Annotated in this window: 57 protein-coding genes, 3 pseudogenes, 2 riboswitches and 1 other annotated feature (2 of these 63 only partly in view); of the genes and pseudogenes, 40 read left to right on the forward strand and 20 right to left on the reverse strand. The window is 38.1% G+C overall.

All coding sequences use genetic code 11. From position 1 onward, the window contains the following. The 7 genes and pseudogenes from RCG17_RS16920 to RCG17_RS16950 form a co-directional block, all read left to right on the forward strand. Positions 1-493, forward strand: a pseudogene (locus tag RCG17_RS16920) (cobyrinate a,c-diamide synthase) (it extends 879 nt beyond the left edge of the window). Positions 494-667: 174 nt separating this feature from the next. After that, positions 668-1771, forward strand: a complete 1104-nt coding sequence (locus tag RCG17_RS16925) for a BMP family lipoprotein (RefSeq protein ID WP_308171308.1) — start codon at positions 668-670, stop codon at positions 1769-1771. A 122-nt stretch (positions 1772-1893) separates the two neighbouring features. Further along, a complete protein-coding gene (locus RCG17_RS16930) occupies positions 1894-2241 on the forward strand; it encodes a hypothetical protein (protein WP_308171309.1) in 348 nt (115 codons plus the stop codon). Between the two features lie 42 nt (positions 2242-2283). Next, positions 2284-2712: an SRPBCC domain-containing protein gene (locus RCG17_RS16935; RefSeq protein WP_308171310.1), complete on the forward strand. Its 429-nt coding sequence runs from the start codon at positions 2284-2286 to the stop codon at positions 2710-2712. A gap of 303 nt (positions 2713-3015) precedes the next feature. Then, positions 3016-3996: an ABC transporter ATP-binding protein gene (locus tag RCG17_RS16940; protein WP_308171311.1), complete on the forward strand. Its 981-nt coding sequence runs from the start codon at positions 3016-3018 to the stop codon at positions 3994-3996. Then, the gene (locus tag RCG17_RS16945) at positions 3986-4759 is read left to right on the forward strand and encodes an ABC transporter permease (RefSeq protein WP_308171312.1); all 774 of its coding nucleotides are present in this window, start codon (positions 3986-3988) and stop codon (positions 4757-4759) included. Before RCG17_RS16940 ends, RCG17_RS16945 begins: the two co-directional genes overlap by 11 nt. A 3-nt stretch (positions 4760-4762) precedes the next feature. Beyond that, on the forward strand, positions 4763-5551 hold the full coding sequence (locus tag RCG17_RS16950) for an ABC transporter permease (RefSeq protein WP_308171313.1): 789 nt from the start codon (positions 4763-4765) through the stop codon (positions 5549-5551). A 286-nt stretch (positions 5552-5837) separates the two neighbouring features. Here RCG17_RS16950 and RCG17_RS16955 read toward each other — a convergent pair whose 3' ends face one another. Together RCG17_RS16955 and RCG17_RS16960 are read right to left on the reverse strand one after the other, a co-directional pair. Next, positions 5838-6197 (reverse strand): MFS transporter, encoded by a 360-nt coding sequence (locus RCG17_RS16955; protein ID WP_308171314.1) that lies wholly within the window; start codon positions 6195-6197, stop codon positions 5838-5840. Beyond that, positions 6194-7036 carry an MFS transporter gene (locus RCG17_RS16960; RefSeq protein ID WP_308171315.1) on the reverse strand — a complete coding sequence of 281 codons (843 nt, stop codon included), beginning with the start codon at positions 7034-7036 and terminating at the stop codon, positions 6194-6196. Before RCG17_RS16960 ends, RCG17_RS16955 begins: the two co-directional genes overlap by 4 nt. 154 nt (positions 7037-7190) lie before the next feature. On the opposite strand from RCG17_RS16960, the gene RCG17_RS16965 reads away from it, so the two are divergent. Next, positions 7191-7520 (forward strand): hypothetical protein, encoded by a 330-nt coding sequence (locus RCG17_RS16965; RefSeq protein WP_308171316.1) that lies wholly within the window; start codon positions 7191-7193, stop codon positions 7518-7520. 127 nt (positions 7521-7647) lie between these two features. Here RCG17_RS16965 and RCG17_RS16970 read toward each other — a convergent pair whose 3' ends face one another. Beyond that, positions 7648-8535, reverse strand: coding sequence for a TetR/AcrR family transcriptional regulator (locus tag RCG17_RS16970; RefSeq protein ID WP_308171317.1), 888 nt, complete (start codon positions 8533-8535; stop codon positions 7648-7650). Positions 8536-8724: 189 nt separating this feature from the next. On the opposite strand from RCG17_RS16970, the gene RCG17_RS16975 reads away from it, so the two are divergent. The 3 genes from RCG17_RS16975 to RCG17_RS16985 all read left to right on the forward strand — a co-directional run bounded on the left by RCG17_RS16975 (position 8725) and on the right by RCG17_RS16985 (position 12073). Next, a complete protein-coding gene (locus tag RCG17_RS16975) occupies positions 8725-10257 on the forward strand; it encodes a DHA2 family efflux MFS transporter permease subunit (RefSeq protein ID WP_308171318.1) in 1533 nt (510 codons plus the stop codon). Between the two features lie 184 nt (positions 10258-10441). Continuing rightward, positions 10442-11356 carry a ketopantoate reductase family protein gene (locus RCG17_RS16980; RefSeq protein WP_308171319.1) on the forward strand — a complete coding sequence of 305 codons (915 nt, stop codon included), beginning with the start codon at positions 10442-10444 and terminating at the stop codon, positions 11354-11356. Between the two features lie 144 nt (positions 11357-11500). Beyond that, complete coding sequence (locus RCG17_RS16985) at positions 11501-12073, forward strand: ferric reductase-like transmembrane domain-containing protein (protein ID WP_308171320.1); 573 nt, start codon at positions 11501-11503, stop codon at positions 12071-12073. 66 nt (positions 12074-12139) lie between these two features. Here RCG17_RS16985 and RCG17_RS16990 read toward each other — a convergent pair whose 3' ends face one another. Together RCG17_RS16990 and RCG17_RS16995 are read right to left on the reverse strand one after the other, a co-directional pair. Then, a complete protein-coding gene (locus RCG17_RS16990) occupies positions 12140-12343 on the reverse strand; it encodes a YbdD/YjiX family protein (RefSeq protein WP_308171321.1) in 204 nt (67 codons plus the stop codon). Beyond that, the gene (locus tag RCG17_RS16995) at positions 12336-14414 is read right to left on the reverse strand and encodes a carbon starvation CstA family protein (RefSeq protein WP_308171322.1); all 2079 of its coding nucleotides are present in this window, start codon (positions 14412-14414) and stop codon (positions 12336-12338) included. The genes RCG17_RS16990 and RCG17_RS16995 overlap by 8 nt, the downstream gene beginning before the upstream one ends. Before the next feature lie 192 nt (positions 14415-14606). Here RCG17_RS16995 and RCG17_RS17000 point away from each other — a divergent pair. The 3 genes and pseudogenes from RCG17_RS17000 to RCG17_RS17010 all read left to right on the forward strand — a co-directional run bounded on the left by RCG17_RS17000 (position 14607) and on the right by RCG17_RS17010 (position 16670). Then, positions 14607-15372: pseudogene (locus tag RCG17_RS17000) on the forward strand (threonine/serine exporter family protein). Between the two features lie 33 nt (positions 15373-15405). After that, a complete protein-coding gene (locus tag RCG17_RS17005) occupies positions 15406-15855 on the forward strand; it encodes a threonine/serine exporter family protein (protein ID WP_308175868.1) in 450 nt (149 codons plus the stop codon). Positions 15856-15923: 68 nt separating this feature from the next. Beyond that, positions 15924-16670 (forward strand): C39 family peptidase, encoded by a 747-nt coding sequence (locus RCG17_RS17010; protein ID WP_374120837.1) that lies wholly within the window; start codon positions 15924-15926, stop codon positions 16668-16670. A 438-nt stretch (positions 16671-17108) separates the two neighbouring features. On the opposite strand, the gene RCG17_RS17015 is transcribed toward RCG17_RS17010, so the two are convergent. Then, positions 17109-18524, reverse strand: coding sequence for an amino acid permease (locus RCG17_RS17015; RefSeq protein WP_308171324.1), 1416 nt, complete (start codon positions 18522-18524; stop codon positions 17109-17111). Between the two features lie 341 nt (positions 18525-18865). Here RCG17_RS17015 and RCG17_RS17020 point away from each other — a divergent pair, with 341 nt between their 5' ends. Continuing rightward, on the forward strand, positions 18866-20281 hold the full coding sequence (locus RCG17_RS17020) for a branched-chain amino acid transporter BcaP (protein WP_308171325.1): 1416 nt from the start codon (positions 18866-18868) through the stop codon (positions 20279-20281). Positions 20282-20354: 73 nt separating this feature from the next. On the opposite strand, the gene RCG17_RS17025 is transcribed toward RCG17_RS17020, so the two are convergent. Together RCG17_RS17025 and RCG17_RS17030 are read right to left on the reverse strand one after the other, a co-directional pair. Continuing rightward, the gene (locus RCG17_RS17025; protein WP_308171326.1) at positions 20355-21719 is read right to left on the reverse strand and encodes a sensor histidine kinase; all 1365 of its coding nucleotides are present in this window, start codon (positions 21717-21719) and stop codon (positions 20355-20357) included. After that, positions 21697-22404, reverse strand: a complete 708-nt coding sequence (locus RCG17_RS17030) for a response regulator transcription factor (protein ID WP_308171327.1) — start codon at positions 22402-22404, stop codon at positions 21697-21699. The genes RCG17_RS17025 and RCG17_RS17030 overlap by 23 nt, the downstream gene beginning before the upstream one ends. A 318-nt stretch (positions 22405-22722) precedes the next feature. Here RCG17_RS17030 and RCG17_RS17035 point away from each other — a divergent pair, with 318 nt between their 5' ends. The 3 genes from RCG17_RS17035 to RCG17_RS17045 all read left to right on the forward strand — a co-directional run bounded on the left by RCG17_RS17035 (position 22723) and on the right by RCG17_RS17045 (position 25607). Next, complete coding sequence (locus RCG17_RS17035) at positions 22723-23301, forward strand: undecaprenyl-diphosphatase (RefSeq protein ID WP_308171328.1); 579 nt, start codon at positions 22723-22725, stop codon at positions 23299-23301. A 260-nt stretch (positions 23302-23561) separates the two neighbouring features. Beyond that, the gene (locus RCG17_RS17040) at positions 23562-24266 is read left to right on the forward strand and encodes a hypothetical protein (protein ID WP_308171329.1); all 705 of its coding nucleotides are present in this window, start codon (positions 23562-23564) and stop codon (positions 24264-24266) included. 252 nt (positions 24267-24518) lie between these two features. Beyond that, positions 24519-25607, forward strand: a complete 1089-nt coding sequence (locus RCG17_RS17045; protein ID WP_374120965.1) for a histidine kinase dimerization/phospho-acceptor domain-containing protein — start codon at positions 24519-24521, stop codon at positions 25605-25607. Positions 25608-25798: 191 nt separating this feature from the next. On the opposite strand, the gene RCG17_RS17050 is transcribed toward RCG17_RS17045, so the two are convergent. Beyond that, positions 25799-27457 carry a glutamine--tRNA ligase/YqeY domain fusion protein gene (locus tag RCG17_RS17050; RefSeq protein WP_308171331.1) on the reverse strand — a complete coding sequence of 553 codons (1659 nt, stop codon included), beginning with the start codon at positions 27455-27457 and terminating at the stop codon, positions 25799-25801. Between the two features lie 169 nt (positions 27458-27626). Between RCG17_RS17050 and RCG17_RS17055 the strand changes: the two genes are divergently transcribed. Then, positions 27627-28610 (forward strand): Gfo/Idh/MocA family protein, encoded by a 984-nt coding sequence (locus RCG17_RS17055; RefSeq protein WP_308175869.1) that lies wholly within the window; start codon positions 27627-27629, stop codon positions 28608-28610. A 42-nt stretch (positions 28611-28652) separates the two neighbouring features. On the opposite strand, the gene brnQ is transcribed toward RCG17_RS17055, so the two are convergent. After that, on the reverse strand, positions 28653-29996 hold the full coding sequence (gene brnQ, locus RCG17_RS17060) for a branched-chain amino acid transport system II carrier protein (protein WP_308171332.1): 1344 nt from the start codon (positions 29994-29996) through the stop codon (positions 28653-28655). A gap of 260 nt (positions 29997-30256) precedes the next feature. Then, positions 30257-30504, reverse strand: a binding site (T-box leader). Positions 30505-30747: 243 nt separating this feature from the next. Here brnQ and RCG17_RS17065 point away from each other — a divergent pair. The 3 genes from RCG17_RS17065 (at position 30748) to RCG17_RS17075 (ending at position 33698) form a co-directional block, all read left to right on the forward strand. Then, a complete protein-coding gene (locus tag RCG17_RS17065; RefSeq protein ID WP_308171333.1) occupies positions 30748-31014 on the forward strand; it encodes a hypothetical protein in 267 nt (88 codons plus the stop codon). A 95-nt stretch (positions 31015-31109) separates the two neighbouring features. Further along, a complete protein-coding gene (locus RCG17_RS17070) occupies positions 31110-31763 on the forward strand; it encodes a 4Fe-4S binding protein (protein ID WP_308171334.1) in 654 nt (217 codons plus the stop codon). A 93-nt stretch (positions 31764-31856) separates the two neighbouring features. After that, on the forward strand, positions 31857-33698 hold the full coding sequence (locus tag RCG17_RS17075; RefSeq protein WP_308171335.1) for a WG repeat-containing protein: 1842 nt from the start codon (positions 31857-31859) through the stop codon (positions 33696-33698). Position 33699: 1 nt separating this feature from the next. Here RCG17_RS17075 and RCG17_RS17080 read toward each other — a convergent pair whose 3' ends face one another. Further along, a complete protein-coding gene (locus RCG17_RS17080; protein ID WP_308171336.1) occupies positions 33700-34023 on the reverse strand; it encodes a hypothetical protein in 324 nt (107 codons plus the stop codon). 234 nt (positions 34024-34257) lie between these two features. Here RCG17_RS17080 and RCG17_RS17085 point away from each other — a divergent pair, with 234 nt between their 5' ends. The 4 genes from RCG17_RS17085 to RCG17_RS17100 all read left to right on the forward strand — a co-directional run bounded on the left by RCG17_RS17085 (position 34258) and on the right by RCG17_RS17100 (position 36989). After that, on the forward strand, positions 34258-34515 hold the full coding sequence (locus tag RCG17_RS17085; protein ID WP_308171337.1) for an amino acid decarboxylase: 258 nt from the start codon (positions 34258-34260) through the stop codon (positions 34513-34515). 104 nt (positions 34516-34619) lie between these two features. After that, complete coding sequence (locus tag RCG17_RS17090; protein WP_308175870.1) at positions 34620-35438, forward strand: MBL fold metallo-hydrolase; 819 nt, start codon at positions 34620-34622, stop codon at positions 35436-35438. Between the two features lie 196 nt (positions 35439-35634). After that, complete coding sequence (locus tag RCG17_RS17095; protein WP_308171338.1) at positions 35635-36789, forward strand: DEAD/DEAH box helicase; 1155 nt, start codon at positions 35635-35637, stop codon at positions 36787-36789. A gap of 68 nt (positions 36790-36857) precedes the next feature. Further along, the gene (locus RCG17_RS17100) at positions 36858-36989 is read left to right on the forward strand and encodes a hypothetical protein (protein WP_256238769.1); all 132 of its coding nucleotides are present in this window, start codon (positions 36858-36860) and stop codon (positions 36987-36989) included. Positions 36990-37167: 178 nt separating this feature from the next. Here RCG17_RS17100 and RCG17_RS17105 read toward each other — a convergent pair whose 3' ends face one another. Both RCG17_RS17105 and RCG17_RS17110 read right to left on the reverse strand, forming a co-directional pair. After that, positions 37168-38703 (reverse strand): FAD-dependent oxidoreductase, encoded by a 1536-nt coding sequence (locus RCG17_RS17105; protein ID WP_308171339.1) that lies wholly within the window; start codon positions 38701-38703, stop codon positions 37168-37170. A gap of 59 nt (positions 38704-38762) precedes the next feature. Then, positions 38763-39137: a DUF1360 domain-containing protein gene (locus RCG17_RS17110; RefSeq protein WP_308171340.1), complete on the reverse strand. Its 375-nt coding sequence runs from the start codon at positions 39135-39137 to the stop codon at positions 38763-38765. Positions 39138-39231: 94 nt separating this feature from the next. On the opposite strand from RCG17_RS17110, the gene safA reads away from it, so the two are divergent. The 7 genes from safA to RCG17_RS17145 all read left to right on the forward strand — a co-directional run bounded on the left by safA (position 39232) and on the right by RCG17_RS17145 (position 44943). Beyond that, positions 39232-39846 (forward strand): SafA/ExsA family spore coat assembly protein, encoded by a 615-nt coding sequence (gene safA, locus RCG17_RS17115; protein WP_308171341.1) that lies wholly within the window; start codon positions 39232-39234, stop codon positions 39844-39846. A gap of 137 nt (positions 39847-39983) precedes the next feature. Continuing rightward, positions 39984-40328, forward strand: a complete 345-nt coding sequence (locus RCG17_RS17120) for a lmo0954 family membrane protein (protein ID WP_308171342.1) — start codon at positions 39984-39986, stop codon at positions 40326-40328. Between the two features lie 36 nt (positions 40329-40364). After that, positions 40365-41009, forward strand: a complete 645-nt coding sequence (locus RCG17_RS17125; RefSeq protein WP_308171343.1) for a PspA/IM30 family protein — start codon at positions 40365-40367, stop codon at positions 41007-41009. 77 nt (positions 41010-41086) lie between these two features. Beyond that, positions 41087-41821, forward strand: coding sequence for a cell wall-active antibiotics response protein LiaF (gene liaF / locus RCG17_RS17130; protein WP_308171344.1), 735 nt, complete (start codon positions 41087-41089; stop codon positions 41819-41821). Next, on the forward strand, positions 41818-42864 hold the full coding sequence (locus RCG17_RS17135) for a sensor histidine kinase (RefSeq protein WP_308171345.1): 1047 nt from the start codon (positions 41818-41820) through the stop codon (positions 42862-42864). The genes liaF and RCG17_RS17135 overlap by 4 nt, the downstream gene beginning before the upstream one ends. Next, the gene (locus RCG17_RS17140; RefSeq protein ID WP_308171346.1) at positions 42857-43489 is read left to right on the forward strand and encodes a response regulator transcription factor; all 633 of its coding nucleotides are present in this window, start codon (positions 42857-42859) and stop codon (positions 43487-43489) included. The genes RCG17_RS17135 and RCG17_RS17140 overlap by 8 nt, the downstream gene beginning before the upstream one ends. A gap of 125 nt (positions 43490-43614) precedes the next feature. Beyond that, positions 43615-44943 carry a polysaccharide biosynthesis protein gene (locus RCG17_RS17145; protein ID WP_308171347.1) on the forward strand — a complete coding sequence of 443 codons (1329 nt, stop codon included), beginning with the start codon at positions 43615-43617 and terminating at the stop codon, positions 44941-44943. A 22-nt stretch (positions 44944-44965) separates the two neighbouring features. On the opposite strand, the gene RCG17_RS17150 is transcribed toward RCG17_RS17145, so the two are convergent. Both RCG17_RS17150 and mscL read right to left on the reverse strand, forming a co-directional pair. After that, positions 44966-45574 carry a Bax inhibitor-1/YccA family protein gene (locus RCG17_RS17150; protein ID WP_308175871.1) on the reverse strand — a complete coding sequence of 203 codons (609 nt, stop codon included), beginning with the start codon at positions 45572-45574 and terminating at the stop codon, positions 44966-44968. 76 nt (positions 45575-45650) lie between these two features. Continuing rightward, positions 45651-46046: a large conductance mechanosensitive channel protein MscL gene (gene mscL / locus RCG17_RS17155; protein ID WP_308171348.1), complete on the reverse strand. Its 396-nt coding sequence runs from the start codon at positions 46044-46046 to the stop codon at positions 45651-45653. A 119-nt stretch (positions 46047-46165) separates the two neighbouring features. Beyond that, a riboswitch (PreQ1 riboswitch) is annotated at positions 46166-46212 on the forward strand. A gap of 80 nt (positions 46213-46292) precedes the next feature. Between mscL and queF the strand changes: the two are divergent. Then, positions 46293-46789: pseudogene (gene queF / locus RCG17_RS17160) on the forward strand (preQ(1) synthase). A gap of 45 nt (positions 46790-46834) precedes the next feature. On the opposite strand, the gene RCG17_RS17165 reads toward queF, so the two are convergent. Continuing rightward, a complete protein-coding gene (locus RCG17_RS17165) occupies positions 46835-48067 on the reverse strand; it encodes an aminopeptidase (RefSeq protein WP_308171349.1) in 1233 nt (410 codons plus the stop codon). Positions 48068-48167: 100 nt separating this feature from the next. Then, complete coding sequence (locus tag RCG17_RS17170) at positions 48168-49430, reverse strand: MDR family MFS transporter (RefSeq protein ID WP_308171350.1); 1263 nt, start codon at positions 49428-49430, stop codon at positions 48168-48170. A 200-nt stretch (positions 49431-49630) separates the two neighbouring features. Here RCG17_RS17170 and RCG17_RS17175 point away from each other — a divergent pair, with 200 nt between their 5' ends. Further along, positions 49631-51820, forward strand: coding sequence for a DNA topoisomerase III (locus RCG17_RS17175; protein WP_308171351.1), 2190 nt, complete (start codon positions 49631-49633; stop codon positions 51818-51820). Positions 51821-52037: 217 nt separating this feature from the next. Then, the gene (gene hutH, locus RCG17_RS17180) at positions 52038-53528 is read left to right on the forward strand and encodes a histidine ammonia-lyase (RefSeq protein ID WP_308171352.1); all 1491 of its coding nucleotides are present in this window, start codon (positions 52038-52040) and stop codon (positions 53526-53528) included. A 141-nt stretch (positions 53529-53669) separates the two neighbouring features. On the opposite strand, the gene RCG17_RS17185 is transcribed toward hutH, so the two are convergent. Then, on the reverse strand, positions 53670-53825 hold the full coding sequence (locus RCG17_RS17185) for a hypothetical protein (protein ID WP_308171353.1): 156 nt from the start codon (positions 53823-53825) through the stop codon (positions 53670-53672). A gap of 123 nt (positions 53826-53948) precedes the next feature. Between RCG17_RS17185 and RCG17_RS17190 the strand changes: the two genes are divergently transcribed. From RCG17_RS17190 to motB, 4 genes are all read left to right on the forward strand, one after another. Next, the gene (locus RCG17_RS17190; protein WP_308171354.1) at positions 53949-54560 is read left to right on the forward strand and encodes a peroxiredoxin; all 612 of its coding nucleotides are present in this window, start codon (positions 53949-53951) and stop codon (positions 54558-54560) included. A 74-nt stretch (positions 54561-54634) separates the two neighbouring features. Further along, entirely contained in the window at positions 54635-55012 is a 378-nt protein-coding gene (locus RCG17_RS17195; RefSeq protein ID WP_308171355.1) for a DnaJ family domain-containing protein, read from the forward strand. Between the two features lie 152 nt (positions 55013-55164). Then, positions 55165-55965 (forward strand): flagellar motor stator protein MotA, encoded by an 801-nt coding sequence (motA, locus tag RCG17_RS17200; protein WP_308171356.1) that lies wholly within the window; start codon positions 55165-55167, stop codon positions 55963-55965. Then, positions 55952-56758 (forward strand): flagellar motor protein MotB, encoded by an 807-nt coding sequence (gene motB, locus RCG17_RS17205; RefSeq protein ID WP_308171357.1) that lies wholly within the window; start codon positions 55952-55954, stop codon positions 56756-56758. The genes motA and motB overlap by 14 nt, the downstream gene beginning before the upstream one ends. 192 nt (positions 56759-56950) lie before the next feature. Here the strand turns inward: motB and RCG17_RS17210 are convergent, their stop codons facing one another. After that, positions 56951-57073, reverse strand: coding sequence for an anti-repressor SinI family protein (locus RCG17_RS17210; protein ID WP_308171358.1), 123 nt, complete (start codon positions 57071-57073; stop codon positions 56951-56953). A 28-nt stretch (positions 57074-57101) separates the two neighbouring features. Further along, positions 57102-57193, reverse strand: a riboswitch (cyclic di-GMP riboswitch). 249 nt (positions 57194-57442) lie between these two features. Beyond that, positions 57443-57671 carry the 3' portion of a helix-turn-helix domain-containing protein gene (locus tag RCG17_RS17215; protein ID WP_308171359.1) on the reverse strand. The gene runs 98 nt beyond the window's last position, so the window shows 229 of its 327 coding nt (coding positions 99-327); the start codon falls outside the window, past its right edge; the stop codon is at positions 57443-57445.

A 57671-nucleotide genomic window follows, 5' to 3' on the forward strand; every position in this document is an offset into this window, starting at 1 on the left:
ATATATTGGCGGAGGTTTTCCAGAAGAATTTGCAACAGAGCTTTCCGAGCAAAGGAAGGTAAAAGACTCTATTCGGGCAGCGATTGAAAATGGCTTACCCACTTTGGCTGAATGTGGCGGTTTTATGTATTTAACCGACGTTCTTGAAACGACAGATGGAACGAGCTATGAAATGGCCGGGATCATTCCTGGAAAAGTGAAAATGCAAAACCGGCTTGCTGCACTAGGTTATCGCGAAATATCAGCAGCAGAAGAAAATTATTTATTATCTCCCAACCTAATAGCGAAAGGCCATGAATTCCATTATTCAGTCTTTATTCCAAAAAAGGAAACTCAGCATGCTTATCAAACAAAAGGTATGGGAGGGCTAAAAAAAGAGGGCTTTCTAAAAGGAAATTTAATCGCAGGTTATACTCATTTTCATTTTGGGTCATGCCCTGAAATGGTTGAAAATTGGGTGTTGAAATGTAAAGATTATCAAACAAATGGCTAGGATTTTTCTAAACAGCGGATAAAAATGACCGCTGTTTTTTTATTCAAATTCAACTATAACATAGGTAAATTAGATGAATGATCTTTTTGCATATTAATTTAGTTTCTGAGCATTTTATATATTGATTAAAAAAATCGGAAATGATTTTTATGCTAAAATTAGGAGGACATAATATTGAAAAAGAACAAAACGGGAATCGTTCTTTCACTTGTCTTAGCTGCTGGAACACTGTTAGGTGCTTGCGCTAATAATAACAACGCGGGGAATAAAAATGCAGGCGGAAAAAAAGCGTTCACTGTCGGGATGGTTACAGATATTGGCGGTATTGATGACAAATCATTTAACCAAACATGTTGGAAAGGGCTTCAGGATTTTGGAAAAAAGAATAATTTGAAACAAGGTGCTGGCGGCTACACATACCTTCAATCCAAATCTGATGCTGATTATTCTACAAATTTAAATACCCTTGTACATCAAGGCTTTAATTTAATTTACGGAATTGGCTTTTTAATGCAGGATGATGTTGATAAAGTGGCCAAGCAACAAAAGAATGCTCATTTTGGTATTATTGATGCTGAGGTAAAAGAACCGAATGTTGCAAGTATCTTGTTTAAAGAAAATGAATCATCCTTTCTTGCCGGGGTTGTTGCTGGTATGGTGACAAAATCAAATAAAATTGGATTTATTGGCGGTATGGAAAGTGCTGTTATTGAACGGTTTGAATCGGGATTTGTTGCTGGAGTTAAAGCTTCCAATCCGAACGCAACTGTTGATATTCAATATGCTGCAAGCTTCTCTGACGCTTCAAAAGGACAGGCAATTGCTTCAAGAATGTATTCCACTGGAGATGATGTCATTTTTGCGGCAGCAGGTGCTACTGGTAACGGTTTGTTTAAAGAAGCACACGACCGTTTGGCAAAAGATCCAACCCAGGCAATATGGACCATTGGTGTAGACACGGACCAGGCTGCAACAGGTATCGGAAAAGTAACAGTAAATGGGAAAGAACAGGATACAATCATTACATCTGCTATGAAACGCGTAGATAATGCTGTAGTGGATGTTTCAACTAAAGCCAAAAATGGCAACTTTCCAGGTGGAAAAACAGTAATTTATGGATTAAAAGAAAATGGTGTTGGTTTAGCGCCAATTAACTCAGCTGTTCCAAATAAAGCCGCAATTGAAACGGCAGTAAGTGACTGGACAAATAAAATTAAGTCTGGAGCTTTGAAAGTTCCTAGTACGCGTGCTGAGTTAAAGACATTTAGTACAAAATAAATGAATAAAAATAGCTGTTTGTCATCGAACAAACAGCTATTTTTATTGTGAAGCACGATGCCATCGGTGAAAAAATATAATAACATTAGGCAAAATATAAAAGTATAAAGAGGAGAAATTGTATGCTTACCGAGGCAAATGCGACTAGAACAGACGGTTTATTAACTGTTAGACTTTTTGGTCAGACTCCCACACCATATGATGAAGCAACAATTGTCGGTTATTATCCTGGAACGATAACGTATCTTACGGATCCTTTTTCCGCTCAGATTTTTATTAGAGAGGAGAGAAAATCCGGACTGGAAAATATGTACTGTCCTCCAGTATTGGGGGACACTTGGATTATTAATCACATTATTCGTGACACTTACCATAAAACGGTTGAGATTTTTCTTAATGGCTGCCTTGCCAGGAAAGTACGAGTTATAGAGCTCACAGAAAAAAATATAATTAACATTATTGATTTATAGTTCCACTCTTAAAAAATCGAAATGAAAGGGACTGATGCAGTTATGAACAATATAACGAAATTTAAAATATTAAAGCCAGCAAATGAAGTATATGAAGCTTTCGTAGACCCTTATAAAATTAAAAATTTTTGGTTTTCTTCAAGTTCTGAAAGATGGGAACAGGGAAAGGTCATTACATTGGAATATGATCTATTTGATGCTCAACTGAATATAGAAATAGTAGAAATCGAGGAGAATAGAAAAATTGTGTTTAAGTGGGGGGCAAATGGGGAGGGACATATTGTAAGGATTTCGTTAAATAACTTGGATCATGAAAGCACAATTATTGAAGTGATCGAAGAAGGGTTTAAAGAAGATGATGTAGATCAATTGTTAGATAATAAAGAAGGCTGGGTTTTTATGTTGAGCTGTTTAAAGGGATACCTAGAATTTGGTGTTAATAAATTAAGAGAGGGATTAGTGAAGGAGTGAATAAAAAAGTGGAAAACCTCCTCCCAATTTCGGGAGGAGGTCAATTTAATCAAATTATTAAAGCTTTTTGCGTTTTTGTTTCTTAATAATCATGATACAACGGAGTGGAAATTACGGAAGGAGTTCATGCTGAAACCCTATGAAACTAAGGTCTATTTATTAAAATAGATTTTTATGGCCAATTTTTTATTTTCAATCCTAAATTTTAAGAGCGTTATTCATATTAACATGTCTTTATTATTGTCCTCTTAAAACTTTTACACTAAACTTTTAGAATATAATACTTTTTTTGCTGGAGGATACATGTCTATTAAAGTTCAAGATTTAAATAAATCCTTTCGTGTCCATGTAAGAAAGGAAGGCTGGACAGAAGCATTACGCAGTTTATTTAAACGGGAATACGAAACCGTTGATGCGGTGAAGGACGTGTCATTCACCATAAATACAGGAGAAATTGTTGGGTTTTTAGGACCAAATGGAGCTGGAAAAACCACCACGATTAAGATGTTAGCTGGTTTGATGCATCCATCTTCTGGGAAAATTGAAGTGAACGGTTTTAAGCCGCAGGAGCAGAAGAATGAGTTTAAAAAAATCATGAGTTTGGTAATGGGGCAAAAGAGTCAATTGATATGGGATATTCCTCCGATGGAGACTTTTCTGGTGAATAAAAGCGTCTACGAAATAGACGAAAAAATCTTTCGCCAAACCTTAGATGAGTTGGTTGAATTGCTAGAATTATCACCCTTACTTGGAAAACCAGTTCGCAATTTGAGTTTGGGTCAGCGGATGAAGTGTGAATTAGCGGCATCGTTATTGCATCGACCCTCCATTCTTTTTTTAGATGAGCCGACGATTGGATTGGATGTAAATACGCAAGAAAAAGTGCGTCAGTTCATTGCCAAATATAATCGTGAACACAAAACAACGATACTTTTAACCTCTCATTATATGGGGGATGTAACTGCTCTTTGTGACAGGGTATTGATCATAAATCACGGGAAACTTCTATACGACGGTGAGCTGCAAGTTTTATCGGAAAGATTGACTCCTTATAAACTATTGGAGGTTCGTCTACCTTCCAGTTCAAAGGGTCCTTGGGAAAACTTCGGTGAAGTGGTTACTTTCGAAGATGGGAAACTGACGCTTCGAGTTGCAAGGGACCGTGTACCGTCAGTCTCATCCGAATTGCTTGCAAAGTTTGAAATTAATGATTTAAATATTCAGGATCCCCCGATGGAAGAGGTTATTACGTTAGCTTTCCAGGAGGCATCCCATGCTAACTAAATACCGAGCAATTATACGGATGAAATATGTAGAGATGTTTTCATATCAGCTTTCTACGATGGTTTGGATGTTTGGCACGATGGTCCAGCCTTTGATTACGATGATGGTGTGGATGAATATCTATCCGAATCAAGGGGACTCGTTCATTTTGTATTTTACGTCCCTGATTATGGTCGAGCGTCTTACAAGTGCTTGGGACATATGGGAAATGGATCGGCAGATAAGGGAAGGCACATTCTCATATCAAATTGTTCGACCATTTCATCCGATTCATTGGGCGATCGCCGAAAATATTGTTTATAAAGGATTGTTTTTAGTTGTTCTATTACCTTGTTGGATCATTTTGTCTTTCTTTATTCCTGCTCTTCAGTTACATCTATCGGTAAGCGAGTGGGGACTATTTTTAGCTGCACTGTTACTTGGAGCGATAATTCGCTTTGCTGTTAGTTTTATGTTCGGGATTTTGTGTTTTTGGATGACGAAAGTCACCGCAATCTATGCCATGATTGAAACGGTTTCGTTATTTATTTCAGGAAGGATCGCCCCGTTTTCTCTCCTGCCGCCTGTCGTCAAACAAATCAGTACCTTCTTACCGTATCGCTATATGATTGGCTTTCCTTTAGAAATTTTAACAAAGGCCGACGATCCTCAAACACTTATGGTTGGATTTATGGGGTCTTTCATTTGGGCTTTCGTTCTTATCGGGGCAATAGGGTGGTTATGGAAGGCCGGTTTAAAGAAAAACCAGGCGATGGGAGGATAATACATGAGGCGCTATTGGAGAATATTTAAAGAATTTTTTCGAACTTGTCTTGTAGAAGAGCTTGAATATCGCAGTGAATTTATCGGAAACCTCTTCTCAAGTCTATTTGGAATTGTAGTCTCGATTTTAATGGTACAAATCTTTTTCTATCAAACAGATCAGTTGGGCGGTTGGGCATATTCCGATGTTCTGATTCTTCTTGGTATTTATAATACCTTGCAAGGGTTGATTGATTTTGCTCTTCGGCCGAATATGCCAAGACTTCTTTTACATATTAGGATGGGAACCTTGGATTATGTACTAACAAAACCGGTTGATAGTATGTTTTTTGTGAGCCTGAGGCATCTTGTTTTTTGGCGTTTGATTGATGTCTTGTTAGGGATTGGATTACTTATTTATGGTCTGATCCAAAAGCATTTCATGCCTTCTTTGCTTGATGTTGGGTTCTTTTTCATTAGCATACTTGCTGCTCTTTTAATCATCTATTCTTTATGGATGTTGCTGATGACCACTGCCTTTTGGGTGATTCGGATGGATGATTTGTCCTTTCTTTTTAACTCCTTTTTTGAGACAACTCGGTTCCCGATCACTATGTATAAAGGGTGGCTGCGAATCGCTTTGACGTATGTTTTACCTGCAGCATTTCTTACCTTTACTCCGGCAAGTTCTTTAATTGGTAAGTGGGATGGCGGGACAACCCTTATGTCAGTCATTGTTGCTGCTGTTTTCTTTTGGCTGGCACGCCGATTTTGGAAGTTTGCACTTGCCAATTACACGAGCGCCAGCAGCTAATAAAAGAGGTGTCCCCAATAGTCTGTTTTTAACGGAAACCAAGGGGCACCGAAGATGATGTTTGAAAACTTTTTATGTTACCTAAAATTCTATTAATCGGAGTTTTGGGTCACATAGAAGCGTTCTATGTGACCGAGAGAGGAATAAAACGAGGCTTAAGGTAACTTAGAAGCGTTCTATATGACCGAAAGTTGAATAGAACCAGACTTAAGGTCACATAGAGAAACATTTCATAAAATGATAAAAAAGCTAATCCGCATTGTATTAGCTTTTTTATATTCTTTTGTTATACCTTCTCCTTCTCTAACCGGTCGTTCGGCAAAAAGAGAGCAATAATTGAGCCGGCCAATGGCAGAAGGGAGAGAATCGTAAAGACGGTCGCAACACCAAAGATGTCAGAGATACCCCCCATGAAGACCGAGCCGATTCCCCCAGCCCCAACGCCAAAACCAATGGAAAGTCCAGAGGCCATCCCAATGTTCTTAGGCAGCATCATTTGCATATAAACCACGCTGACTGAGAAAGAGGAAAGAACACTAAATCCAAAGAACAGTAAATCGAGAACTGATAGCACTCCATGTAAATATGGAAATGCTAAAGCAAAAGGCGTTGCAATTAGCATGGAGATGACAAGTAAACGTTTCATGCCGAGTTTGTCTGACCAAACCCCGCCAAAGAAAGTCCCCAGGCGCCGGCTCCTACAAAGACGAAGCTAAGGATTTCTGATTGTTGAATAGTTAGGTTGTGCATGTAAAAAGGCAAAAAGACTACGACTCCAATTTGGCACCATGACCTTAGGATGATGACACAAGACAAGAGGCTTGCTCCGAGAAAATTATTTGTTCCTTTTAATTCCTTTACTCTTTTCAGGTTAGATGCCTCTAATTTTTTAGCTAACCAAGGGAGAATCTGACTAGTTAATAAAAGGGACAAAAGTGCAACTGGAAGGAGCCAAAGTAGTCCATGGATCCCTGAGCGTGTTACAAAGAGTGAAACTACTAATGGACCGAAGGCTTGCCCTGAATTTCCGCCTACTTGAAAAATGGCCTGGGCGAGTCCTTTTTTAGAACCAGAAGCAAGATGAGTACCCCGTGAGGCTTCCGGGTGAAATGCGCCAGAGCCCAGTCCTGAAATCGAAATAAAAAGCAGCAGCCATGGCAGTGATGGTGCGAGTGCTGTTAATACGAGTCCTATGATGGAGCAAAACACCCCTGCTGAAAACAGCCATACTTGTGGCTTGCGATCTGCAAACATACCAAAAAGCGGCTGAGAAACTGAAGAAGTTAAATAGGAAATTAAAACCACCAATGTAGCCTGGGTATAGTTTAGATGAAAGTGGTCTTTATAAAGCACTACTAATGCAGGAACCATTCCTGTAGTTACCAAGTCATTTAAAAAATGAGAACCGCTGAAGGTAAAAATTGCTCGGCGGTAAAGGGGCTCTTGCCCTTTCTCTTTAACCAGTGATTGAGAATTAGTTGCCATTTGTTGGCACCTCCTCGTGTAAAGCAATTTTCGACAAACTTCTTCAACCCCTTATCTGGGTCCTCTTAAAGATTAGTTTATTCTAATTCAATTGTCACGCTCTAATATTCATTCATTTAGAAAAACCTTCATAAAGTTTAATGGAGGTGTTGAAATGGGAAAGAAGATCAGTGAAATTGAATGTCTTGTTTGCAACGGGATTCATTTTAGAAAAGGGAATTTCAAAGCGCAATATGAAAGATATGATGAATATGTCCGAATGAATGAGAATTCTGAAGCAGAAATAAAATTCTTTTTGGAATCTGAAGAAGAAAATCCATTGACAAGAATACCGGAACAGTCAAATGTATATTCTTATATTTGTGAAGAATGTGGATTTATCATGAGTTTTAATAAGGAAAAACGAGTGGAAAGTAAAAAACAAGAACGGGGAAGAAAACAAAAAGAAAGAATGTATGATTGGACAAAATTCAAAAACATTTAGAGTTTAACACTCAAACGCAAGAGGAGTGTTTTTCTTTTGCATCAAAATTTACTGACAACGATAAAGAAGCAAAATGAAAAGCCCGAAAACAATAGTTCGGGCTTTTTTTACAGTTCAGTTATAAATACTATTTATAACTGAAAAGTTCTTCTATAATATATTTGAGATTTTGCAGTTCCACTTTCCAGGCAGATCCTGCTTTCTCTTCTAAAGAAGAAAGAGCACTTTTGATGAGATATTTCCTCGGTGTGTTGTACTGATTCGTTTCTTCTTGAATAAAGTCCAAAAGCTCATGATATTTAGTTTGCTCTTTGTCCTCACTTAAACATCTTTTTAATGCTGAAATGCAGGTAGATATTTTTTTCTGAAAAGAATGGTCAGAATTCTGGCAATCTGGCAGCCATTTTTCCAATATTCTCGGGTTCAATAATTGAATCCCGTTTTTATCAATCTCATCTACCATAATCTCTAACCGCCCGACAGTATAACGAATGACATGCTTTATACTGCTATCTTTTTCATTAGCTAAGAAATGAAAATGAATATTTTGGTGAAGCATTCCGATAAACATGATGGCACAATCGAGTAAATAAGGTTGTTTGCTTTTTCCGAATAGATCCACAAAACGGTTAAATATCCAATTGACATACATGATTTGAGTACGTTTTAAAAATTGCTTTAGAATCGGATCATTAGAGACAAATACCTCTTCAAAAAGAACTAAAAGCTTATTCCTCCGATTAAATTCCATATGGAGTTCCACTTGACGAATAAATATTTCAATATCAGAAGGGGACTGCCCAACTAAAAGCTGATTTCGTTCATCATTAATTTTCTGATTCAAGGAAGTAAAGATGGCAATTAGCAATTCGTTTTTTGAGGAAAAATAATTATAGAAGGTACCTTTTGAGATACCGCTGAAATCAATAATATCTTGAATCGAAGTAGCTTGAAAGCCTTTTTCAATAAACAACTGATGTGCCTTATTAATGACATGCTGTTTTCTATCATTCATATTATTCACCTTTGATTCTCATTAGACTACCTGTACAAAAATTATTATACTTTATTTCCCGTTTGTAAACAATTACTGTTTTTCTGCGGTATTTTTTTGTTGCAAAAAATGAACCGACGGTATATGATATGTTTTGTGCATAACAACAGTATAAAAAAATGAACAGCAAGTTCAATTGGGGGAATACAAATGGAAACATCCATTAAACATAAAAGCTCTCCATACGGGATTATTGCAATCTTGATGATAGGAGCTTTTATTTCGATGTTAAATGAGACGTTATTGAATGTGGCATTGCCATCTATCATGAAGGATTTAGATGTTAATGCGTCAACAGTTCAATGGCTGTCAACAGGATATATGCTTGTAAATGGGGTCATGATCCCAGCAACAGCATTTTTAATTCAAAAATATACAGTAAGAGGATTATTCATAACTGCTATGTGTTTATTCACGGCAGGGACGATCCTGGCTGGATTCGCTCATGTCTTCCCGCTATTACTAGTTGCCAGAATGATTCAAGCATCCGGTTCGGCAATCATGATGCCGTTATTAATGAATGTCATGTTAACAAGCTTCCCTCCTGAAAAAAGGGGCGGAGCAATGGGGCTCTTTGGATTAGTATTTATTTTTGCCCCAGCGGTTGGACCAACATTATCAGGTTATTTAATTGAACATAATAGCTGGAGAGTTTTGTTCCACCTTGTATCGCCAATTGCGATTATTGTTCTGCTAATTGCTTTTTTCCTTCTAAAAGACAAAAGAGAAAAAGTAGACATTCGTCTAGATTTCTTCTCATTAGTGTTGTCGAGCATTGGCTTTGGCGGATTACTTTATGGATTTAGTTCCGCTGGTGAGAAAGGCTGGGATAGCCCGCAAGTTTATGTAACGATTATTGCAGGAGCAATTAGTTTGGTGTGGTTTATTCTTCGCCAGAACAAACTGGAAAAACCGATGCTTAACTTCAAGGTCTATAAATATCCGATGTTCGCCTTATCATCTGCGATTTCGATCGTAATTGCGATGGCAATGTTCTCAGCAATGCTGCTTATGCCAATTTATTTACAAACCATTCGCGGCATTTCACCACTGAAGTCAGGTTTACTTATGCTCCCTGGTTCCATATTAATGGGGATCATGAGTCCAATTACCGGGAAATTATTTGATAAATTTGGCGGCAGGGTCCTCGCTATCATAGGATTAGCAATTACTACCTTTACAACCTATATGTTTAGTAAATTAACATTAGATACTTCTTATACTAATTTAATTCTCTTATATTCCGCACGAATGTTTGGAATGTCCATGGTGATGATGCCGGTTATGACGAACGGTTTAAATCAGCTTCCTGCTCGTTTCTATCCGCATGGAACAGCGATGAACAATACGTTACAGCAGGTTTCTGGTGCCATTGGTTCAGCTCTCTTAGTAACAATTATGTCAAACCGGACAAAAACACATGCAACCGACCTGGCAGCATCTGCTATGAAACATTTGACTGGTCAGCCAACTCCGGAAATGTTCGCAACCATGAAGCAACAAATAGCCATGAAGGCCATGCTCGAAGGGATCAACGACTCATTTCTTGTTTCAGTGGGCATTGCCTGCATTGCATTAGTTCTTGCCTTCTTTATTAAACGAGCTAAACAAGCAGAAGATCCTACAGATTCCGATCTAAAAATATCCGGAAACAAGGTCATCAACAAGCTTGCAGAGAACTAAAACGAGCTAATATCTAAAGACTAAATCTTCAGGGCATGAATTCGGTTTAGAATCGAATTCATGCCTTTTCAATTTCTATAAAAATTGATGGCTAAAATTTGTAAATAAATATTCCAATAAAGTACTAATTTATTTTTCTCTAGGATTTATAATAAAAGGGAGATTTTACATAGGAGGCCTTAAAATGAAGATCTTAGTAATTGGTGCCGGGGCTGTTGGAGGTTATTTTGGCGGGCGATTGCTCGAAAAGGGTGAAGATGTTACATATTTAGTGAGAGAAGGCAGACAAAAACAACTGCAAGATCTTGGTCTTGATATTGAAAGTATCCATGGGAATGCCTTGCTGCATCCAAAAACAATTCTTGCAGGCGAAGAAGCAGGCCCGTTTGATGTGATTTTATTGACCACAAAATCTTATCACCTAGATGGTGCAATAAAAGACATACGCCCATATGTAACGGAAGAAACGGTCATATTACCATTATTGAATGGAATTTTACATTTTGAAACATTAGATAAAGAATTTGGCGCAAATAAGGTAATTGGCGGACTTTGTTTCGTTGAATCAACTCTTGATAGTAAAGGAAGAATTATTCAAACCAGCCCAGGGCATGACTTTGTTTTTGGAGAGCGATCTGGAGAAAAGACAGAGCGGATCATGAAGATCGCAGAAGTATTTAGCGGAACAAAAGCCAATTTCCGTTTAAGCGAAAACATAAGCCAAGACTTGTGGCATAAATATATGTTTATTTCAACCATGTCGGGGATTACCACTTTAATGAGGCAGCCGATTGGTCCTATCCGTGAAACTGAATCTGGAAATCATACAATCAAACGTCTGCAATCTGAAATATTTAAAATCATGAAAAGTGTGGATGCTCCGATTGCGGAAGAGATTGAAAGCATGCAAATGAAGCAAATAACAGGATTAGGCTATACGATGAAATCTTCGATGCAAAGAGACATGGAGAAGCTAGCCCAAGTAGAAGTCGAGCATTTACATGGGTATTTGCTGGAGATCGCACAAAGAGAAAAGATTGATGTGCAGGTTCTCGAAGCTGTTTATGCAAATTTAAAAATTTATCAGGAACAGCTTTAAATATTATATTTGCACTATTTAGTGAGTCAAAAGGGCCCTTAAGTATTTAAGGCCTTTTAATTTTTCTCCTTTTCAGCTTTATTTCAGATTGCCCGATTACACTGAATACAGAATTGATTGGACTCAAAAAGGAGAATTAAGCTGATGATTGATTTCTTTTCAGTATGGAGCCTTATCCGGGCATCTGGATTTTTAGCATACTTCTTTATGACCCTCTCCCTTGCCTTTGGACTGCTAAATTCACTTTCGATCATGAAGAAAAAGAAAGCAGTGCTGCTAATCTATCACCAGACAAGCAGCTGGTTTGGGTTATTGACCATTGTTTTTCATATGACACTGATTTGGAAGGACACGTATGTCCCCTATTCCTTAACTGAACTTTTCATCCCTTTCTTCGCAAAAAATGCACCTTTCTTGTCGGCATTTGGCACTATTGCGTTTTATTTATTCTTATTAGTGATTGGCACCTCAGATTTTTTTATAACAAAATTGGGCCGTGAAAGGTGGAAGAAAATTCACATGGCTGTGATTCCTGCTTGGGTGATGATGGTTGTTCATGGTTTGGCAATCGGAACAGATTCGTCAAAGTCATGGGCACTTTCCATTTACGCAGCTGGTATCATTCTTATCATTGTCCTCGTACTTTTTCGATTTGTGGACTCATTATTGTTACGGCAGTCATCCCAAGCCAATAAAAACAACAAATCCAAGATTTAATTTTAATGCATATCTGGAAACAGTAAAAAAACACTTGGAAAATACTCCAAGTGTTTTCTTCTTATCTTAGCAGCATCTGGAAACTTTTCCATCTTTCCCGTTATAGCGCGCATTTTGAGCTTCACAGAAAAATTCTTTTCTTGACTGAATCGGTTTCCCGGGATGATGGATTTCCATATGTTCAACATATTTTTCATAGCTGGGAACCCCGACAAGCAGGCTAAAGAATTGTTTCCGATACTCCAATATCTTTTTCATTTTATTAAGCATATGTTTTCACATCTCCATTGTTGTCTCGAGGTACATATGGTTCTTCGTGAGTAGGCAGTTTATGATTGGAAATTACCTTAAACCAAATAGCCAAAGCTGATATGAGTACGATGACAACCACGGCCATAAAGATACCTGTTAAGGTAGCATCCACATAGTCATTAACGAGTACCTGCTTCATTTGTGCCATATTTGTTGCCGGTGCAACTACTTTTCCGTTATCATAGGCAGCTTTAAAATTTTTGGCATGTGATAAGAATCCAATCTTAGGATTAGGATCAAAGAGCTTCTGCCAGCCAGCAGTCAATGTTACGATTAACAGCCATGTGGTAGGAAGCAAGGTAATCCATGTGTAAGCTTTTTTGCCCATTTTGAAGAGCAATGTTGTTCCAAGGAGCAAGGCGATACCAGCCAGCATTTGGTTGGCGATACCAAATAAAGGCCAAAGAGTATTGATTCCGCCAAGAGGGTCAATAACACCCTGATACAAGAAATAACCCCAGCAAGCGACACAAAGGGTTGTTGCAATGATGTTTGGAACTAAGGCATCTGTTCTTTTGAATGGCTTGTAAACAGTTCCTACAAGATCCTGAATCATGAAACGGCCGACACGAGTTCCGGCATCTATGGTTGTTAGAATAAATAATGCTTCAAATAGAATGGCAAAATGGTACCAGAATGCCATTAATGCTTTTCCACCAACAATATTAGAGAAAATAGTTGCCATTCCAATTGCGAGTGTTGGAGCACCACCGGTCCTTGAGAGAATCGATTGCTCACCTACATGTTTGGCAATGGTGGTGATATCACTTGGTGAGACGGTATATCCCCAACTGCTGATCGTGTGTGCCGCTGTAACGGCATCCGCACCAATAACGGCAGGAGGACTATTAATAGCAAAGTAAACGCCAGGGCTCAGTACACACGCAGCAATCATCGCCATTGCTGCAACAAATGATTCTGTCAGCATGGCACCATAACCGATTGGACGGGCATGTGATTCTAATTCGATCATTTTAGGTGTTGTTCCTGAAGAAATAAGCGAGTGGAAACCAGAAACAGAACCACAAGCAATTGTAATAAATATGAAGGGGAAGAGGTTTCCTGAAAAAACAGGACCTGTCCCATCAATAAACTTAGTAAGTCCAGGCATTTTAAGCTCTGGAGCGACGATGATAATTCCAAGGGCAAGAGCTAAAATGGTTCCGACTTTTAAGAATGTACTTAAATAATCCCGTGGTGCCAACAAGAGCCAAACTGGGAGAACAGATGCAATAAATCCATAAATAATCATCATGATAGCAATTGTTTCGCCTTTAAATGTAAACATTTTTGCTAAAGCAGGATCTTGTGACACATATTGTCCAAAATAAAGGGCCAAAAGCAACAGGATAATCCCAATGATGGAAGCCTCACCGACACGGCCTGGCCGAATAAAGCGCATATAAATACCCATTAAGATAGCAATTGGGATCGTGCAGGCAATCGTAAACATTCCCCATGGGCTTCCAGTTAACGCTTTCACGACAACTAATGCTAATACTGCTAATAAAATAATCATAATACCTAAAATTCCAACCATTGAAATGAAGCCTGTCACAGGGCCCATTTCCTCTTTGATCATTTCTCCAAGTGACTTCCCATTTCTGCGCATGGAACCCCAAAGGATAATAAAATCCTGGACAGCTCCAGCTAAAACAACCCCGACTATGATCCAGATTGTTCCCGGAAGGTAACCCATTTGCGCTGCAAGGATTGGTCCGACTAGCGGGCCAGCACCAGCAATCGCCGCAAAGTGGTGGCCAAACAGAACAACTCTGTTTGTTGGAACATAGTCCTTTCCATCATTGTGAATTTCGGCAGGTGTCTTTCGAGTATCATCTAGTTGAAAAACTCTTTGTGCAATAAATTTGCTGTAAAACCGATAGCCTACTGCATAAGTACAGACTGCTGCAGTTAACAGCCAAATTGCATTGATCGTTTCACCGCTGTTTAGTGCCATAACTGCAAAACCTGCGGCACCTAGCGCTGAAATGACCCCCCATAATAGTATGGATTTTAGTGCTTTCACATTACTCGCCACCTTTCTGTTATACAACAATATTATATTCCTTAATTCGGAATGTTTGAACTATTATGTAGAATTATTTTAAAAAAATACTTATTTTTAACAATTTAAAATGAATGTCAATTGATTCACAGAATTATTTTCTTTAAACTGTTAGAGAATCTAATGTTGAAATAATAGTGGAGAGAGATCAAGATGAACCTAGAAGTTGAAACATACGAAATTATGGAACTCTGCTTACTGGCAGGAAAAATCATGCTTCAAAGCGGAGCAGAGACCTATCGTGTAGAGGATACAATGATGAGGATGGCTGCAACATTTGGCATAATGGAGACTCACAGCTATGTAACTCCTACGGGGATTATTTTCTCAGCTGAAGGTTTCACGCCAACAAAAACAAAACTTATACGAATACTAGAACGCTCTACTGATTTAAAGAAGGTTGCTATGGTCAATGAGGTTTCGAGGGAAATTAGCAGTGGAGCCCTATCTCTTCAGGAAGCACTGAGCCAATTAAAAGAAATAGAAACTCAAAATATGACGTTTCCAATGAAACTGCAGGCAGCAGCTGCTTCAATTGCCAGCGGTTGTTTTTTAATTATGTTTGATGGCAATTGGAATGATTTTATTCCTGCCATGATCTCAGGCGGGGTTGGGTATCTAAGTTATGTTAGGTTCCATCGGTTTGTCCCAATTAAATTTTTTTCTGAGTTCCTTGCATCTTTTCTTATCGGTTTGCTCTCATTGTTTTTTGTAAAAATAGGTGCAGGGCATCAACTCGATAAAATTGTAATTGGATCAGTGATGGCATTAGTTCCAGGGATTATTAATTACCAATGCAGTCAGAGATTTAATGGCGGGTCATCTTGTTTCAGGGTTATCAAAGGGAGCCGAGGCATTTCTAACTGCTTTTGCGATCGGGTCCGGAATTGCAGTTGTACTCACCTTTATAGGTAAATGAAAAGATAAGATTTTTAGAAGGAAGGTGTCTGCCATATTTGCACAATTATTAACAAGTTTCATTGCAACAGGTGCATTTGGCATTCTTTTTAATGCGCCTAAACAAACGCTAATCAAGTGTGGATTAATCGGAACGGGCGGCTGGATTATCTATTATTACTTGGATCATAATAACCATAATGCAGTTTTGGCAACGGTAGCAGCATCCATCTTTGTAGGTGTTGTAAGTCATGTATTAGCAAAGGTTTTTAAAACTCCAGTCATTATATACAGTGTTGCAGGAATTATACCGCTTGTCCCAGGGGGGCTTGCGTATGATGCTATGAGAAACTTTGTTGAGAATGATTATAACGCTGCCCTTAATTTAGCTGCAAAAGCCTTTATGTTATCAGGCTCGATCGCCTTTGGCCTCGTTTTTTCAGAGGTCATTAACCAAGTCGTTCGAAAACTATCAGACAAACGAACCTATTTAAAGAAATCTTGAGGAAGCCAAAATAATAAATATTAGATGGAAAAATAGGGGGCTTTACTATAAAAAATATACTTATAGCAATGAGTATTGCTGCAGCTATACTTTTTTCCACAAGGATGTTCCAAAATGTGCAAAAACAAGTGAAGGTTTCTTCTCCGGCCTTAAATACTGTTTCCTTAAATCAGCATGAAACCGCATTAGCAGAGAAACAGGGGATTATGCTAGATCATAAACTACTTAATGTTCCATTAATTGCTCAGATGTCTGCCCCTAAACTTTATAATGGGTGTGAGGTAACGAGTCTTGCCATGATTTTAAATTATAACGGGTATCTTGTAACGAAAAATGAATTAGCGGAAAAAATTAAAACAGTCCCCCTTACTTATTCTAATGGGCTAAAAGGTAACCCTAATATGGGGTTTGTTGGTGATATCGATGATGGTCCTGGTTATGCGGCTTACAATGGCCCCATTTATGATTTAGCTAAACAATATGCGGGTGATAAGGTCGTAAATCTAACCAGCAGTACATTTATAGACTTACTAAAAACAGTAAGTAACGGCCAGCCCGTTTGGGTAATTACAACTTCCAGCTTTGCGCCTGTTTCTGATTTTGTAAAATGGCAGACACCGCAAGGTTCAGTGGATGTAACGTTCAGTGAACATAGTGTTGTCATTACGGGATATGACAGCAATTATATCTATATTAATGATCCATACGGATTTAAGAATCGAAAAATCAATCGGGCAAATTTTGAAAGGGCTTGGGAACAACTGGGAAGCCAAGGCATTTTTATAAAGAAAACTCGCCGATTGGCGAGCCCCTAAGGGCGAAGACAGAGGCGTAGTTGCACTTATGCGACATAGGAAAGTATAAATTTTTGATAAAAATTTATACTTTCCTGGCTAAAAAATCAATGAAAAATGGACAAAGGCAGAGGATAATCCCCTGCCTTTTTTGCTTTTCTTTTGTATTCGTAAGTAAAAAATATTTATATTTAAAGTTAAAGTATTCTGTACAATAACTGCTGCCGCGGTTTTAAATTCCACCCGGTGGTTTTTAACCTAAACGATGTAAGCCCTACCTCTCTTACATCCTTACGGCTCCGAAGCCGATCCAGTGTGAATAAGTCATTCTTAACAACAAAAGTAGAATGCCAGTTCATTTTTTACATTACGGTAGTCTGTTATTCAAAAGATGTATTTGAAAGCACAATAACTAATGATATATTAGTTAACTTTATTTGTCAATAAAAATAAGTCTGTTTATTCCTCACGAATTTTTCGCATTCCAATCATCTGTCGAGGCTGCCTAAAAATTAATCGTTGACTAATGATAATCAAGACAATAAATCCTAGACTAATGATCACTCCCATTCTTTGTGTGGGATGCAAAAGTCCGCCAGATACTGTTATGAGAATTAAAGCTATACCAATATAAGAGGTAATCGGATATCCCGCCATGTGAAACAAGTTATCTTGCTTTGAATGTCTTCTAAGCTTGACTTGAGAAGAAAGGATAATAATCCAATTAAGAATTAACATAACACCAGCTGACGTAGTTACATATTCATAAATCGTACCTGGCAATACATAAGAAAAGATGAGAAATGCTCCAAGGGCCAGGCCGGTAAGCAAAAGTGCTTTTATAGGTGTGCCTTTTTGGTTCTTTTCAGCAAAAAATTTTGGAGCGTCACCGTCTTCAGCTAAGGAAAGCAGGATATTTGTTACTGAAAAAAGAGCCCCAACCATGGTCGAAAATGCTGCACTGATAATAATGATGTTAAAAATGGAATCCATGTAAGGGATATTAAAGACGGATAATGCCGTAACAAACGGACTCTTAGAAGCATCTATTTTTGTCCAGGATACCATGGTTAAAACTAGCAGAATTGATAGGATATAAACAGCAACAAGGGCGAAAAGCATACCTATGCCGGCTTTTGGAACATCATCCTTGTTTTTCAATTCGGAGGAAGCAATCCCAATTACTTCAATACCTCCAAAAGAGAAGAAGACAAAGATGAGTGCTGACCACATTCCTGTAATTCCATTTGGCGCAAAGTTATGGAAGGCATTTTTTTCAGACAATGAGACAGCATGTGGTGAAATGATATGGAAAAATAAAAGGGCCCCAAAGACGATAAAAACGATTAATGTTGTGAGTTTAACAATTGCAAAGAGTGATTCAATTTTACCGAAATTTTTTACACCTAAAAGATTTATTCCAAAAGCGACCGCTGCATATAAAACTGAAAAAAGCCAAAGTGGAACATGCGGGAACCAAAACTTAGTGAAAGTCGCAAGAGCCACAACCTCGCTGGACATAATTAAGACTCCTGCCAGCCAATACATCCAGCCTGAAAGAAATCCCATTCTATTCCCAAATGCCTTTCTAGCGTAGGTTCGAAATGAACCTGGGGCGGGGTCACGGACCGTCATCTCAGCCAAGGCACTAAAGACAAAGAAAGCAGTGATTCCAGCGACTAAATAATTGATCAGAATGGCTGGCCCGGCGGTTTGAATTGAAAGACTTGTTCCTAAAAAAAATCCTGCACCAATAATAGAACCAATTCCTATTAGTGAAAGCTGCCACCAAGAAAGTCCTGGTGATTTTCCTTGTACGCGGTTCTCGGCTTTTTTATAGCGGACTTTCTGCTTAACAACATGGTCGTTTGTCATAACAAATCTGCTCCTTTCGAGAGGCTTTCAATTATGTTTCCCTATATTCAATTTTGCACACTGAATTTTAAATAAAATGGACGATAATTGAAAAGGTTAATATTAATAATATTTAAGTTATATGGAGATAGTAAATTCATCTATCTGTAAATTGTCAAAAATATGGTTGTTATTTACTTGGGACTTATTTCAAATAAATTTATTTTTCGAAAATATTGCTTTTTTGAAAAAATAATTATATTATTTCAATATGCAATCATTCGACATTTTTCAAATTAATCGTTCGATTATTTTTGTCAGAATATTTCGAAAACAGCACACAACTCATGGAGGTTGATTTCATGAATTTATTTAGGAAAAAGTCTTTACAAGAATTAATTTCAGAAACGGAAAATAAAGGGGTCACCTTAAAAAAGGAATTAGGTGCCTTTGATTTATCTATGCTTGGTATTGGTGCAATTATCGGTACGGGGATTTTCGTTCTTACAGGGGTAGCTGCAGCGGAGCATGCAGGACCAGCACTTATTCTTTCATTTATTTTATCAGGATTAGCTTGTGTATTTGCAGCTCTTTGTTACGCAGAATTTGCCTCAGCTGCGCCTGTATCAGGCAGTGCTTATACGTATAGCTATGCAACCTTTGGAGAATTAATTGCTTGGATACTAGGGTGGGATTTAATTCTTGAGTACGGACTAGCTTCATCAGCAGTTGCAAGTGGATGGTCCGGATATTTTCAAGGCCTACTTGCAGGTTTTGGGATCCATTTTCCAAAAGCTATTACTAGCGCATACGATCCGGCCCATGGAACGTTCGTCGATGTACCAGCAATCTTAATTACCCTAATTATTACATTCCTTTTAACACAAGGCGTTAAAAAATCAGCTCGCTTTAACTCAACGGTTGTAATGATTAAACTGGCTGTAGTTGTTTTATTTATTGCGGTGGGTGCTTGGTATGTGAAGCCGGCAAACTGGACTCCGTTTATGCCATTTGGATTTTCTGGTGTAGCAACTGGTGCGGCAACTGTGTTCTTTGCTTATATTGGGTTTGATGCTGTTTCGACTGCCGCCGAGGAAGTGAAAAATCCACAGAAGAATATGCCTATAGGGATCATTGCATCTTTGCTTGTTTGTACCGTTCTTTATATCATTGTCTCAGGAATTTTAACGGGAATTGTACCTTACACACATTTAGATGTTAAAAATCCGGTTGCTTTTGCTCTTAATTATATTCATCAGGATTGGGCAGCAGGCTTTATCTCTATTGGTGCAATTTGCGGGATTACAACGGTATTACTTGTTATGATCTATGGACAAACTCGTTTGTTCTATGCAATCAGCCGTGATGGATTATTGCCAAAGGTATTTTCAAGTGTGGATAAAAAGAAACAAATTCCAATGGTAAATACATGGATTACATGTGTGCTTGTTTCCATTTTTTCTGGACTTGTTCCACTTGGCAGATTGGCTGAACTAACAAACATTGGAACGTTATTTGCTTTCATGACAGTTTCAACAGGGATTTTGTATCTTCGAAAAACAAAAGGGGTTCCAACTGGTGGCTTCCGTGTTCCCTTTGTTCCGTGGATCCCAATTCTTGCTTTCATATTCTGCGGATACTTAGCATTACAATTACCTGCAATAACTTGGATAAGTTTCGTTGTATGGTTAGTAATCGGCTTATTCGTTTACTTTGGATATGGAGTGAAACACTCTACACTAAATGAAAAGAATGAAAACCTAAAGAAAATAGTATAAAAACAGCAAAATACGCTTGGAAACCCAAGCGTATTTTTTTAATTCACGAATGCAATGGATACCTTATTCATTGTTAATGAAGTGGAAGGAATAATTCGACTTTTGTTCCTGAACCTTCTTTACTCGAAATTTTAATTTCTCCTTTGTGTAACTTTACAATACTTTTAGCAATGTGCAGTCCTAAGCCTGAGCCTCCAGTTTCTCTGCTCCGTGCTTTGTCCACTCGGTAAAACCGTTCGAAAATATTATTGATCTCATCAGAGGGGATTCCTATCCCATAGTCTCTTACCTGTACGATGGCATATTGTTCGTTCTTTTCTATAAATACATCAATTTTATCCTTGCTATATTTCATTGCATTATCAAGTAAAATAATAATGACCTGTTTAATTTTTAATTCGTCTGCATGGATTACGATAGGGTATTTTTCATAATGTAAGGTTATTTCTCGATGATAGGCATCTTTTAGTTGTTTAAAAATACCTTTGCATAAAGACACCAAATCCAGTTTATTGATTTCCAGAACATTCTCTTTTTCCAAGTTGGCGATATCCAGAAAAGTTTCAGTCATTTTTTGGATTCGAGTTGCCTCTGAATGAATGGCTTCGATTGCTTCGTCAGCCATTTGTTTATCTTGTAATCCATGCCTTCTGAGAAAATTTGCATAGCTTTTAATGACTGTTAAAGGCGTTTTTAATTCATGGGATGCATCGGAAACAAACTGCTTTTGTTTTTCCATACTTTCTTGGAGGCGGTGAATCATTCGATTAAACGTTTTTGCCAATGTCTGTAGTTCATCTTTCGTCTTGTTTTGAATGGTGATGGTCTTGGGAACACCGCTTTTTTCAATTTCCTCCATGGTTTTGATCATACTTGAAATCGGCCTCATAATTATATTAGCCAGCCATCTTCCTCCAAGTAAAGATAACAAGGCTGCTAATATCGTGGAAAATCCCAATATCGCTCGAAGAATCTCTTTTCTTGTTTCGAGCCCGATTAATTGTTCTCCAATTTCCAAGCTTTCATTGACACTTGTCCCACTATTTATTGGCACACGAACAATCAATACTTCCTCTTCGCCATTTTTCAGTGATAACAAATGTGTCTGAGCTTGCTTTGTTTCAACGTATTTTCCTTTTATTTTTTTGGATAGTAAGGAATCATTTGTTGCTTCATGTGTGACCTTGTTTTGCGGCTGCAAAATTCTGATATAAGAATGGGCAGTTAAATAATCTTTTAATTCCCTATTGATATTACTATTAGAAGGAGAAAGTGACTGAATGTCTTTTATAATATCTCCAGCTTTTTGATATTGTAAATCCTCTTCCATATTCACTGTTGACTTCATAAATAAAAAGTAGACAACCATATTAATGAGTATCATAATGCACAACATCCATGCAGTTGTTAAAAGATTAATTTTTGTTGTGATCCTCATCTGTTTTCTCCTTTATGGTATACCCAACACCTCGTACGGTAGTAATTAATGGGGAAGAAAATCCTTCATCAATTTTTTTTCTTAGATGTGTTACCGTAACATCAATTATGTTGGTTTCACCTTCGTAATCAAATCCCCATACATTCTGCAGAATGTTATCTCGTGTTACTACCTTATTTTTATTCACTACTAAATAAACAAGAAAATCATATTCCTTGGGGGTTAAAGAAATGGTTTTTCCCGACCTCTTTACTTCCCTGGCGTCCTTATCAATGATTAAATCCTCAACCTTTAGGAAAGGCTGTTTTTCTTTTGATATCGGAGAGGTACGTAAACAAGCACGAATCCGCGCTAATAGCTCTTCAATTTCAAACGGTTTTGTCACATAATCATTTGCCCCATGATCCAAGCCTGAAACTTTGTCCCATGTCGTGTTTCGAGCTGTTAAAAGAATAACAGGGGTGCTCTTGTTTTCCTTTCTTAATCTTCTTAATACTTCAATTCCGCTTAATCCAGGCAGCATTACATCCAATAAAATCAAGTCCATTTCGGTTTGTAAGGCGGTATCTAATCCAGTTTTTCCGTTATGTTCGACTGTTACCTGGTAACCTTCAAATTCCAATTCCATTTGTAAGACACGTGCAATTTTCGTTTCATCTTCTATTACAAGAATATTTGTTTTCACTTTCCCTTCACCTCTCCACTCTAAAGATATTTACGTACATAATTAAATTGAAATCAATGCCGTTCATAGAGTTAATCTCCCAGGAAAAACCTTTCTATCCACAATGTAGCACTATTTAAAAATAATTTCTCATCTTAATGATTTTTTAATCTTCTATTAAGAGAACGAAAAGGTTCATTTTATATACTTACTTTGCCCACTTTTGGGTGCAGTAATATTTAGCCATATTGAAGATAGAATCCAATCAGCTGCCAAAGGATTTGGATTTTGTATTTTGAAAAATAGAAGAAAAATGACGAAAGAAAATGAGGGGATTGAATGAATTATCAATTATTTCAAGCTATCAACCAACATGCTGGCCACCAGCCTTTTTTAGATGGATTGATGGTGTTTGTTACCCAATATGCATTGGTTCTATATGCACTAGTTTTGCTTTTGGTATGGATTTTAGGAAAAGAAAAATTTAAATATACGGTGGTGTATGCTGTCATTACTGGTGGAATTGGGTTGGTTATTAATGTGATCTTAGGTCATATTTATTACGAACCTCGTCCATTTGTAACACACCATGTTCATTTATTGATTCAGCATGCTAAAGATTCAGCGTTTCCAAGCGATCATACAACTGGTGCATTTTCATTAGCACTTGCTGTACTGTATCGCCATCGCAAAATTGGCCTCGGAATGCTGTTACTTGCTATCTTGACTGGGATTTCGCGTGTTTATGTTGGGCACCATTATCCTTTTGATGTGCTTGCAAGTATTGTGGTATCACTAATTACGAGCGCACTAATATATAAATTTAAATCGGTATTTGAACCAATTGGTCGAATGATCATCAATATTTACAACAAGATTCCATTGGTTCCCAAAAATGAACAAAGCCTTTCAAAGTAATACAGTATAAAACATTGGATCTATGTCGATGTTTTTTATTTATGTCTAATTTGAAAGAAACGGCAAGATATATTTCCTAATCTTTGTTTTTCGATAGTAGATTTGCTCATAATTACTCAATAAAACAGAAGAACTAGCACATTTCATAAGAAAGTGACGATGAAAAGTCTTCATACTCACACAGGAAAGTAAAGAGATATATTGAATTATTTCCCTACAAGGAAAATAACCTTGGAGAAAATCGGAAAGGTTGTGAGTTTATGAGACTTCTGGATCTGCAGCCTAAGAGAAACTTCAGCTACATCTTCGTTCAATTTCCGGGAATGAAAATGAATGTCCCCATGCTTTCCAAAGAAGAGGGAAAGGTGGTGAATGAAGATGTTGCTTTATGTGTCCAATTAAACAAGAAAGATAAGGTTACGGATGTGTTCCTTGTACGTACACAAGGTATCAAACCTTTTGACTTCACAGATGAAGGGATTGGAGCAAAGGCATTTTACCGGATCATTAAGAAAAAAGAAGCCTCGCAAGACTCATCCACGAACGAATCCGAGGATTTCGTCACGTATGTAACAAGTAAAGTGGCGATTAAACAAAAGAAAACCGAAACAGGGTATACCTTCGTCTTAGTGTTAAATGACCGTGAAATCGGAATAATCGCTACGATTGAAGAAGAGGTCCAAAGAATGGAAAAAGGACTTTTGCGGCACCAAGAGGAAGGTAAAGCGGTTGTCGCAGTTAAAAAGAATAATAGGGAATTTATGGATGTATTCAGAAGGAGGGCCAAAAAGAGGAGATTCTCTGGAGGCCATGTCTTTCAGGATGATGAGGTTTTTGAGCTAATCCGAATACGTTTGGAGGAAGTTAAAAGAAAAGTTGCACTGTTTTCTCCTGCGAAATTAGATTTTATCGGTCCAGGTGATCAGAACCAAACCATTTTCATCATGAGGGGAGGGGGCTTTTAAAGATACTACAATTTCATATAAGTAAATTTATCGAATCAAAGGATGAAACTTCTGAATTTGAATAATTTACTAAAATGGGCTTAACCATAGAGTAAGCCCTATTTTTACATTCATTTTTATGCGTAAAATGTCGAATATCATCGAGTTTACATATTTAATATAAATTAGTTGCTTTAAAGGTGGTAGAATAAGGGGGAAAAATCTTTATTTGGAGAGTCGACATCAAGGAAAGAAGGAATTAATAATCCTAAACTGGTCTTAGAAGAGAAAAAAGCTATAAAATTATTTATCTGGCTGTTTAATCTTATTTTCTTAACGTACGACTTTTTCTATTATTATGTTTATCCACATTCTATTCATCAAAAGCCTGGTTTACCCGAGGGCGGGCTTGGGTATTGGTACTATGTACTGATTGTATTGCTTACACCAATAGGAATTTATCTTTTAAAAAGAGGCAATCCATACCAGATAAAATATATCTTTTTTGTGGTGTATACGGTTTTGGACTTAGTAAATAATATCTTAATTTACTGGGGGACTAATAAACCATTTGCTTCAGGAAATTTAGTAGAAGTATTTTTTGTATTGTTTTCTCCATTATTTATAAATAGAACTTACTTTTTTCTTGTTTCTATAGGAATGATCGTTAAATACGGATTACTTGGGATTATTCTTATGGATTCAAGAGCTGCAGTAGCGGTTTGGATGTTAATTCTTATGGCGGTCATTGCATTCGTGCTATTAATTCGCTTTATTTCTTATCTTAAAGCGATCAATTCAATCAATGAAGAACTTCGCCAAAAAGAAAAGCTTGCTGTAATTGGTCAAATGGCTGCAGCGATTGGGCATGAAATTCGTAATCCATTAGCATCCTTAAAAGGATTTACTCAACTTCAGCAGGAACGTAGTCCTAATTCCAATAACTTTTATCCGATTATGATTCAGGAAATTGACCGAATCAATTCGATTGTAAATGATTTAATGTATCTTGGAAAACCCAAATCATTACAATTTGAAAAAGCAAACATTGAAGAGATCATTGCTTATACGTTATCGATTACACAACAACAAGCTGGAAGGCAAAAAGTAAATATTGAGACAGTCATGGAAGGGCCGCTTCCGCTAATTGAATGTGACGATAAACAGCTAAAACAAGTGTTTATTAATTTAATTAAAAATGCGACAGATGCCATGCCTGATGGTGGGAAAATAAGAATTCACATTAAAGTACTAAAAGATAAACTGATGTTAATATCTGTTGAAGATGAAGGCTGCGGAATTGAGGATAAAAATATTCTTAATATTGGTGAACCCACCTATTCTTTTATATTCCTCAATTGATTCTTGCCCTAAAAAGAATTCTCCCAGGGCTTCAAGCCTCAACAGTCAGTTTAACTTTTTGGGATTCAGCACTATTTGTTTTTCAGATCCTAATTGGGGCAGTTCTGCTCGTTTACTCATGGATTAAGAAATACCGAAAGTTAGCATGATTTTAAACAAGAAGACCCAAGCGTTTGCCTGGGCCTTTTTTATTATATTTTAAACGAACTTTTCAAAGAAACTATTCTGTTAAAAACCAACTTATCAACGGTAGTATGTTTAGGGTCTACGTTAAAATACCCATGGCGAAAAAATTGGAACTTGTCCTGTGCTTGTGCTTCCTTCATATTTGGCTCGACAAAGCCTTGCAGTACTTCAAGTGAGTTAGGGTTTACATGATCAAGGAACGTTTTTCCTTCACCATCTGTTTCGTTTTCAGTTTCATCCAAGATGAGCGGCTCATATAAACGGAACTCTACGGGTACAGCTTGGCTTGCTTCAACCCAATGAATCGTACCTTTTACTTTTCTTCCAGTAAAGCCTGTTCCGCTCTTTGTTTCAGGATCATAGGTGCAGCGGAGCTCAATCACTTCACCGTTTTCATTTTTAATAAACTCTTCACACTTAATAAAATAGGCATGTTTTAAACGGACTTCATTTCCAGGGAACAAGCGAAAATACTTTTTAGGAGGCTCCTCCATAAAGTCGTCCTGTTCAATGTAAATTTCACGAGAAAACGGAATTTTCCTCATGCCCATTTCTGGATTTTCCGGATTGTTTTCCGCATCCAGCCATTCCATCTGTCCTTCAGGATAGTTTGTAATAACGACCTTAAGCGGTTTGATAATACCCATTGTGCGAAGGGCTTTTAATTTTAAATCCTCGCGGACAAAATGCTCGAGCATTTGTGAATCGACCACTCCGGAACCCTTTGAAACCCCAGTCTCACGAACAAACTCGCGAATCGACTCCGGTGTGAAGCCTTTTCTGCGCATTCCAGAAAGAGTTGGCATGCGGGGATCATCCCATCCATCCACAAAGCCTTCTTCCACTAATTGCTTTAGCTTTCGTTTACTCATTACCGTGTTGGTGATATTTAAACGGCCAAACTCAATTTGCTGTGGCTTTGCTTCCATTTCACATTGCTCAACCACCCAGTTGTATAATGGACGTTGATCCTCAAATTCAATCGTACAAATCGAATGGGTAACCCCTTCAATCGCATCTTCAAGTGGATGGGCAAAGGCATACATTGGATAGATGCACCATTTGTCGCCTGTATTGTGGTGCGAAGCATGGGCTATTCGATAAATTACAGGGTCACGCAGGTTAATATTTGGTGAGCTCATATCAATTTTAGCCCGGAGCACTTTTTCACCATTCCCAAACTCCCCATTACGCATCCGCTCAAACAGATCAAGGTTTTCTTCCATTGAACGATTGCGATACGGGCTCTCTTTTCCAGGCTCGGTTAATGTACCACGATATTCTCGAATCTGATCAGCAGACAAGTCATCCACATAAGCAAGTCCCTTTTTAATGAGAAGCAACGCACGATTATACATTTCCTCAAAATAATTGGAGGCAAAAAATAATCCGTCCCATTCATAACCAAGCCACTCGACATCTTCTTTGATCGAATTGACAAACTCGACATCTTCTTTCAACGGATTGGTATCATCAAAGCGCAAATTAGTTTTACCGTTAAATGCATCTGCTAAGCCAAAATTAATGATGATTGATTTAGCATGACCAATATGTAAATAACCATTAGGTTCAGGCGGAAATCGGGTAACGATATTGCTACGCTTACCTGTTTCCAAATCTTGAATCATAATGTCCTTAATAAAATTAGACGTATTATTGTCCACTTTTTTCAACCTCTTTCATCATATCTACTTCTTATATAACATAAATATTGATATTTTTCCATTATTCCCGAGAATCCGGAAAGGAAACTCAAGTAGTTATCTATTTAAAAGGGAATAATAGTGTAAAATAGTAAATTGAAGAACAATCACGAAGGGAGAATGAATCATGATTAACTTAGGCACAGTTGGTACAGGATGGATTACATCCTCCTTTATTGAAGCAGCACAGTTAAGTAAAGAGTTTAAATTGGTTGGTGTATATTCACGAACAGTGGAAAAAGCAGAAATTCTTGCAGATACATACAATGCATCAGAAGTTTTCTCCGATTTGGAGGAAATGGCTAAAAGTGAAAAAATTGATGTAGTATACATAGCCTCACCAAATTCAGTACATTTTGAACAAGCACTGCTTTTTCTGAAAAATAAAAAGCATGTGATTTGTGAAAAACCTATTTTTTCAAATACAGGGGAGTTAGAGGAAGCATTTAAAACGGCAGAAGCAAACGGCGTTTATTTATTCGAGGCAATTCGGAATATTCATACGCCTAACTTTAAAACCCTAAAAGAAAAACTCCCAATGGCTGGAGAAATTAGAAGTGCCATTTTGCCATACATTAAGTATTCTTCTCGTTACGATTTATTTTTGCAAGGGGAAGAGCCCAATATTTTTTCCTCCACCTATTCAGGTGGGGCATTAGTTGATTTAGGCGTATATCCGCTTTATTTAGCGGTTGGTTTGTTCGGTGCTCCTAAAAAGTCAACCTACATTCCTGTCATATTACGGAGTGGCGTTGATGGAAGCGGGACGCTTGTATTGGAATATGAAGAATTTGTATGTACCATTCTCTGCTCGAAGTTATCCCATTCAACCATCCTCTGTGAAATTCATGGTGAAGAAGGAACATTTGTCTTGGAAGATGCTGCACCAATATCACAAATCGAATTCTATGACAGTCATTCGAAAGACAGTAAAACCTTAAGTGTTCCTCTCGAGGAAAAAAATATGGTTTATGAATGTAAGAATATCGCAGGAATTATCAATACAAATAACCAAAAGGAATATCAGGAGTTAAAAAGGTTGAGCGAAATTGTCCTTAAAATCACAGAAGCATCAAGAAAACAAAATAACATTATTTTTGATTCTGAAAAATAAAGAAAAGACCCGGGTGAACATAAACCCGGGTCTTTCCTATGATTAAGAGGCTTTGTTTACACCATACTGATCTGAGGTTTTTGGAGAATGATCTCTTAATCGATCCCAAATAAGTCCAACTGCGCCTCCAACAAGTGCAGGAACCACCCAGCCTAAACCAACTGATGCCAATGGCAGTGCATCCATGAATGTTTGAACAAAATGGAGACTGAGGCTAAATGATTTCAATCCATCATTTAAGCTTACAAGTCCGGTCAAGAGTATAGCTCCAACGTATACCTTTCGGGAACCGCGATAGTAACGATGGAAAAATGAAAACGTAACAAGGACAATCGTTAATGGATATGCCATCACAAGGAATGGAATCGAAATTGAAATAATTTGATTTAAACCAAGATTAGCGATTAAGAAACTTACTAATGTAATCGTTGTAATAACAAAACGGTAGCTGAGTTTTGGCAGCACCTTTGAAAAATACTCTCCGCAAGCAATTGTTAGGCCGACACAAGTTGTAAAGCAAGCGAGTGTGAAGATTAACCCAAGCAGAACCTTTCCGCCCGTTCCTAAAAGCATGGTTGATGCAGCAGACAATAACGATGTCCCATTATCAAATGTTCCGTATCCACCCATTTTAGCTCCTAAATATCCGATTGCTACATATACAAGAGCGAGAGCTGCACCGGCAACAAAACCTGTTTTAACCGTATATTTCGTTAACTGTTTTCTTTCATGCACACCTTTTTGTTTTAAGGTTGTTAAAATGACAATTCCGAAGGCAAGTGCAGCGAGTGCGTCCATTGTTTGGTAGCCATCGATAAAACCTTTAAATAAAGAAGCTGTTTCGTATGTTTTATTTGGTGCAGTTAATGGATGATTCAGCTTCATAAAACCAGTCACACAGAGGACGACAATCGAAACAAGCAAGATTGGAGTAATGATCTGCCCCATATAATCAACCATTTTAGAAGGATTTAAGCTTAATAAGTAAACCAAGGCAAAAAATACAACCGTAAATCCTAACAATAGGAAAGAGTTATTGATTGAAACATGACCAAGGAATGGTTTAAATCCCATTTCAAAGGCTACGTTTGCGTTTCTTGGGATTCCAAAGAAAGGTCCGATTGACAAGTAAACTACAACTGTAAAAATAACCCCAAATAATGGGTGAACCCGACTCCCCAAAGTATTAACTCCATCTTTTACAAGTGCAATAGCAGTTAGTACGAGCAGTGGCAATCCAACACCAGTTAAGACAAACCCAATAATGGCCGGCCAAAATGAAGTTCCTGCGCCCATTCCTAAAAAAGGAGGGAAGATTAAGTTACCAGCTCCAAAAAACATTGAAAATAGCATTAAACCGACAAAAAAAGTATCTTTCCTTTTCATTATTCTCGCTCCTCTTTATTAGATGTCCAGCTCCAGCGCCCAGCGACTAGTGTCCTTCGCCCACCTCCCTACGATAAGTCAACATCGAATCGCTAACGCTCTTCGTGTTTCCTTTATCTCAGTCGGTGTGCTCCAGGCCATACGTCGCTAAACGGGCGCTTTCGCTTTTCTGAGTATAGAAATATATCTTTGTACTAGCTGTCGGTCAGTCGTTACGTCGTTAAAGGGAAAAAAGCATATAAAAAAGCCCGCCCCTAATGGATAGGGACGAGCGTGCTCGCGTTACCACCCTACTTCCGCAAATAAAAAATAATTTGCGGCTCTCGATCAACGTACCATCATACGCGGTCCATGTTAACGGCGGACAGTTCCGGCTAAGGCTTACTAAGGGTTCAGCCTTGCATCTCAGAGATGATTTTCACAGGCATCCTGACACCGGACTTGCACCAACCGCCGGCTCTCTAAAGTTCAAGATTTTGCATGCTACTATTCTCGTCATTGACTTTATACAAAGACTTTTCTAAAAAGTTTGATAAAACAAGTATATTATTTTTAGATAATTTTGCAAGAGTTTTTTTATAAAAATTTTTCTGAAATATCTACCAAAGTGTTTTTGGAGAATTTTAATTTTGAATTCTTTGCGAAAATGGATGTGACATCTTTATGAAAACAATTCAGCAGATGATGTAAATCACATTTTGGACCTGTACCATTCTTTATAGTTAGGATATCGAGAATTGGAGGGTTCGTTATGAAATCAAAGCAGTGGTATCTTAAGCAAATAAAACGGAAACCAGTGCAACTTACAAGGTATGTAGTTCAGGCTGTGTTTCTTTTATTTTTACTATATGTGGGCCTGCGTTTTTATCAATTTTATTTACATTTTGAAACGCTTGGGAAAGAACCATTCGTGGCAAGACCATCGGCGGTTGAAGGGTTCTTGCCAATCAGTGCATTAGTTGCTTTAAAGGTATGGTTAACTAGTGGGGAATTTGATAAAATTCATCCGCAGGTCTAGTTTTATTCACATTTTTTATAGCTTCTGGTATTATATTTCGTAAAACTTTTTGCAGTTGGCTCTGTCCGGTAGGAACATTTAGCGAATGGCTCGGAATGCTCGGTAAAAAGCTGTTTAAACGGAACTTTGAAATTCCAGAGATCTTAGCATGGATCTTGACTCCGTTAAAATATTTGTTGTTGCTCTTTTTCTTAAACATGATTATCGGGATGTCAACATACAGTGCGAAATATTTTCTAGACGATCCTTATAATAAAATTTCTGATGTTAAAATGCTCTTGTTTTTCTTAAATATCAGCGGATTTTCTTTAAAAGTAATTATTGTTTTAATCCTTCTCTCTATTTTCTTTAAGAACTTTTGGTGCCGTTTCCTTTGTCCATATGGTGCATTAATTGGTCTTGGCTCCATTTTTAGAATTACGAAAGTTCGCAGAAATGAAGATACCTGCACAAATTGTGAGATGTGTACGAAAGTATGTCCGCAGAGAATAAAGGTTTCAAAGAAAAAGGCTGTAAACAGCCCCAATTGTACTGCTTGCATGGCTTGCGTTGAGGCTTGTCCAATAAAGGATACGTTAAACATGACGGTGGCCAATAAAAAGGTCAACAAATGGGTGATCCCTGTCGCATTTATTGCCTTATTTATTCTTGTTGTCGGCATTGCTAAAATAACGGGGCATTGGGATACAGTCATAACAAACAGTGAATGGAAGATATTGATTCCCCAAATTAATCAGATTGGACATTAAGGAAAAGGTGCCACGATGGCAACCTTTTCTTTTCGCACAAGGACCCAGTTTTCCCATATATATAAAGTAAAAAGCTAAAATGGGGAAATTATGATGTTTAAAAGATTTAAATGGAAAAGAAAAGTGAAACGCCCACAGCTATCTGAGGAACGTTATGAACTTCCCTTTCAAACAAGGGACACAGATGACTTGCAATTATTAAAGCTGGGAAAGGATTTTGTCAATGAAAGAACTGCTTATCTTTTTCCTGTTTCATTAAAGGAAGCAGGTGGAAGCAAGTGGGGCTATATCAATAGTAAAGGGATATTTGTTTTAAAGCCGATTTATGAGCAGGCGGGAGATTTTCAGGATGGGGTTGCCATTGTTCGTTTGAAGGGACTTTCCGGTGTTATTGATTTTAGCGGGTATTATATTGTAAAACCCAAATATGAAACCATTCATCCTTTTTCAGAAGGCCGAGCGACGGTTATAGATCATCAAGGCTATAAAGTAATAGATGAAAGCGGAAAAGAACTGACTTCCAGAGCTTACTCCTATATAGGAGATTACAAAGAGGGCAGAGTGTTATTCTCGATAACAGATGAAAAGGGTAAAAATTTGTATGGGTTTTTAAATAGATGGGGGAAGGAAGTAATCCCAGCATCATACCAATCAGCAACTGATTTTAAAGACGGAAAATCAGTTGTGGAATTAAAGAATGGCGGCTATGCACTGATCAACCTAACAGGAAAAGTACTGCAAATGTACAATTTTGCTTTCGTGGGTGACTATGGCGAAGGTTTACTTGCGTTTCAAAAAAGTCTAGAAGGCAAGTTTGGATTTATGAATGAGCAAGGAAAAGTCATCATTGAATCAAGATTTAGATGGGCGCAATCGTTTCAGGATGGTTGTACAATTGTTACAATTTCCGAAGGTAACCATGACTATTCCGGACTGATCGATAAAAAGGGGCAATATATCTTAAAACCCAATTATCAACAGATAATTTATCTTGGTGACGAGAGGGTAGCAATTGGCAAAGCGATTGACCCTGAAAAGCCATTTCTTGGATCAATGTATGCGCTTGGTGACACAAATGGACATATTCTTACAGGATTTATTTTCAATCGTATTGGGAAATTCGAAAATGGGGCAGCATCTGCTACAAATGATCAATCTACCTTTTTTATTGATAAAAAAGGCAGAAGAATGGATACTCTTCCGATTGTAACTGGAAACGGGGAGTTACAGCTTGATAAAACGCTAATTAAGGGTGAAATCGATTTTCGTCTTTTGTATTTTAATAAGAATAGTGAACTAGTCTGGAAACAAAATTCAGTTATTCCCCTGCATGAACCATATTCAGTAATTGAAAAAAAATACAAACCAAATAAAGACTTTTTGATTTATTATCCACAGATATCCGGGATGGCAAATCGAAAAAACCAAGAAGGAATTAATCAATTGTTAAAGGATATAGCTGGAATCAAGGAAACACCGGCGTATCTTCAGCTCGAATCCAATTATATGGGTGATTTTGATGTCCCCTTTTATAGAAAAGAACTAGTTGTCATTGAGATTACAGGCTACAATTATCCGTTTGGAGCTGCTCATGGTATGCCAGTGAAGAAATATGTCCATCTTGATCTTAAAACGGGCGAAACTTTCCAGCTTAAGGATTTATTTAAACCAGGCAGTCCCTATGTAAAGGTTTTGAGTGAACAAATTGGGAATCAAATTAAAAATAATCCCCAATATACTTACGTTTTTCCAGGAAGTTATAAAGGAATACAAGTGGATCAGCCATTTTTTATATCTGAAGAAGGTTTAAATGTATACTTTATACCATATGAAATTGCTCCATATGCAGCTGGATTTCCTACGTTTACAATCCCTTTTGAAGAGTTGAAAGACATCATTGATCGAAGTGGAAGCTTTTGGCATTCATTTCACTGAATCAAAAAAAGAAGCATAACTCTTTAAAGTTACGCTTCTTTTTTGATTTCCTTTTTCTAAGTACTAACCAGTAGCTTCCTATGCTAAAGATTAATACAATTCCTACGACCCCTGGCACAATGTAGGATACCCATGAAGAGGTCTCTGCTTTATCTTGTTTTTGTGCTGTTGATTGCCGATTTTCTGCTGCAAAAGCAATATTATTAGGATGGATCTGTAGAAGGGTACTGCCATTTATTAAGGAATGATCATTCGAAGGTGCGATTGCCTGATTCCCAATGAGTATTAACAAAAGGGAAAAGATGAGTAAAACCTTTTTAAACATTATATCCAACTCCAAAAAGGTGTTAATGTAATTAACCTTATTTTATCATCGAGCAGGGCAGTACGTATCATTCTGACAAGAATGTTCACAATACTTTCACAATAGTATGGAGGATTGAGAATAATTTTCAAAAACGTGATATAAATCAAAGTTATAAATGCAAAAAACTTTTAAAATAATATAGGAAGCACTAGTGAAAAAGGAATAAATGTATAGATAAAGGAGTTGGCATAAATGGGCAGTTTTCAAATGGATGGAAAAAAAGCAATCATCGATGTACGTGACAGAATATTAAAAGGTGAGCACCCTCGTAAAGAGATCCTTGACTATATTAAAGCAGCTCCGGTTGGAACCGTTTTTGAAATTCATATCCCGCATCGTGGGGAGCCGCTAGTTGCCGGTTTTCAAGCAATGGGACTTAATGTTATTACGAAAGAAATTGAACCAGGACATTTTCAGCTAACCACGGTGAAGTTAACGGAAATGCGCTAGTATTATTGTTATAAAAATTCCTCCCTGTTGAATAATAAAAGAAACTCAAGGGAGGAATTTTTTTGCAAATCGAAGATAATAAATTCGAAGATACCTTTTTACCAATGACTTCGATTGGCAGTGGTATGGGCATTGCCGTATTGCCTGATGTTTATTGTTATACGAATCAGATTGTAAATCTTTTCTTTATCGGTGACCCGTCCAAAACTAATGAATTTGTGATAGTAGATGCAGGAATGCCAAAATCTGCAGATAAAATAAAAACGGCTGTAGTGGAACGTTTTGGTGAGAATAGTTTACCTAAGGCAATTGTGTTAACTCATGCTCATTTTGATCATGTTGGTTCATTGGTTACCTTATTAGAAGATTGGGATGTTCCCGTTTTTGCTCATGAATTAGAGCTTCCTTACCTAACGGGGGATAAGGACTATCCGCAAGGTGATCCAACAGTTGATGGCGGGATCGTTTCTGAGTTATCACCAATGTTTCCAAACCACGGGATTAATATCAGCGGCCATGTTCAACCACTCCCAAATGATGGCTCTGTACCAAACATGGAGGGGTGGAAGTGGATTCACACTCCCGGACATACTCCAGGTCATATATCCCTTTTCCGCAAGCAGGACCGTACCTTGATCGTTGGTGATGCTTTTGTAACTGTAAAGCAGGAATCACTTTATAAAGTAATGACACAGCAAAAGGAAATAAGCGGTCCACCTAAATATTACACGACAGATTGGCAAGCTGCCTTTGAGTCTGTTAAAAAGCTGGAAGCCCTACAGCCAATAACAGCAGTAACTGGTCACGGTGTCCCGATGAAAGGAAATGAATTATCGGAGAGCTTAAGGAAATTAGTTGAGAATTTTAATGAAATCGCCCTTCCAAAACATGGACGATATGTAAACAGGCCTCTTCTGCATTAGAAGAGGTTTTTTGTACATCTTTTTAATATTCCAAAGGTATCAGCATAGGATGTACAAGGAACAATGGATACTAGTTAGGAAGTAAATGTAATTAAGCTGGACAGTTTATTGTCATTAAGTTAGTATCAGAACGAGCATTATTTAGCTGAATTGGTAATAATCTTAAATAGGGACATTGTAAATAAAGGAGTTTGTTATGAATAAATTATTAGAAAAATTAGCGCCGTTTTTGCAACAGACATGGCAAAAGGCAGGGTTTGAAACACCTACCGCCATCCAAGATACGACAATCCCTCTTTTGATTGAGGGGAAAGATTTGATTGCGGAATCTCCAACGGGAACAGGGAAAACACTAGCTTATTTGCTTCCATTGTTGAATAGAATCGATCCTGCTTTACCATCATTACAGGTAGTTGTACTCGCTTCTTCACAGGAACTGGTCATGCAGGTTTACCAGGAATTTCAAAAATGGTCTGAAGGTAGCGGCATTAGGGGAACTTCGATTATCGGCGGAGCAAATATGAAGAGGCAGTTGGAAAAACTTAAAAAACGGCCACAAGTAATTTTTGCAACGCCTGGGCGTTTATTAGAATTAATGAAACAAAAAAAGATCAAAATGCATGAAGTCAAAATGATTGTCCTGGATGAAGCAGATCAGCTGCTCGTTGCAGAACATCGAGGTACGGTTCAAAATATAGTAAAGTCGACACTTCAAGACAGGCAAGTTGTGCTTTTTTCAGCAACCCTTAAACCAGAAACAGAGCAGCTGGGGAAAGAACTAACAAAAGATGCTGAAGTTGTTCGAATTGGCAAAGATGAAAAAGCCTCCGCAGGGAAGGTGGAACATTTTTACTTTGTCTGTGAACAAAGAGAAAAAATCAAACTGCTTGAAAAAATAGCTCGTTTATCTGAGATCAAGGCTCTAGCCTTTATAAATGATATTTCTGAGGTTTCAGTTGCAGCAGCAAAATTAAATTTCAAGGAATTATCTGTCGGGCTCCTTCATAGTGAATTATCGAAAATAGAACGGGAAAAGGCCTTAAGAGAATTTCGAAGTGGAAAACTCAGTATGCTGATTGCAACAGATGTTGCAGCAAGAGGACTTGATATTCCAGGAGTGACCCATGTTGTAAACATTGATTTGCCAAGGGATATTACCCAATACGTCCATCGTGCCGGCAGAACGGCAAGGATGGGGGCAAGCGGAATGGTGCTGTCATTAGTGACGGAAAGGGAAGAAAGAGATATAAAACGGTTCTGCCGAGATCTAAAGGTCCCTGTTGATAAACGAATTTTCTATAAAGGACAAATCTCCGAAGATCAGGAGCAGGTCAGAAAAGGTCGGGGGTAATTGGCAGAATAACCAATGTCCGATTCATCCATACTATCCTTGAACCTTTTAAAAAGGAGATGCTAGCTATGGGAAGAACGAAACTAGGCAATCAAAATGCCCAGCGTAACAATAATCGAAAAAAAGGAAAAACCAGCTCTGAACTTGTTGAGTTTACAACAGGTGAAGGATTTGTAAGAAATCGTCCGAAAGATAATTAAGCTAAAAAGGTCCCTTTTTTCAGGGACCTTTTATAATTTAAGGAAAACACTGGAATTACGGACAAAATGAATGGCAAAATAAGAAGAGATGTCCGTAAGAAGGCCGATTGCGGACAAAGTGAATCCTAAAATGAGAAGAAATGTCCGTAAGACTCCCACCCGGACCAGACCTTAATTTCTAGTTCACTTCTTCCGAAAGATTCGTTAATGGCATTACCGCAGGCCCATCCATAACCTCACCTGTAATGCTGTAACGCGATCCATGACACGGGCAATCCCAAGTTTTCTCGGCATGGTTCCATTCTGTCTCACAGCCAAGATGTGTACATGAGGTATCGACAAGATAGAGCTTGCCATTCTCATCGCGGTAGGCACCCGCTCTTTTTCCATTATGCATCACGACAGAACCTTCATCATTTTTAAGATCACCAGGATCTTTAGGTACAAATTCCAGTTTCCCTTTTAATAGATGCTTGGCTACATCGGCGTTTGCAGTGATCAAGCTGCGCAGGCTTGGATCGGCTGTAAAACGTGATGGCGAGTACAGCTCCTTATAAGAATTATCCCTTTCCAAAACATAGTCAGTTAATAAGTGAGCAGCCATAATTCCCGTCGTCATTCCCCATTTTTTATAACCAGTTGCGACAAGGATATTCTCTTTCTCCTTTGTCATCGGACCAATATATGGAACTTTGTCTAAGGTTACCATATCCTGTGCGGACCAGCGGTAAAGGTACTCGGAAATGCCAAATACCTCTTCAGTAAACCTTTCGAGTTCCTGAAAGTGCTTCATTGTATCAATGCCTTGTCCTGTTTTATGGTTTTCTCCGCCAATAATAATCAATGACTCTCCATTAATAGGGGTCTCACGAATAGAGCGCGTTGGGCTATCAACGCTAATGTACATTCCACCAGGATATTTTTTGTTCGTTTTAATCCCAATGGCATAAGACCGATCGGAATACATTTTTGCAAAATAAAAGCCTAGCTTGTCACAATAAGGAAAATGGGAGGCCACGATTAATTTCCTGCATGTAACCGTATAACCGTCTCTAGTTATGACTTTAGGTTGTGTGTCGTTATCATCTACGTCCATTGCAGTTGAATTCCCATAAACAGTGCAGCCTGATTGAAGTGCCTCATTGAGTAAACCCTTTAAAAATTTAAGCGGGTGGAATCTTGCCTGATTTTTCATGATTAAGGCATTTTGAATCGAAATATCAAACGGAATCCGATAAGTAACTTCCCCATCAATCCCTAGCTTTTGGTACGCCTCCCATTCCGTATTGATTTTATTTGCATATTGTTCCGATACAGCATAAATGCAGGCATCCTCAATGCCAAAATCACAATCAATTCCTTTTTCCCTTGAGGTATCCTTAATAAAATGGATTGCGCTGTTATGTGATTCGTAATACAATTTTGCTTTTTCCTCACCAAAATGATTGATTAATTCATCATAAATGAGTCCGTGTTGAGCAGTAATTTTTGCTGTGGTATGGCCGGTTGTTCCATTTAAAACGTCTCCGGCTTCAATGATGGCGACCTTCAATCCCTCTTTTGATAGTAAATAGGCAGCCGTAATCCCGGTAATCCCAGCGCCGACAATGGCAACATCGACAGAAATGTTTTCCTGTAGCTTTGGGAACGATGGCAGCTCGATTTCCCGCCAATATGGTTTTGGAAATTGAGGGATTTTTTCAGAATAGCTCATACTAGTCCTCCCCGATCAAGATATTGTCATTTTAACTTTTCCTAACTGATGTAAAACATTCATTTCTTCTTATTTAAATCAGCATAATAATCCACTTTTTTTAGATTTACACCAACAAAGGTTTCAAGGATCGATTGACCACCGGCAATGGAGAGAATAAGGATGATAACCATAAAAGCTTTTGGGAAAAGTAAATACCCTCCTCCAAGAAAGATGGCACACCAAATTCCTGCACACCAATAGCATTTGAGAAGATAGCCAAATAACGAGGTGGGAACTTCTTTGGTTTTAGTTCCATCTTTTGTCTCGATTTTTACTTTTTTAACAAAAGGCTTGCGGATGAATTCAGTAATCTTGTCAAAAACAATCAGGTGGGTTAATCGATAACTTGCTAAAATGAGCATAATATATGTAATCCACGAAATTTGGGTCATTTTTAAAGTCCTCCAATGGGAGCATCCCCCAAAAAATAATTTCTGTATATTTTGAGCAAGAAATCAAAAATATATATTCGGAGGAGGCGAAAAAGTGAAAAAATTATTACTCACTTGTTTACTGTTTTTCCTAGCGCTCACCGGTATTCCAAATATTTCATTTGCCCAGCAGGTCTATACTGTTCAGCATGGTGATTCACTTTGGAAGATCGCTGTTCGCTATCAGGTTGGAATTTCAGAAATTATTCAAGCCAACCCCCAATTCAAAAATCCTAACTTGATTTATCCGGGACAAAAAGTAAACATACCGGATCTAAGTGGAACAAAATCCATTGAGAGTCAGGTCATTACATTAACGAATCAGGAACGTGCCAAAAATGGATTAAAGCCCCTTACTGCAAACTGGGAGCTCTCACGGGTGGCCCGTTACAAAGCAATAGACATGAGAGATAAAAATTACTTCTCGCACACAAGTCCTACTTATGGTGATCCATTTACGATGATGAAGAACTTTGGGATTGCTTTTACTGCTGCTGCTGAGAATATCGCCGCAGGTCAAGCTACACCGCAGGCTGTTGTTCAAGCATGGATGAATAGTGCGGGGCACCGGGCCAATATACTGAATGCAACCTACACCGAAATTGGAGTTGGCTATGCACAAGGCGGCAGCTATAAAACGTATTGGAGTCAGATGTTCATTAGAAGATAACTTTTTAACAAATAGGTCGGCCTCCCAAAGAGGCTGACCTTTTCTACGTCTTAGGACCGATAGGAAAATCAAGCTTAAGCTCGTTAAGAAAGAAAGCGGAGAAGGATAAAATGAAACCATGAAAGGAGGAAACGAAAATGAAAAAATTTGGTTTGCTTTTAGCAGGAGGTATTGCAAGCATCGTGCTGTTGGCTACAATTGGACCACTAGTGGGGCTTGCAGTATGTTCGGTAGTTCTTTATTTTATCGTAAAACAGTTCCTAAAAGCAGAAACAAAAAAGGCAAAGGTTGGGTTTGCATTCCTTGGAATATTCGTTCTGCTAGGTACCCTTCATAATCTACCTGCCCTAATTGGCGTTGCTGCTGCAGTTGTTCTCTATTTGGTCTATAAAAAATGGAATGGCTCGAAAACCACTTTCAAAAAAGATGATAATGATCCATTTATTAATTTTGAAAAACAATGGAATGAATTAAAACATTAATAACCTAAAGAGTAGTAAAAAAGGAGAGGGATAACAATGACAAACTTTTTGACAAGATTAAAGGATATGATTTCTGCTGATTTACATCAAGCACTTGACCAAAAGGAAAAACAAAATCCAATCTCAATGCTTAATCACTATCTTCGCCAGTGCGAGAAGGAAACAGAAAAGGTAAAAACATTAATAGAACGCCAATATGCGTTGCAGGAACAATTTTCAAAGGAACACCAAGAAGCTATTGAATTAGCCGCAAAAAGAAAATATCAAGCGGAGATTGCAGCAAAAGCAGAAGAAACAGCTCTTCATGAATTTGCAGAAGCAGAGCACAGACAGTATGCAGAACGTGCCGAGCATTTGAGTAAAGCTTTGGAGCAAACAAAGAATCAGCTTGAGGAGCTGGAAAGAAAATATACAGAAATGAAACATAAATTAAAAGATATGCACATCCGTCGGTTGGAATTAATGGGACGTGAAAATGTTACCAGGGCCCAGCACCGAATGAACCAGGTGTTAGAGACTAACACTGCTACAAATAAACCATTCTCTCGTTTCCAGGAGATTGAAATCTATCTTGACCGTCTTGAGGATCAAGTAAACCGCTCTTATTACCACAGCACAATCGATGGTCGGATTGCAGAACTAGAAAAAGAAATGAAAATCGCAGAAACCAAGTCCATTTAACAATGAAAAATGGTATGCTAAAAAAGGGCGTAATCTCTACGCCTTTTGGCCATTTTTAAAAAAAGGAGGGTTCCCGAATGTTGAAAAATATGAAAAGTGATTATGTTGGCTGGATCATTTTTATCGGCGGTATTGTCCTTCTGCTCGAAATCCTATTCTTCAATCGGGGGCTTATTTTCTCACTTATTTTATCCTCAGTTATGATTTATGCAGGACGGAAGAGAAGAGCCAAAAAGAAAGGGAGATTCCTATTTTGGTTTGGTATTTTCTTTTTATGTGCCAGCATCTTTAATATGATAACCTTCAAATTTCTTCTACTGGCAGTTTTACTTCACTTATTTATTCAATATGTCACATCAAAGAAGAAGCCCAAAAAAGTTTCACCCGTTTTGAGTGAACTCAAAAAGCTCCTTGAAGAAGAAACGACTGTTCAGTCCAAACCATTACTGGAAAATGTGCTTTTCGGGCAGCAAAAAACTCCTGCAGAAGTCTATGAGTGGGATGATATTAACATCCAGGCAGGTGTTGGTGATACGATGATTGACCTTAGCTATACTGTTTTTCCAAAAGGGGAAACGGTGATCTTCATACGGAATATTATTGGAAATATTCATATATTAGTTCCATATGAGATGGAGGTTAGTATCCATCATTCCGTTCTTGCCGGGTCGACAACTATTTTTGACTTTAAGGATCCAAAAATTTTTAATAAAGTATACCATTTAAAAACACTTGAATACGAAAAGGCAGAGCGAAAAGTAAAAATCTTTACATCACTGATCGTCGGAAATATCGAGGTGAGCCGGATATGAATACGATCCAACGTCAAATGGTATGGTGCGCCGGTTTTTCCTTTTTAATTTCATGTCTATTATCGGTTGCTTATTTTATTGTCTTTCCGCTATCAAATTGGGCCGATTTGTGGAATCGGCATTTTATGGATATCCCTATTGTTATATTTATACCAGCTTTCAGTATTGTCATTGGTCTTATTATTGGTGTTATATCGGGCCTCTTTTGGAAAAGACAATTGCAGTTTGTTGATGAAGCACTGCACGGGCTTGAAGAAGGCAAGCTATTGGAAAGGGAAGATATACCGGCATTAGATGAAATTCAATCGATCGCTGCACGAATTACAAAAATTAGTAAACAAATTTCGGAACAAGCAAAGCGCACGCAGCGTCTGGCAACAGAAAAGGTAGAAAAACAGGAGCCAAGAATTCAAGAAATCATCTCACAGGAAAGAAATCGACTTGCTCGCGAATTACATGACTCGGTAAGTCAACAGCTCTTTGCGGCTTCGATGATGATGTCAGCCATTAATGAAACAAAAGCACAATCTGATGACCGTGAGTCGAAACAACTAAAAATGGTTGAAGCAATGATCCACCAGTCACAGCTTGAGATGCGGGCACTTCTTCTGCATTTACGACCTGTCGCCTTAAAAAATAAGTCGCTGCAGGAAGGAATTGAAGAATTGCTTACTGAATTGTCTCAAAAAGTATCAATGAACATAAGTTGGAAAATAGAAGACTTTCCATTGGAAAAAGGTGTTGAAGATCACCTATTTAGAATCCTGCAAGAATCTGTATCGAATACGCTCAGACATGCTAAAGCAACGAGTCTTGACGTTTTATTAATCAAACGAAATGATCTGGTTATCATGCGTATTGTTGATGATGGGATCGGGTTTCAAACAGATGAAACAAAAGCCGGTTCATATGGAATGCAAAATATGCAGGAGCGCGCCCTTGAAATAGGCGGTACCTTAAAGATTGTTAGTGTGAAAGAGAACGGAACAAGGTTAGAAGTAAAAGTTCCATTAGTAAAGAACGGGGATGTTGCAAATGATTAGAGTTGTATTCGTGGATGACCATGAAATGGTGAGAATTGGTGTTTCTGCCTATCTGTCTGCGCAGCCGGATATTGAAGTTGTTGGGGAAGCAGGAGATGGAAAGACAGGTGTGGAGTTAGCTTTGGACCTTAAACCTGATATTATTCTCATGGATCTTGTGATGAAGGAAATGGATGGAATTGAGACAACAAGAAGAATCATCGAAAAATGGCCGGAGGCAAAGATTATCATTGTCACAAGTTTCTTGGATGATGAAAAGGTTTATCCTGCACTTGAAGCGGGAGCGACAAGTTATATGTTAAAGACCTCTAAGGCAAGCGAGATTGCTGATGCTGTTCGCAATACATACCATGGCCAATCAGTCCTTGAGCCTGAAGTCACCGGAAAAATGATGATGAAAATGCGTCAAAGAAATCAGCATTTCCTTCATGATGAACTCACGAGCCGAGAGATGGAAATTTTACTTTTAATGGCCGAAGGGAAATCAAATCAAGAAATTGCTGATCAGCTGTTTATCGCGCTAAAAACAGTGAAAACTCATGTCAGCAATATCTTAAGTAAACTGCAGGTTCAAGACCGTACACAGGCTGTTATTTATGCGTTTAAGCATTCCCTGATAGAATAGCTATCTTTTTTTAAAAAGAGCTTTGGAGCTCTTTTTTATTTTGCTAATAAACTTTTCACTAATAATCGTCTGGCTTGTCTCATACCTTTATAAAGTAAGTTCTTTACAAAGGAGACTAAAGACAAGTGGCTACATTATATAAGGGTGTATTCTTTCTAGCGGTTTCAGCTTTTTTAGGAGAAAGTATTGAGTTCATAATTAACATGATTCTTGCAAGGGAGTTAGGTAAGCATGGGCTAGGGCTTTATATGTCAATCCTCCCTTCCATTTATCTAATCGTCCTGCTTTCGAGCTTTGAACTTCAGGTTTCCATCTCCAAATTTATTGCTGAAAAAGATGGAAGGTATCACCGAAGCATCCTTCATCATGCAATTATGATTGCGATTGTATTTACATCTGTTCTCTTTATCATGACGACAGGAGTGATCCCATTTGTTCCTGTATTTGATGCCTACCATCCTTATACAAGATGGCTTGTGATCCTGTTGATTCCAGTCATTTGTTTTACTGCGGTGGCAAGAGGATATTTTATGGGGAAACAACAGATGGGGAAGATCGCCATTTCCAATTTTTTTCGAAAAATATTTCAATTGGCGATATTATTCTTTGTGTTCCGCCTTTTCCAATTTGATGTGAAATCGTCTGTTTTAATCGCAATTGCGACATTTATCGGAAGTGAAATTGTTGTTTTTGCTTATTTAATCTTTACCTTTATTACACAATTTCAGCAGATCAAACGGCAGCCATTTTCAAACATAAATCGTCAGGTAGTACGAAAAAGCCTGATGGCTATATCCATTCCGACGACCATGATGCGCTTATTTTCAGCGATCACCAATGCGATTCAACCGTTTATGATTAAACAGGCCTTGATCCGTTCAGGAATGTCTTCAACAATTGCTACGGAGCAATATGGAATGCTTGCCGGGGTGGCGTTAACAATCGGCTTTTTCCCCGCCTTTCTTGCACACTCTTTAATGACCGTCCTGATACCGGCGGTTTCGAAAGCCTATTCTTCTAAAGATTATGGAACGCTGCAAAAAATGCTGAATCAGGTTATGAAATTTACCTTTCTTTATGGTGTACCAGCAGTAGCTGTATTTTATGTTCTAGCCCGGCCGTTAACCTCGTTGTTCTTTCATTCCTCAACGGCAGCGGGATATTTGCAAATGTTATGGCCATGCTTTTTATTTTACTTTTTCATCATACCGATGCAGGCCTTTTTAATCGGACTAGGATTATTTAAGGATATATTTATCCAAACAGTGTGGGCAACCATTGTATCCTATTCAGTCATTCTTTGGCTTGGAGCTATTCCAGAATGGAGGATGAACGGGGTTATTGTGGGCATGAATGTGGAGGCAGTACTGCTTGCGTTCATGAACTATTTAACCGTTTGTAAAAAGATTAGGGTTTCGATGTTTATGAAAGGCTTTGTTCATAAAACACAATGAAAAAAGGACCGAATCGGTCCTTTTAGTCATTTTTAGAAAGAATTCCAAAAATACGAAGGATACTAATAAATAGGTTGATGAAATCCAAATAGAGGCTTAAAGCCATGAGTGGTACATTTTCGGCGCTTACTCCATAGCGCTTCATTTGATTAATGTCAAATAAGATATATCCGCTAAAGACCATAACACCGATAAAAGAATACGCCAGCATTCCCATTGAACTTAAAGGCCAAAAGATATTAAAAATTGAAATAGCCACCATTGCGAGCAGGGCAGCCATTAAAAATCCGCCTAAATATGAAAAGTTTCTTTTGGTTTTAGAAGCGTAAATGGAAATTCCAGTAAAAACTGTTGTCGTCGTACCAAATGCCATAATTACCGTATTTGCGCCTGCAGTAGCTAAATAATGGGCTACTATCGGGTAAAGGGTAATCCCGGAAATAAAGGTAAAAATATAAAGGAAAGAATAGGAGACGGCCTTTCTCCGTCTTAGAAAGAACGCTGCCACCAGCATGACCAGCTCTAAAATCGACAATGGTAAAAAAAGGCTCGCAGGTACATATGCACCAGCTAATGTTCCTATGAATGAAAAACCAAGCGAAAGTGCAAAGACCCGTAAAACGGAAGGCATGTACTCACTGGAAGTTTGTGTATACAATTTTAGTCACCTCATTTAAAGTTCTTACCTGATATATACGAAAGACTTGTCAGGATGTTTCATTTTTTCTTAAAATATCTTCTTTAAGTAAATCTCTGATTTCCATTAAGAGTGCTTCTTGCGTTTCTGTTTTTGTTATTTCTTCCTTTATTTCTTCTTTTCGTTTAAAACGATTGATAAGTTTTACAAATAAGAAAATGGAAAAAGAGATGATAAAGAAATCAACGACTGACTGGAGAAAAAGGCCATATTTTAATGCTTCATTTCCAAATTTAATACTAAGATTGGTGAATTTAACTCCGCCCAGCAGCAAACCGATCAGCGGCATTAGTACATCTTGTACGAGGGAAGTAACAATTTTTCCAAACGCACCGCCGATAATAACACCAATAGCAAGATCGAGTACATTTCCCTTTAAAGCGAACTGTTTAAATTCATTCCACATGAATTCTCCTCCTATCTATCTCTAAAAGATTATTTTATCTTGTTATAAAGGCAAATTCAACTTTTTGAAAAAAGTGCTAGTTGACAGTTATTCGTATTTTTTCTATAGTTACTGTTATGTAAACAGAGGTTCATAGCGAACACCCTCTATAAAAAACTATGGAAATGGCATACTCAACCATATCCTTAGGATATGGTTTTTTATTTCTGTATTAAAATAGGGATCATAAAAGGAGGATTTATTAATATGGCAGGACGAACAGATGAAGAATTAAATGGCGTTACCTTATTAGGAAATCAAGGAACAAAGTATCTTTTTGAATATACTCCAGATGTATTAGAGGCTTTTGATAATAAGCATCCAAACCGAGACTATTTTGTTAAATTCAACTTTCCTGAGTTTACAAGCCTTTGTCCAAAAGCGGCCAGCCTGATTTTGCCACCATTTATATCAGCTACATTCCTGATCAAAAAATGGTGGAGAGCAAGTCGTTAAAGCTATACCTTTTTAGCTTTAGAAACCATGGTGATTTTCACGAAGACTGTGTCAACATTATCATGAATGACCTTATTAAATTGATGGACCCAAGATATATTGAAGTTTGGGGAAAATTCACACCGCGCGGCGGGATTTCAATCGATCCATATTGCAACTACGGCAGACCAGGAACAAAGTTTGAGCAAATGGCGGAATATCGTTTAATGAACCATGATTTATACCCAGAGAAAATTGATAACAGGTAAAAAAATAAGAGGATGCAACCGTTCAGGTTCATCCTCTCATTTTTTTTAAAATGCCCAGTTTCCACCTCTGAAGATCGCTTCTGTTTTGCCGTCAGCGGTGATTCCATCAATGTCCATTTGTTCAGAACCTATCATGAAATCAACATGGGTGATGCTTTCATTTAGGCCGTTCTCTTTTAATTCATCCGAAGACATTTTTTTGCCGCCTTCAATACAAAATGCATACGCACTGCCAATAGCCAAATGATTAGAGGCATTTTCATCAAATAATGTATTAAAGAAAAGAATATTGGACCTCGAGATTGGTGAGTTATAAGGAACAAGCGCAACCTCGCCTAGGTAATGTGAACCCTCATCCGTTTCAACTAAGTGACGTAAAATCTCTTCGCCTTCTTCTGCTTTTACATCAACAATTTTGCCATTTTCAAACTTTAAGCTAAAACGGTCGATAATATTCCCGCCATAACTAAGTGGTTTTGTGCTTGAGACTGTTCCGTTGATTCCGGTTTTGAAAGGAACAGTGAACACTTCTTCTGTTGGCATGTTGGCCATGAATTCATTGCCTTGCTCATTAATACTGCCGGCACCAACCCAAAGATGATTTTTAGGCAGCTCAATCGTTAAATCGGTTCCAGGTGCTTTATAATGAAGTTTTGCATAATGCTTTTCATTCAAATAATTAACCTTTTCATGAAGGCTCTCATCGTGCTTTTTCCATGCTTCTACAGGGTTCTCAGTATCTACCCGAGTTGCTTTAAAAATTGCATTCCAAAGCTTTGACACTTGGTTTTCAGCAGGTTCATTCGGAAAAACTTTAGCAGCCCAAGAGGGTGACGCTGCAGCAATTACGGTCCAGCTGACTTTATCGGATTGAATCATTTTGCGGTAATTGGCCAATGCCTTTCCCGCAGCTTTTTGATATGTAGCAATTCGCTCAGGATTTACGCCTTTTAAAAGGTCGGGGCTTGTAGAAATAATGGACATAAACGCAGCACCTTTACTAGCCAGATCCTCAGTTTCCTTTGCACGCCATTCTGGATATTCAGCAAACGTTTCATCTGGAGCCAGATCATACTTTGTTCGCGATACAGTATCATCATTCCAATTCACAACAACGTCCTTTGCGCCAACCTCATACGCCTGTTTGACCACAAGACGGACTAATTCAGCAGCGTCAAGGGTAGCGTTAACGACTAATTTTTGTCCCTTTTGAACGTTAACGCCCACCTTGACGGCAAGTTCAGCGTACTTTTCTAAGTTCTTTTGAAAATCACTCATTGCTTAAGCCTCCTTTTTTTCTGACTAATGTATATTTTATCCTTTTTAATTGGAAAAAGAAACTAAATGAAATGCCTGAAATAGCACTTGGTTTTGTGTGCTATACGGGGTCCATGCTTAGATTTCTCCTTTCAAATAGAGAAAACAAAAGCCAATATAATAAAGCACTCAATATGGAAAGAAATGCTAGAACAAAAAATGTCCAGCTATAACCTACCCAGGCACTCAACGGAATAAAAACGGGAGCGACCATTCTACTAAAGGTCCAGCGCAAGGAAGAGGCAGCAAAGTATTGACCTCTCATTTGTACCGGGGCCAGCTTGGATACAAAGCTTTGCTGAATACCTGTACTTGTTAATTCCCCGAATGTATAAACGAACATTGCCCAGAAAAACCCCCAGAATGAACTTACCATACTAAAGAGAACAATCGATGCGGCGTAGATGCCTGACGAAAGGATAAATACGTTTCGCTCATATAATTTATCCATCCATTTTGTCACGATAACAGTAAGCAAGGCGACAAGCAAGCCGTTTTCTGTTAAAACGATGCCATAGATTTGCTCACCCGTCAGTGTAATAGCCGATAAAATGGTTTCCGTTGTAACAACATCTTTGATATAAACAGGAAATAGTAAATCAAGCTGTACAAATGTCTGACCTGCTAAAATACCTGCAAGAATATAGAGAAGGAAAGCCTTATCTTTAATAATGACCCGATAATCCTTAAGCTGTCTTTGTAAAAAGTAATACCAATGTTCATGTTGATGGTTAGAAACACCCCTCAGAGCAGGTTTTGTTTCTCGCAGCATTTTTGCAAGAACCCAGCCTAATATCAGACAGATGATTGCAGCTAAAAATAAAAGCTCAAATGGGTAACTTTCAAAGAAAATTGCTCCTATTATAGGACCAACTACAACTGCAATGTTAAGAGAGGTATAAAAAACGGCAAATACTTCACTTCGATCCTTTTCTGGAACAACATCGGCCACCATTGCTTGACTTGCCGGCCAATAAAGTGAGCCGAATACGCCGGCTATTGTAAAAGCAATAAATCCAAGCCATGGAGAATGAAACCAAGGTGATGCAGCTATAGAAAAGGTGAAAAAGGAAAGGCCCTGCCCAATGGAGGAGAGAACCAGCATTCGTTTGCGGCCAAACCGGTCGGCACAATACCCGCCCAATAAATTGGCAAGGACGGAAAATACTTGAGAGAAAATCAATAAGAAACCGGCTTTATTTTTTCCAAATTCATCTGAAAAGTAAATGGTGAGAAAGGGAAAAAACATCCAGTAGGAAATGTTCATAATCGATTCCCCAACTAAGCGGACCTTTAAGTTTTGATCCCAATTTTTAAGCTTCATTTTCTCTCCTCATTTCTATCTGCTAGAAGTTAATGTGTGATATTGGAAGGAAGGTTATGTATAAACTTCTGCCGAAACATTATAGCTGGAAATATATAGAAATCTGATTCTCTGTATCTGAATCCTCACCCCTCTGAAATTTGTGAAAATGTATGCTATATTTAAGGATAAGTGTGGTTTTGAAAGGGTGTTTAAATAAAGTGAAAAAAAGTGTTGTATTAGCTGAAAAACCTTCTGTTGCTCGGGATATTGCACGAGTATTAAATTGTAATAAAAAAGGAAATGGTTTTATAGAAGGAGATAAGTATATCGTTACATGGGCACTTGGGCATTTAGTTACCCTTGCCGATCCTGAAGCTTATGATGATAAGTTTAAAACGTGGAAACTAGAAGACTTACCAATGTTGCCTCATGAGTTAAAACTTGTTGTTATTAAGCAAACGGGCAAGCAGTTTAATGCAGTAAAAACCCAATTACTTCGATCCGATGTAGGGGAAATTATTATCGCAACTGATGCCGGTCGAGAAGGTGAATTAGTTGCACGCTGGATCATTGCAAAAGCAAAAATAAATAAATCGATAAAACGTCTCTGGATTTCTTCTGTTACAGATAAGGCCATTAAAGATGGTTTCAATCATTTGAAGTCGGGAAAAGCGTATGAAGACCTTTATTTTTCAGCTGTTGCCCGCTCAGAAGCTGACTGGTATATCGGGCTCAATGCTACTCGTGCTCTAACAACCCGATTTAACGCACAACTCAACTGTGGCCGTGTCCAAACTCCTACTGTGGCAATCATTGCAGCACGTGAGGAGGAGATTAAAAACTTTAAACCACAAACTTATTATGGCATTGAGGCACAGACAACCGATAAATTGAAGTTGACCTGGCAGGATGCAAAAGGGAACAGCCGCAGCTTTAATAAAGATATTACTGATGCGATTGTGAAAAAATTGGGATCAAAAAATGCTAATGTAACGGAGATTGAAAGAAAGCCGAAGAAGTCATTCTCTCCAGGCCTTTATGATTTAACAGAATTACAGCGTGATGCCAATAAAATATTCGGTTACTCGGCTAAGGAGACACTGAATATTATGCAAAAGCTGTATGAACAACATAAAGTATTAACGTATCCCCGTACAGATTCACGCTTTATCTCATCGGATATTGTTCCGACAATTCCAGAACGTCTTAAAGCGTGTGGAGTGGGTGAATATCGTTTACTGACAAACAAGATTTTAAAAAAGCCAATTAAGGCTTCTAAATCGTTTGTCGATGATAGCAAAGTGTCCGATCACCATGCCATCATTCCAACAGAAGGATACGTGAATTATTCAGCTTTTACAGATAAGGAACGGAAAATTTATGACTTAGTTATTAAACGATTCCTGGCTGTCTTACTCCCAGCATTTGAATATGAACAATTAACGCTTCGGGCAAAAATTGGTGAGGAAAACTTTGTTGCTAGAGGAAAAACGATTTTATCGGTTGGTTGGAAAGAAGTTTACAATAATCACTTGGAAGATGACGATGAAAGTGATGACCTGAAAGAACAGATTCTACCTCGGATTGAAAAAGGCGATACACTAAACGTTAAGCTAATCGCACAAACATCAGGTCAAACAAAGCCGCCAGCCCGCTTTACAGAAGCGAGCCTTTTATCAGCAATGGAAAATCCCGTGAAGTATATGGAGACCCAGGATAAACAGCTAGCCGATACCCTAAAATCAACGGGCGGTTTAGGGACAGTTGCAACACGTGCTGATATCATTGACAAGCTATTCAATTCATTTTTAATTGAAAAGCGCGGTAAAGATATTTATCTAACTTCTAAAGGACGTCAATTGCTGGATTTAGTTCCCGAAGAGCTAAAATCTCCAGTATTGACAGCAGAGTGGGAGCAAAAGCTGGATCAAATTGCTCATGGCAAGTTAAAAAAAGAAGTGTTTATCGGTGAGATGAAGAATTATACCAAAGAAATTGTAGCTGAAATTAAGGCAAGCAGTAAAAAATACAAGCACGACAATATTTCTACGAAAAATTGCCCGGACTGTGGAAAACCAATGCTCGAAGTAAACGGCAAGAAAGGGAAAATGCTTGTTTGCCAAGACCGTGAATGCGGACATCGGAAAAATGTTTCGCGAGTCACAAATGCGCGCTGTCCGCAGTGTCATAAAAAACTGGAGCTTCGCGGCGAAGGTGATGGACAAATTTTCACTTGTAAATGTGGATACCGTGAGAAACTTTCTGCATTCGAAGCGCGACGTAAAAAAGAATCTTCTGGTAAAGTGGATAAACGTACGGTGCAAAAGTATCTGAAAAACCAAAACAAGGAAGAAGAGCCAATAAACACAGCGTTGGCAGATGCCTTAAAGAAGTTAAATTTGGAGTAAGGTATTAAGCCTTAGATAAAATATTAGCCTGTTAAAATTTCCCTATGTATTCTTTTCCATTCCACCTTCATACAATAGAAGATAAACCTTGAAAAGGAATGGGCAGCATGAAAATTCCAATGAATTTCATAACAAAAATAAAGGCTGGAATCCAATTGAGATATTGGGGTTCTGGCCTTTTTCTTTATTTAACTAATGCGGCAGTGGGGTGGGAAAGATGATTACTTTAACTGGGAACAGCCTAACTTTAGAAGATATGAAAAGAGTCCTATTTAATAGAGAAACTGTCATAGCCGCCCCCGAAAGTATGGATGCAGTAAAAAAGAGCAGGGAAGCAGTTGAAAAAATTGTAGCGCAACAAAAAATCGTTTATGGGATTAATACCGGGTTTGGAAAATTTAGCGATGTTCGAATTGGGGAGGCCCATGTACGGGACCTGCAATTAAACTTAATCCGCTCTCATGCTTGCGGGGTGGGTGAACCATTTCCTGAAACGGTCTGTAAAGCCATGCTTTTGCTGCGGGCAAATGCATTACTAAAAGGATTCTCGGGAGTAAGACCCTTGGTCATCGAAATGTTAATGGAACTCTTAAATAGGGAAATCATTCCGGTAGTACCCTCTCAGGGCTCTCTCGGTGCCAGCGGGGATTTAGCCCCCTTGTCACACCTTGCATTAGTATTAATTGGGGAAGGGGAGGTTATCTACAAAGGTCAAAGAATGATCTCACTTGATGCACTTAAAAAAGAGGGAATGGTGCCCATCACACTGGAAGCAAAGGAAGGACTGGCCTTGATTAATGGAACACAGGCAATGACGGCTTTGGGGGGGATTGCTTATTTAGAGGCAGAACAGATCGCTTATCTGAGTGAATGGATTGCGGCGATGACGATGGAAGGTTTGAATGGGATCATGGATGCATTTGCAGAAGAAATCCATCTGGCCCGCGGTTATTCCCAACAAATAAAAACTGCGGAAAGAATTCGGAACTATTTGTTTGACAGTAAGCTAACCACTGTACAGGGAGAGTTAAGAGTGCAGGATGCCTACTCCCTAAGATGTATTCCTCAGGTCCATGGGGCATCCTGGCAAGCACTTGATTTTATTAAAGATAAATTGGAAATTGAGATCAACGCGGCAACCGATAATCCATTAATTTTTGACGGTGGGAAAAAGGTGATTTCTGGCGGGAACTTTCATGGGCAGCCAATTGCTTTTGCCATGGATTTTATGAAAATTGCTGTCTCCGAATTAGCTAATATTTCAGAACGGCGGATCGAAAGATTAGTGAATCCGCAATTGAACAATTTGCCACCATTTTTAAGCCCTGAACCAGGTCTGCAATCGGGGGCAATGATTATGCAATATGTTGCCGCTGCACTCGTTTCTGAAAATAAAACATTAGCACACCCGGCAAGTGTGGACTCAATTCCCTCGTCTGCCAATCAGGAAGACCATGTCAGCATGGGAACGATCGCAGCTAGACATGCGTATCAAATCATTCAAAATACCCAAAAGGTACTTAGTATTGAGCTCATTTGTGCGATGCAGGCCGTTGAGTTTCTGGGTGTGGAAAAAATGGCAAGTAAAACAAGAGAGCTATTTGAAAAAGGAAGGAAAATAGTCCCCTCGATAAAAAAAGACCGCATGTTTTCTAAAGATATTGAGAGAATGTCTGAAGAGTTAAAGGTTTTGCACCCATTCGATTAAAAACAGGTTTGGCGGAATAAGTCGATTTTTGTGAAATACTGGAAAAAATGGTGGGATAAATGAAATTTCCGTGGAAATATTGGTGAAAATGGTGGGATAAATGAAATCTAGAAAAAAGGCGTGAAGATCCACGCCCATAATTTAATCCTCTTCAACTCTATTTTTGAAAGCTTCTTGTGTGACAATTAATTCCTCATCTTCTTGAGCTTCCGTTGTATGTCTTTCCGTTAAACTGTCACTTGGAAAATCTCCAGGGTGATTCTTCTTTTTATGGTTAAAATGTTCACCACGACCCAATGTCAACACTCCTTTCTTCTTCGAATGTAGCATCTCCAAATCTTTGGAAATTATTACGAGCCTTTTATCTAATAAGAGCATATGAATATAGGGAAAAAATAAAGCCTTAGGGGAGGGATAGAAATGCCCAGCAACATCCATGTTAGTGATCTAGCAGCAGGTCCTGGACTTTTTTATGCGACCAGGGATGATCAAGCACCACTATTTACAACAGATGCAGTTATTGATGGAAAAATTTCGAAAGTTAATTTGAATGATTATCTCGGGAAGTGGGTGCTCTTGTTCTTTTACCCAAGTGATTTCACATTTGTTTGACCAACAGAGCTCGCGGCGGTCGCCGCTGTTCATAATGAATTAAATTCACTTAATACCCAAGTTCTTGCCATAAGCACGGATAGTGTATTTTCTCACAAGGTATTTTTAGAAACATCACCTTCACTTAAAAATGTCCACTATCCATTATTAAGTGATCGGAACCAAGAAATTTCAAAGGCCTATCGGGTGCTGGATGAAAAATCAGGTGCAGCATATCGGGCTTCTTTCTTTATTTGTCCCAATCAAATCATTCGCGCAAAATTTATTTATCCACGCGAAGTAGGACGTAATCTTGATGAGCATATTCGCTTGTTAAAAGGACTTCAATATGCAAAACAAACAGGCGAAGGGATACCTGCCAACTGGAAACCTGGTGAAGCAGGAATTAAACGCGATCCTAAAAAAATTGGCAAGATCTAAAAAGGGAGTAAATTCCCTTTTTTATTTTTTTAAAATATATAATATAAAAAAAGCCTTAAAAAGGGGTATCAAAAATGGATTTATTTCACATTATTGCCGAGGAAAAAATTAAACAAGCCATTAAAGACGGTGAACTCGATCGCCTACCGGGAATGGGAAAACCATTAAAGCTGGATGACCTATCCTCTATTCCCGAAGAATTACGCATGGCATATAGAATCATGAAAAACGCAGGTTACACAGAGGAAGAAACCGATTTAAGAAAAGAACTAATGACCATTGAAGATTTAATCAAAAAATGTGATAACGAAGATGAAAAACAAAGTCTTCAAAAACAATTAAATGAAAAGCTACTAAGATTTAATCGGTTGATGTCAAAAAGAGGAGTTCAAACCAATTCAGCAATGTTTAAAGAATACGAAAGAAAATTAACAAATAATTTTAAAAAATAATCCCTATCTGGAATGAAATTCCTTAATTTACCTTAAATGAAAATTCACATGGACTATAAAGAATTGTAGAATTCTGCCGAAATAAAGAATAGGCTAAAAAGCCAAACACAGGAAAATGGAAGAATAGTAGATCCGTGAGATAGGTGATAGGGATGGACAAAACATCAATTATTGGAATTATCGTAGGCGTCTTAGCCATTGGAGTCGGGATGGTTTTAAAAGGAGTAAAGCTTACTGCTTTGGAAAATCCGGCAGCCATTTTAATTATTATTTTTGGAACCATTGCTGCCGTTACAATTGCTTTTCCATCCAATGAGATTAAAAGAGTTCCCAAGCTTTTTAAAATTATCTTTACAGAGCAAAAGCTTTTGGACTCTGCCGAATTAATTAGAATGTTTTCTGAATGGGCACAGCTTGCTAGGAAAGAAGGCTTATTAGCTCTTGAAGCAAAAACAAGTGAAGTAGACGATGCCTTTTTAAGGAATGGCTTGTCACTGGCAGTTGATGGACAAAGTGCCGATTACATAAGGGATGTTTTAACAGAAGAAATTGATGCGATGGAGGAAAGACATTTAGCTGGAGCTGCTATCTTTTCTCAAGCAGGAACATACGCACCAACACTTGGAGTTTTGGGAGCTGTACTGGGTTTAATTGCTGCCTTGGGAAATATGAATAACACGGATGAGCTTGGGAGGGCAATTTCAGCAGCGTTTGTGGCCACACTACTGGGGATTTTCACAGGTTATGTTTTATGGCACCCTTTTGCAAACAAGCTTAAACGAAAGTCAAAACAAGAAATTAGACTGAGGCAAATGATGATTGAAGGAATATTATCCATACTTGAAGGGGAAGCCCCTCGGATTATTGAGCAAAAACTTGCGTCATACTTACCTGCAGGAGATCGGAAGAAATTCCTTGAGGAAAGAGTTGTGAAAAAGGATGAGCAAACGTAAGAGAAAAAAGCATGAAGAGGAGCATATGGATGAAACATGGCTTGTTCCTTATTCTGACATTTTAACGTTATTATTAGCTTTATTTGTAATTTTGTTTGCGATGAGCTCAGTTGATGCTCAAAAATTCAATGTTCTTTCAAGAGCTTTTAATCAGATGTTTACGGGGGGAACGGGAATTATGAATTTTAGTTCTATGGTTCCTACAGGCCCGACAGACATGAAAAATGATGCCAAAGTGGAGATGCAGCAAAATCAGGCCCAAAAAACAGATAGTGAATTAGAAAAGCAAATTGAGGCAAACGCGGAAGCATATAAGAAAGACCAACAAGAATTGTATGCTATACAAACTAAGGTAAACACATACATTCAAAATAATAGCCTTACAGATAAACTACAAACATCATTAACATCGGAAGGACTGTTAGTAACAATTAGGGATAATGTTTTGTTTGACTCCGGCAGTGCAGAGGTTCGGCCTCAAGACATCCAAATGGCTCAGGAAATTTCAGCATTGCTGGTGATGGACCCGCCAAGAAGCATTATTATCAGCGGGCACACGGATAACGTTCCGATTAATAACTCCAAATATGCATCAAATTGGGAGTTAAGCGTCATGCGTGCAGTAAATTTTATGAGGATACTTTTGCAAAATAGCAGTTTAGATCCTAAATGGTTTAGTGCAAAGGGGTTTGGAGAATATCAGCCAGTTACCTCGAATGATAATCCCGATGGAAGATCCAAAAACCGAAGGGTTGAATTATTAATCTCACCGAGGGTGGAGAAACAACAATAATATAGTGAATTGTTTAAAAAGAAGCATCCTTATAGGAAAAGGAATGCTTCTTTTTTTAATTAAATGGTGATTTATGGTTGCAGGATTCATTCTAGGATGATTGTCAAAGTGGATGTACCTTGGAAAATCTTTTGAAGAGAGAGAACGGAATAATTAGCCTAACTAATTGAAATAGCGGTATACTAATTTTGCTCAATGAGTATGGTAAAGAAATTCACGAATTTCTTCGATTGTCATTCCCATTTTTTTTGCCTCAATAATAAGTTCTAACCATTCTGAATCAATTTCTTTAACAATTGTATTGGCTTCTAACACTGTCTCACCCCTAAAATACTTATAGTATTCAGGTAACTCGGCTATCTTGGCACAAATATACGCTGCTTTAGACCCGTGGTTTTGCGTCCCAACCTTTCAGAAGGTTTGCCTTTTTCTGTGAAAAAATACCTTAAAGTATACCTTTCTTTCTAAATGGTTTAGGACTAGATACTTAGGTATATCTATATGTATATTATAATTAGTTCTATTCTATTAGGTTGTAGTTTTTTGTCAATTCAAAACATTTTGCCAATACATATATTTCTACAATATATTATGGATATCGTCAATATATGCTAAAAAACTTACTGCTTGGTGATTTTTTAATCGAACTGTATAAAAAAAGAGAAGGAGATCAAACATTTGACCTCATTCTCTCTTTTGATTCATTCGCCATTTATTAAATTCAAGGAATTCTCGGAATTGCTCTTTTGAAATACCCGAGTTCATTGCTTCCTTTACAATGAGCATCCAATCGTTATCTAAAGTATCAGAATCAATGTGTTCATGAATTAAATAGTCAACTGGGACATTTAAAACAGAGGCTATCTTTTCGAGAAACTGAATGGAAGGATTTCGTTGGAGGTTTCTCTCTAAG

Source organism: Neobacillus sp. PS3-12 (genome assembly GCF_030915385.1).
Lineage (GTDB): Bacteria > Bacillota > Bacilli > Bacillales > Cytobacillaceae > JAEVLT01.

What these genes read in the sequence shown, in the direction of transcription:
- RCG17_RS16930 (WP_308171309.1), top strand. Translation starts at nt 1,894, where the DNA reads ATGCTTACCGAGGCAAATGCGACTAGAACAGACGGTTTATTAACTGTT.
- RCG17_RS16935 (WP_308171310.1), top strand. Translation starts at nt 2,284, where the DNA reads ATGAACAATATAACGAAATTTAAAATATTAAAGCCAGCAAATGAAGTA.
- RCG17_RS16940 (WP_308171311.1), top strand. Translation starts at nt 3,016, where the DNA reads ATGTCTATTAAAGTTCAAGATTTAAATAAATCCTTTCGTGTCCATGTA.
- RCG17_RS16945 (WP_308171312.1), top strand. Translation starts at nt 3,986, where the DNA reads ATGCTAACTAAATACCGAGCAATTATACGGATGAAATATGTAGAGATG.
- RCG17_RS16950 (WP_308171313.1), top strand. Translation starts at nt 4,763, where the DNA reads ATGAGGCGCTATTGGAGAATATTTAAAGAATTTTTTCGAACTTGTCTT.
- RCG17_RS16955 (WP_308171314.1), bottom strand. Translation starts at nt 6,197, where the DNA reads ATGAAACGTTTACTTGTCATCTCCATGCTAATTGCAACGCCTTTTGCT.
- RCG17_RS16960 (WP_308171315.1), bottom strand. Translation starts at nt 7,036, where the DNA reads ATGGCAACTAATTCTCAATCACTGGTTAAAGAGAAAGGGCAAGAGCCC.
- RCG17_RS16965 (WP_308171316.1), top strand. Translation starts at nt 7,191, where the DNA reads ATGGGAAAGAAGATCAGTGAAATTGAATGTCTTGTTTGCAACGGGATT.
- RCG17_RS16970 (WP_308171317.1), bottom strand. Translation starts at nt 8,535, where the DNA reads ATGAATGATAGAAAACAGCATGTCATTAATAAGGCACATCAGTTGTTT.
- RCG17_RS16975 (WP_308171318.1), top strand. Translation starts at nt 8,725, where the DNA reads ATGGAAACATCCATTAAACATAAAAGCTCTCCATACGGGATTATTGCA.
- RCG17_RS16980 (WP_308171319.1), top strand. Translation starts at nt 10,442, where the DNA reads ATGAAGATCTTAGTAATTGGTGCCGGGGCTGTTGGAGGTTATTTTGGC.
- RCG17_RS16985 (WP_308171320.1), top strand. Translation starts at nt 11,501, where the DNA reads ATGATTGATTTCTTTTCAGTATGGAGCCTTATCCGGGCATCTGGATTT.
- RCG17_RS16990 (WP_308171321.1), bottom strand. Translation starts at nt 12,343, where the DNA reads ATGCTTAATAAAATGAAAAAGATATTGGAGTATCGGAAACAATTCTTT.
- RCG17_RS17010 (WP_374120837.1), top strand. Translation starts at nt 15,924, where the DNA reads ATGAGTATTGCTGCAGCTATACTTTTTTCCACAAGGATGTTCCAAAAT.
- RCG17_RS17015 (WP_308171324.1), bottom strand. Translation starts at nt 18,524, where the DNA reads ATGACAAACGACCATGTTGTTAAGCAGAAAGTCCGCTATAAAAAAGCC.
- RCG17_RS17020 (WP_308171325.1), top strand. Translation starts at nt 18,866, where the DNA reads ATGAATTTATTTAGGAAAAAGTCTTTACAAGAATTAATTTCAGAAACG.
- RCG17_RS17025 (WP_308171326.1), bottom strand. Translation starts at nt 21,719, where the DNA reads ATGAGGATCACAACAAAAATTAATCTTTTAACAACTGCATGGATGTTG.
- RCG17_RS17035 (WP_308171328.1), top strand. Translation starts at nt 22,723, where the DNA reads ATGAATTATCAATTATTTCAAGCTATCAACCAACATGCTGGCCACCAG.
- RCG17_RS17040 (WP_308171329.1), top strand. Translation starts at nt 23,562, where the DNA reads ATGAGACTTCTGGATCTGCAGCCTAAGAGAAACTTCAGCTACATCTTC.
- brnQ (WP_308171332.1), bottom strand. Translation starts at nt 29,996, where the DNA reads ATGAAAAGGAAAGATACTTTTTTTGTCGGTTTAATGCTATTTTCAATG.
- RCG17_RS17065 (WP_308171333.1), top strand. Translation starts at nt 30,748, where the DNA reads ATGAAATCAAAGCAGTGGTATCTTAAGCAAATAAAACGGAAACCAGTG.
- RCG17_RS17070 (WP_308171334.1), top strand. Translation starts at nt 31,110, where the DNA reads ATGCTCGGTAAAAAGCTGTTTAAACGGAACTTTGAAATTCCAGAGATC.
- RCG17_RS17075 (WP_308171335.1), top strand. Translation starts at nt 31,857, where the DNA reads ATGTTTAAAAGATTTAAATGGAAAAGAAAAGTGAAACGCCCACAGCTA.
- RCG17_RS17080 (WP_308171336.1), bottom strand. Translation starts at nt 34,023, where the DNA reads ATGTTTAAAAAGGTTTTACTCATCTTTTCCCTTTTGTTAATACTCATT.
- RCG17_RS17085 (WP_308171337.1), top strand. Translation starts at nt 34,258, where the DNA reads ATGGGCAGTTTTCAAATGGATGGAAAAAAAGCAATCATCGATGTACGT.
- RCG17_RS17090 (WP_308175870.1), top strand. Translation starts at nt 34,620, where the DNA reads ATGACTTCGATTGGCAGTGGTATGGGCATTGCCGTATTGCCTGATGTT.
- RCG17_RS17095 (WP_308171338.1), top strand. Translation starts at nt 35,635, where the DNA reads ATGAATAAATTATTAGAAAAATTAGCGCCGTTTTTGCAACAGACATGG.
- RCG17_RS17100 (WP_256238769.1), top strand. Translation starts at nt 36,858, where the DNA reads ATGGGAAGAACGAAACTAGGCAATCAAAATGCCCAGCGTAACAATAAT.
- RCG17_RS17105 (WP_308171339.1), bottom strand. Translation starts at nt 38,703, where the DNA reads ATGAGCTATTCTGAAAAAATCCCTCAATTTCCAAAACCATATTGGCGG.
- RCG17_RS17110 (WP_308171340.1), bottom strand. Translation starts at nt 39,137, where the DNA reads ATGACCCAAATTTCGTGGATTACATATATTATGCTCATTTTAGCAAGT.
- RCG17_RS17120 (WP_308171342.1), top strand. Translation starts at nt 39,984, where the DNA reads ATGAAAAAATTTGGTTTGCTTTTAGCAGGAGGTATTGCAAGCATCGTG.
- RCG17_RS17125 (WP_308171343.1), top strand. Translation starts at nt 40,365, where the DNA reads ATGACAAACTTTTTGACAAGATTAAAGGATATGATTTCTGCTGATTTA.
- liaF (WP_308171344.1), top strand. Translation starts at nt 41,087, where the DNA reads ATGTTGAAAAATATGAAAAGTGATTATGTTGGCTGGATCATTTTTATC.
- RCG17_RS17135 (WP_308171345.1), top strand. Translation starts at nt 41,818, where the DNA reads ATGAATACGATCCAACGTCAAATGGTATGGTGCGCCGGTTTTTCCTTT.
- RCG17_RS17140 (WP_308171346.1), top strand. Translation starts at nt 42,857, where the DNA reads ATGATTAGAGTTGTATTCGTGGATGACCATGAAATGGTGAGAATTGGT.
- RCG17_RS17150 (WP_308175871.1), bottom strand. Translation starts at nt 45,574, where the DNA reads ATGCCTTCCGTTTTACGGGTCTTTGCACTTTCGCTTGGTTTTTCATTC.
- mscL (WP_308171348.1), bottom strand. Translation starts at nt 46,046, where the DNA reads ATGTGGAATGAATTTAAACAGTTCGCTTTAAAGGGAAATGTACTCGAT.
- RCG17_RS17165 (WP_308171349.1), bottom strand. Translation starts at nt 48,067, where the DNA reads ATGAGTGATTTTCAAAAGAACTTAGAAAAGTACGCTGAACTTGCCGTC.
- RCG17_RS17170 (WP_308171350.1), bottom strand. Translation starts at nt 49,430, where the DNA reads ATGAAGCTTAAAAATTGGGATCAAAACTTAAAGGTCCGCTTAGTTGGG.
- hutH (WP_308171352.1), top strand. Translation starts at nt 52,038, where the DNA reads ATGATTACTTTAACTGGGAACAGCCTAACTTTAGAAGATATGAAAAGA.
- RCG17_RS17195 (WP_308171355.1), top strand. Translation starts at nt 54,635, where the DNA reads ATGGATTTATTTCACATTATTGCCGAGGAAAAAATTAAACAAGCCATT.
- motA (WP_308171356.1), top strand. Translation starts at nt 55,165, where the DNA reads ATGGACAAAACATCAATTATTGGAATTATCGTAGGCGTCTTAGCCATT.
- motB (WP_308171357.1), top strand. Translation starts at nt 55,952, where the DNA reads ATGAGCAAACGTAAGAGAAAAAAGCATGAAGAGGAGCATATGGATGAA.